Source organism: Mycobacterium basiliense (assembly GCF_900292015.1).
Taxonomy (GTDB): Bacteria; Actinomycetota; Actinomycetes; order Mycobacteriales; family Mycobacteriaceae; genus Mycobacterium; species Mycobacterium basiliense.
Genome location: NZ_LR130759.1, coordinates 2,074,580 through 2,130,031, shown reverse-complemented (window position 1 = coordinate 2,130,031; position 55,452 = coordinate 2,074,580). Strand labels below are relative to the sequence as shown.

The 55,452-nt window shown below is 65.3% G+C and carries 56 protein-coding genes, 4 tRNA genes and 2 pseudogenes (2 of these 62 only partly in view); 37 read left to right on the top strand and 25 right to left on the bottom strand.

The window, feature by feature from the left end; genetic code table 11:
* From MB901379_RS09180 to MB901379_RS09165, 4 genes are all read left to right on the top strand, one after another.
* On the top strand, positions 1–699 hold the 3' portion of the coding sequence (locus MB901379_RS09180; protein WP_158016335.1) for an EspA/EspE family type VII secretion system effector. It extends 462 nt beyond the left edge of the window; 699 of the gene's 1,161 nt are visible here — the last part of the coding sequence; the start codon falls outside the window, past its left edge; its stop codon occupies positions 697–699.
* Positions 700–770: 71 nt separating this feature from the next.
* Entirely contained in the window at positions 771–1,082 is a 312-nt protein-coding gene (locus tag MB901379_RS09175; RefSeq protein WP_158016334.1) for an ESX-1 secretion-associated protein, read from the top strand.
* A 57-nt stretch (positions 1,083–1,139) separates the two neighbouring features.
* Positions 1,140–1,667, top strand: coding sequence for a secretion protein EspD (locus tag MB901379_RS09170; protein ID WP_158016333.1), 528 nt, complete (start codon positions 1,140–1,142; stop codon positions 1,665–1,667).
* A gap of 177 nt (positions 1,668–1,844) precedes the next feature.
* Positions 1,845–3,152: a phosphoribosyltransferase gene (locus MB901379_RS09165; RefSeq protein WP_158016332.1), complete on the top strand. Its 1,308-nt coding sequence runs from the start codon at positions 1,845–1,847 to the stop codon at positions 3,150–3,152.
* A 7-nt stretch (positions 3,153–3,159) separates the two neighbouring features.
* On the opposite strand, the gene MB901379_RS09160 is transcribed toward MB901379_RS09165, so the two are convergent.
* The 3 genes from MB901379_RS09160 to pcaH form a co-directional block, all read right to left on the bottom strand.
* Positions 3,160–3,450 carry a dsRBD fold-containing protein gene (locus MB901379_RS09160; RefSeq protein ID WP_158016331.1) on the bottom strand — a complete coding sequence of 97 codons (291 nt, stop codon included), beginning with the start codon at positions 3,448–3,450 and terminating at the stop codon, positions 3,160–3,162.
* A gap of 100 nt (positions 3,451–3,550) precedes the next feature.
* A complete protein-coding gene (gene pcaG, locus MB901379_RS09155) occupies positions 3,551–4,099 on the bottom strand; it encodes a protocatechuate 3,4-dioxygenase subunit alpha (protein ID WP_232022025.1) in 549 nt (182 codons plus the stop codon).
* The gene (gene pcaH, locus MB901379_RS09150; protein ID WP_158016329.1) at positions 4,092–4,865 is read right to left on the bottom strand and encodes a protocatechuate 3,4-dioxygenase subunit beta; all 774 of its coding nucleotides are present in this window, start codon (positions 4,863–4,865) and stop codon (positions 4,092–4,094) included. The genes pcaG and pcaH overlap by 8 nt, the downstream gene beginning before the upstream one ends.
* A gap of 48 nt (positions 4,866–4,913) precedes the next feature.
* On the opposite strand from pcaH, the gene MB901379_RS09145 reads away from it, so the two are divergent.
* The 6 genes from MB901379_RS09145 (at position 4,914) to MB901379_RS09120 (ending at position 9,461) form a co-directional block, all read left to right on the top strand.
* Entirely contained in the window at positions 4,914–5,675 is a 762-nt protein-coding gene (locus tag MB901379_RS09145) for a class I SAM-dependent methyltransferase (protein ID WP_158016328.1), read from the top strand.
* Positions 5,676–5,906: 231 nt separating this feature from the next.
* A complete protein-coding gene (locus MB901379_RS09140) occupies positions 5,907–7,190 on the top strand; it encodes a Rieske 2Fe-2S domain-containing protein (protein ID WP_158019050.1) in 1,284 nt (427 codons plus the stop codon).
* Positions 7,190–7,708, top strand: a complete 519-nt coding sequence (locus MB901379_RS09135) for a 3-phenylpropionate/cinnamic acid dioxygenase subunit beta (RefSeq protein WP_158019049.1) — start codon at positions 7,190–7,192, stop codon at positions 7,706–7,708. Before MB901379_RS09140 ends, MB901379_RS09135 begins: the two co-directional genes overlap by 1 nt.
* Positions 7,705–7,956, top strand: a complete 252-nt coding sequence (locus tag MB901379_RS09130) for a dihydrodiol dehydrogenase (RefSeq protein ID WP_158016327.1) — start codon at positions 7,705–7,707, stop codon at positions 7,954–7,956. The genes MB901379_RS09135 and MB901379_RS09130 overlap by 4 nt, the downstream gene beginning before the upstream one ends.
* A complete protein-coding gene (gene hcaB, locus MB901379_RS09125; RefSeq protein WP_158016326.1) occupies positions 7,940–8,746 on the top strand; it encodes a 3-(cis-5,6-dihydroxycyclohexa-1,3-dien-1-yl)propanoate dehydrogenase in 807 nt (268 codons plus the stop codon). Before MB901379_RS09130 ends, hcaB begins: the two co-directional genes overlap by 17 nt.
* Complete coding sequence (locus tag MB901379_RS09120) at positions 8,730–9,461, top strand: class II aldolase/adducin family protein (RefSeq protein WP_158016325.1); 732 nt, start codon at positions 8,730–8,732, stop codon at positions 9,459–9,461. Before hcaB ends, MB901379_RS09120 begins: the two co-directional genes overlap by 17 nt.
* Here MB901379_RS09120 and MB901379_RS09115 read toward each other — a convergent pair.
* Together MB901379_RS09115 and MB901379_RS09110 are read right to left on the bottom strand one after the other, a co-directional pair.
* The gene (locus MB901379_RS09115; protein WP_158016324.1) at positions 9,449–10,237 is read right to left on the bottom strand and encodes an IclR family transcriptional regulator; all 789 of its coding nucleotides are present in this window, start codon (positions 10,235–10,237) and stop codon (positions 9,449–9,451) included. The two genes, MB901379_RS09120 and MB901379_RS09115, sit on opposite strands and share 13 nt — an antisense overlap.
* A 34-nt stretch (positions 10,238–10,271) precedes the next feature.
* Positions 10,272–12,593, bottom strand: a complete 2,322-nt coding sequence (locus MB901379_RS09110; protein ID WP_158016323.1) for a PE family protein — start codon at positions 12,591–12,593, stop codon at positions 10,272–10,274.
* A gap of 425 nt (positions 12,594–13,018) precedes the next feature.
* Here MB901379_RS09110 and MB901379_RS09105 point away from each other — a divergent pair, with 425 nt between their 5' ends.
* Both MB901379_RS09105 and MB901379_RS09100 read left to right on the top strand, forming a co-directional pair.
* Positions 13,019–14,599 (top strand): HNH endonuclease signature motif containing protein, encoded by a 1,581-nt coding sequence (locus MB901379_RS09105; RefSeq protein WP_158016322.1) that lies wholly within the window; start codon positions 13,019–13,021, stop codon positions 14,597–14,599.
* Between the two features lie 50 nt (positions 14,600–14,649).
* Positions 14,650–15,279, top strand: a complete 630-nt coding sequence (locus tag MB901379_RS09100) for a phosphotransferase-like protein (protein WP_158016321.1) — start codon at positions 14,650–14,652, stop codon at positions 15,277–15,279.
* Between the two features lie 9 nt (positions 15,280–15,288).
* On the opposite strand, the gene MB901379_RS09095 is transcribed toward MB901379_RS09100, so the two are convergent.
* Complete coding sequence (locus MB901379_RS09095) at positions 15,289–16,926, bottom strand: acyl-CoA synthetase (RefSeq protein ID WP_158016320.1); 1,638 nt, start codon at positions 16,924–16,926, stop codon at positions 15,289–15,291.
* 185 nt (positions 16,927–17,111) lie between these two features.
* On the opposite strand from MB901379_RS09095, the gene MB901379_RS09090 reads away from it, so the two are divergent.
* Positions 17,112–17,768, top strand: coding sequence for a DedA family protein (locus tag MB901379_RS09090; protein ID WP_158016319.1), 657 nt, complete (start codon positions 17,112–17,114; stop codon positions 17,766–17,768).
* Positions 17,769–17,777: 9 nt separating this feature from the next.
* On the opposite strand, the gene MB901379_RS09085 is transcribed toward MB901379_RS09090, so the two are convergent.
* Positions 17,778–18,374 (bottom strand): TetR/AcrR family transcriptional regulator, encoded by a 597-nt coding sequence (locus MB901379_RS09085; protein ID WP_158016318.1) that lies wholly within the window; start codon positions 18,372–18,374, stop codon positions 17,778–17,780.
* A 153-nt stretch (positions 18,375–18,527) separates the two neighbouring features.
* On the opposite strand from MB901379_RS09085, the gene MB901379_RS09080 reads away from it, so the two are divergent.
* Positions 18,528–18,956: an anti-sigma factor antagonist gene (locus MB901379_RS09080; protein WP_158016317.1), complete on the top strand. Its 429-nt coding sequence runs from the start codon at positions 18,528–18,530 to the stop codon at positions 18,954–18,956.
* Positions 18,957–18,973: 17 nt separating this feature from the next.
* Here the strand turns inward: MB901379_RS09080 and MB901379_RS09075 are convergent, their stop codons facing one another.
* From MB901379_RS09075 to MB901379_RS09065, 3 genes are all read right to left on the bottom strand, one after another.
* The gene (locus MB901379_RS09075) at positions 18,974–19,741 is read right to left on the bottom strand and encodes a sulfite exporter TauE/SafE family protein (protein ID WP_408632373.1); all 768 of its coding nucleotides are present in this window, start codon (positions 19,739–19,741) and stop codon (positions 18,974–18,976) included.
* Positions 19,742–19,795: 54 nt separating this feature from the next.
* Positions 19,796–20,086, bottom strand: coding sequence for a hypothetical protein (locus MB901379_RS09070; protein ID WP_158016315.1), 291 nt, complete (start codon positions 20,084–20,086; stop codon positions 19,796–19,798).
* A gap of 61 nt (positions 20,087–20,147) precedes the next feature.
* The gene (locus MB901379_RS09065) at positions 20,148–20,507 is read right to left on the bottom strand and encodes an Rv2640c family ArsR-like transcriptional regulator (RefSeq protein ID WP_158016314.1); all 360 of its coding nucleotides are present in this window, start codon (positions 20,505–20,507) and stop codon (positions 20,148–20,150) included.
* A gap of 100 nt (positions 20,508–20,607) precedes the next feature.
* Here MB901379_RS09065 and MB901379_RS09060 point away from each other — a divergent pair, with 100 nt between their 5' ends.
* From MB901379_RS09060 to MB901379_RS09045, 4 genes are all read left to right on the top strand, one after another.
* Positions 20,608–21,069, top strand: coding sequence for an ArsI/CadI family heavy metal resistance metalloenzyme (locus tag MB901379_RS09060; protein WP_158016313.1), 462 nt, complete (start codon positions 20,608–20,610; stop codon positions 21,067–21,069).
* A gap of 163 nt (positions 21,070–21,232) precedes the next feature.
* Positions 21,233–21,523 carry an ArsR/SmtB family transcription factor gene (locus MB901379_RS23975; RefSeq protein ID WP_174237081.1) on the top strand — a complete coding sequence of 97 codons (291 nt, stop codon included), beginning with the start codon at positions 21,233–21,235 and terminating at the stop codon, positions 21,521–21,523.
* On the top strand, positions 21,520–23,088 hold the full coding sequence (gene arsB, locus MB901379_RS09050; RefSeq protein WP_158016311.1) for an ACR3 family arsenite efflux transporter: 1,569 nt from the start codon (positions 21,520–21,522) through the stop codon (positions 23,086–23,088). The genes MB901379_RS23975 and arsB overlap by 4 nt, the downstream gene beginning before the upstream one ends.
* A gap of 127 nt (positions 23,089–23,215) precedes the next feature.
* Positions 23,216–24,052: a hypothetical protein gene (locus MB901379_RS09045; RefSeq protein ID WP_158016310.1), complete on the top strand. Its 837-nt coding sequence runs from the start codon at positions 23,216–23,218 to the stop codon at positions 24,050–24,052.
* A gap of 24 nt (positions 24,053–24,076) precedes the next feature.
* On the opposite strand, the gene MB901379_RS09040 is transcribed toward MB901379_RS09045, so the two are convergent.
* A tRNA-Val gene (locus MB901379_RS09040) sits at positions 24,077–24,148 on the bottom strand.
* A 170-nt stretch (positions 24,149–24,318) separates the two neighbouring features.
* Between MB901379_RS09040 and MB901379_RS09035 the strand changes: the two genes are divergently transcribed.
* The 4 genes from MB901379_RS09035 to MB901379_RS09020 all read left to right on the top strand — a co-directional run bounded on the left by MB901379_RS09035 (position 24,319) and on the right by MB901379_RS09020 (position 26,074).
* Positions 24,319–24,391 (top strand) — tRNA-Gly (locus MB901379_RS09035).
* Positions 24,392–24,420: 29 nt separating this feature from the next.
* A tRNA-Cys gene (locus MB901379_RS09030) sits at positions 24,421–24,494 on the top strand.
* A gap of 15 nt (positions 24,495–24,509) precedes the next feature.
* Positions 24,510–24,584 (top strand) — tRNA-Val (locus tag MB901379_RS09025).
* A gap of 89 nt (positions 24,585–24,673) precedes the next feature.
* Positions 24,674–26,074 carry an APC family permease gene (locus MB901379_RS09020; RefSeq protein ID WP_158016309.1) on the top strand — a complete coding sequence of 467 codons (1,401 nt, stop codon included), beginning with the start codon at positions 24,674–24,676 and terminating at the stop codon, positions 26,072–26,074.
* Here the strand turns inward: MB901379_RS09020 and MB901379_RS09015 are convergent.
* The 3 genes from MB901379_RS09015 to MB901379_RS09005 form a co-directional block, all read right to left on the bottom strand.
* Positions 26,052–27,719, bottom strand: coding sequence for a tetratricopeptide repeat protein (locus MB901379_RS09015; protein WP_158016308.1), 1,668 nt, complete (start codon positions 27,717–27,719; stop codon positions 26,052–26,054). The genes MB901379_RS09020 and MB901379_RS09015 overlap by 23 nt on opposite strands.
* A 112-nt stretch (positions 27,720–27,831) precedes the next feature.
* Entirely contained in the window at positions 27,832–28,797 is a 966-nt protein-coding gene (locus tag MB901379_RS09010) for an alpha/beta fold hydrolase (RefSeq protein WP_232022024.1), read from the bottom strand.
* 102 nt (positions 28,798–28,899) lie between these two features.
* Entirely contained in the window at positions 28,900–29,235 is a 336-nt protein-coding gene (locus MB901379_RS09005) for a DUF732 domain-containing protein (protein WP_158016306.1), read from the bottom strand.
* A gap of 108 nt (positions 29,236–29,343) precedes the next feature.
* On the opposite strand from MB901379_RS09005, the gene MB901379_RS09000 reads away from it, so the two are divergent.
* The 3 genes from MB901379_RS09000 to MB901379_RS08995 all read left to right on the top strand — a co-directional run bounded on the left by MB901379_RS09000 (position 29,344) and on the right by MB901379_RS08995 (position 31,199).
* Complete coding sequence (locus tag MB901379_RS09000; RefSeq protein ID WP_158016305.1) at positions 29,344–30,087, top strand: Clp protease N-terminal domain-containing protein; 744 nt, start codon at positions 29,344–29,346, stop codon at positions 30,085–30,087.
* Between the two features lie 79 nt (positions 30,088–30,166).
* Positions 30,167–30,691 (top strand): hypothetical protein, encoded by a 525-nt coding sequence (locus tag MB901379_RS24515; RefSeq protein WP_232022099.1) that lies wholly within the window; start codon positions 30,167–30,169, stop codon positions 30,689–30,691.
* Positions 30,692–30,704: 13 nt separating this feature from the next.
* Positions 30,705–31,199, top strand: coding sequence for a GNAT family N-acetyltransferase (locus MB901379_RS08995; protein ID WP_232022098.1), 495 nt, complete (start codon positions 30,705–30,707; stop codon positions 31,197–31,199).
* On the opposite strand, the gene zapE is transcribed toward MB901379_RS08995, so the two are convergent.
* The gene (zapE, locus tag MB901379_RS08990; protein WP_158016303.1) at positions 31,189–32,244 is read right to left on the bottom strand and encodes a cell division protein ZapE; all 1,056 of its coding nucleotides are present in this window, start codon (positions 32,242–32,244) and stop codon (positions 31,189–31,191) included. The two genes, MB901379_RS08995 and zapE, sit on opposite strands and share 11 nt — an antisense overlap.
* 33 nt (positions 32,245–32,277) lie before the next feature.
* Here zapE and MB901379_RS08985 point away from each other — a divergent pair, with 33 nt between their 5' ends.
* Genes MB901379_RS08985 through msrB form a run of 4 tightly spaced genes read left to right on the top strand, consistent with a single transcriptional unit; the run spans position 32,278 to position 36,485 of the window.
* Complete coding sequence (locus MB901379_RS08985) at positions 32,278–33,069, top strand: pyrimidine reductase family protein (RefSeq protein ID WP_158016302.1); 792 nt, start codon at positions 32,278–32,280, stop codon at positions 33,067–33,069.
* Between the two features lie 53 nt (positions 33,070–33,122).
* Positions 33,123–34,712 carry an alpha/beta hydrolase gene (locus tag MB901379_RS08980; RefSeq protein ID WP_158016301.1) on the top strand — a complete coding sequence of 530 codons (1,590 nt, stop codon included), beginning with the start codon at positions 33,123–33,125 and terminating at the stop codon, positions 34,710–34,712.
* Between the two features lie 19 nt (positions 34,713–34,731).
* Positions 34,732–36,054: an arabinofuranan 3-O-arabinosyltransferase gene (gene aftC / locus MB901379_RS08975; protein WP_158016300.1), complete on the top strand. Its 1,323-nt coding sequence runs from the start codon at positions 34,732–34,734 to the stop codon at positions 36,052–36,054.
* The gene (msrB, locus tag MB901379_RS08970) at positions 36,051–36,485 is read left to right on the top strand and encodes a peptide-methionine (R)-S-oxide reductase MsrB (RefSeq protein ID WP_158016299.1); all 435 of its coding nucleotides are present in this window, start codon (positions 36,051–36,053) and stop codon (positions 36,483–36,485) included. The genes aftC and msrB overlap by 4 nt, the downstream gene beginning before the upstream one ends.
* A 19-nt stretch (positions 36,486–36,504) precedes the next feature.
* Here msrB and MB901379_RS08965 read toward each other — a convergent pair whose 3' ends face one another.
* From MB901379_RS08965 to hemE, 4 genes are read right to left on the bottom strand one after another with little or no spacing between them, the layout of a single operon-like run.
* Positions 36,505–37,254 (bottom strand): class I SAM-dependent methyltransferase, encoded by a 750-nt coding sequence (locus tag MB901379_RS08965; protein ID WP_158016298.1) that lies wholly within the window; start codon positions 37,252–37,254, stop codon positions 36,505–36,507.
* The gene (gene hemQ, locus MB901379_RS08960; protein ID WP_158016297.1) at positions 37,251–37,946 is read right to left on the bottom strand and encodes a hydrogen peroxide-dependent heme synthase; all 696 of its coding nucleotides are present in this window, start codon (positions 37,944–37,946) and stop codon (positions 37,251–37,253) included. Before hemQ ends, MB901379_RS08965 begins: the two co-directional genes overlap by 4 nt.
* A gap of 5 nt (positions 37,947–37,951) precedes the next feature.
* The gene (locus MB901379_RS08955) at positions 37,952–39,328 is read right to left on the bottom strand and encodes a protoporphyrinogen oxidase (RefSeq protein ID WP_158016296.1); all 1,377 of its coding nucleotides are present in this window, start codon (positions 39,326–39,328) and stop codon (positions 37,952–37,954) included.
* On the bottom strand, positions 39,325–40,386 hold the full coding sequence (gene hemE, locus MB901379_RS08950) for a uroporphyrinogen decarboxylase (RefSeq protein ID WP_158016295.1): 1,062 nt from the start codon (positions 40,384–40,386) through the stop codon (positions 39,325–39,327). Before hemE ends, MB901379_RS08955 begins: the two co-directional genes overlap by 4 nt.
* 110 nt (positions 40,387–40,496) lie before the next feature.
* Between hemE and MB901379_RS08945 the strand changes: the two genes are divergently transcribed.
* The 4 genes and pseudogenes from MB901379_RS08945 to MB901379_RS08930 all read left to right on the top strand — a co-directional run.
* Positions 40,497–41,303, top strand: coding sequence for an enoyl-CoA hydratase/isomerase family protein (locus MB901379_RS08945; protein ID WP_158016294.1), 807 nt, complete (start codon positions 40,497–40,499; stop codon positions 41,301–41,303).
* Positions 41,304–41,360: 57 nt separating this feature from the next.
* Positions 41,361–41,995 (top strand): annotated as a pseudogene (locus tag MB901379_RS08940) (DUF3000 domain-containing protein).
* 1 nt (position 41,996) lies between these two features.
* Positions 41,997–43,316, top strand: a complete 1,320-nt coding sequence (locus tag MB901379_RS08935; RefSeq protein ID WP_158016292.1) for a ribonuclease D — start codon at positions 41,997–41,999, stop codon at positions 43,314–43,316.
* 98 nt (positions 43,317–43,414) lie between these two features.
* Positions 43,415–43,779: pseudogene (locus MB901379_RS08930) on the top strand (PE family protein); the annotation flags it as partial.
* A gap of 213 nt (positions 43,780–43,992) precedes the next feature.
* On the opposite strand, the gene dxs reads toward MB901379_RS08930, so the two are convergent.
* Positions 43,993–45,906 (bottom strand): 1-deoxy-D-xylulose-5-phosphate synthase, encoded by a 1,914-nt coding sequence (gene dxs / locus MB901379_RS08925; RefSeq protein WP_158016290.1) that lies wholly within the window; start codon positions 45,904–45,906, stop codon positions 43,993–43,995.
* A gap of 206 nt (positions 45,907–46,112) precedes the next feature.
* Between dxs and MB901379_RS08920 the strand changes: the two genes are divergently transcribed.
* Genes MB901379_RS08920 through MB901379_RS08910 form a run of 3 tightly spaced genes read left to right on the top strand, consistent with a single transcriptional unit; the run spans position 46,113 to position 49,226 of the window.
* Positions 46,113–46,556: a CBS domain-containing protein gene (locus MB901379_RS08920; RefSeq protein ID WP_158016289.1), complete on the top strand. Its 444-nt coding sequence runs from the start codon at positions 46,113–46,115 to the stop codon at positions 46,554–46,556.
* 55 nt (positions 46,557–46,611) lie between these two features.
* Entirely contained in the window at positions 46,612–47,901 is a 1,290-nt protein-coding gene (locus tag MB901379_RS08915; protein ID WP_158016288.1) for an ArsB/NhaD family transporter, read from the top strand.
* 38 nt (positions 47,902–47,939) lie between these two features.
* On the top strand, positions 47,940–49,226 hold the full coding sequence (locus tag MB901379_RS08910; protein WP_158016287.1) for an ArsB/NhaD family transporter: 1,287 nt from the start codon (positions 47,940–47,942) through the stop codon (positions 49,224–49,226).
* Positions 49,227–49,231: 5 nt separating this feature from the next.
* Here the strand turns inward: MB901379_RS08910 and MB901379_RS08905 are convergent, their stop codons facing one another.
* From MB901379_RS08905 to MB901379_RS08885, 5 genes are all read right to left on the bottom strand, one after another.
* Positions 49,232–49,987: an ABC transporter permease gene (locus tag MB901379_RS08905; RefSeq protein WP_158016286.1), complete on the bottom strand. Its 756-nt coding sequence runs from the start codon at positions 49,985–49,987 to the stop codon at positions 49,232–49,234.
* Between the two features lie 2 nt (positions 49,988–49,989).
* Positions 49,990–50,703, bottom strand: a complete 714-nt coding sequence (locus tag MB901379_RS08900; RefSeq protein ID WP_158016285.1) for a fluoroquinolone export ABC transporter permease subunit — start codon at positions 50,701–50,703, stop codon at positions 49,990–49,992.
* On the bottom strand, positions 50,700–51,608 hold the full coding sequence (locus MB901379_RS08895) for an ABC transporter ATP-binding protein (RefSeq protein WP_158016284.1): 909 nt from the start codon (positions 51,606–51,608) through the stop codon (positions 50,700–50,702). The genes MB901379_RS08900 and MB901379_RS08895 overlap by 4 nt, the downstream gene beginning before the upstream one ends.
* Before the next feature lie 169 nt (positions 51,609–51,777).
* On the bottom strand, positions 51,778–52,980 hold the full coding sequence (locus MB901379_RS08890) for a class I SAM-dependent RNA methyltransferase (RefSeq protein WP_158019048.1): 1,203 nt from the start codon (positions 52,978–52,980) through the stop codon (positions 51,778–51,780).
* Between the two features lie 11 nt (positions 52,981–52,991).
* A complete protein-coding gene (locus MB901379_RS08885; RefSeq protein ID WP_158016283.1) occupies positions 52,992–54,989 on the bottom strand; it encodes an APC family permease in 1,998 nt (665 codons plus the stop codon).
* 144 nt (positions 54,990–55,133) lie between these two features.
* On the opposite strand from MB901379_RS08885, the gene MB901379_RS08880 reads away from it, so the two are divergent.
* A protein-coding gene (locus MB901379_RS08880) for a potassium channel family protein (protein ID WP_162334348.1) crosses the window boundary here: on the top strand, positions 55,134–55,452 show its 5' portion. 365 nt of this gene lie beyond the right edge of the window; 319 of the gene's 684 nt are visible here — the first part of the coding sequence; the start codon lies at positions 55,134–55,136; its stop codon lies beyond the right edge, outside the window.

The window sequence follows — 55,452 nt, the reverse complement described above, 5'->3', positions numbered from 1 at the left end:
AAGACCCTGATCAACGCGGTTCGGCTGCTCGTTCTGTTGGCCAAGCTGGCAAAACTGCTGGCCTCGGTGGTCGCCAGTGTGGTGAGCGCCGTCGTGGACGTCGTGGCCGAAATCTGGGACTTCTTGAAGAACGCATTCGAATATCTCGAGCAGCTTTGGGACAAACTGACCGGGTGGGTTTCCAAGTTGCTCTCTCAGTGGTTCTCAAAGCTGGAGAGTTTCTTTGAGGGCGTGCCCGGCTTGGGCGGCCTAAGCGGTTTGTCTCAGCTAACCAGCTTGTTCGGCTCATCGGGGTCCTCCGCGTCGGGCGGCTCGGCGAGCTTGGCCAGCGCCGCCGGCTTGTCGGACGCCGCCGGCTCGGCGGGTTCGACCGGGTTGGGCAGCATGCTGGGCGGGTCCGGCTTCGGCGGCTTGTCGAAGCCTGCGCAACTGCGTTCGGCGGCCAGTCAGGCAAACCCCAGTGTCTCGAGCGCTGCCCCAGTCGGGAACCTGATGGAACAGATGGGCGAACCGTCACAACCGGCCTCCGCGCAGGGGCCCCAAGGTATGGGCGGCATGCATCCGGCGTCGGGGTCCAAGGACGCAACCACCAAGAAGTACGCGGAAGGCGCCGCGGCGGGAACGGACGATGCCGAACGCGCACCCGTCGAAGCCGGCGTCAGCGGCGCCCAAGCGACGCCACTGCTGCGCGCCGTCTGAACCCCGTTGACCAGCCAAACCCACTGCCAACTAACGCTGTAACACGACCCGGACGGAAAGGACTGTGATCGATGACAGCCAATCTGAAAGTCGAACCCGAGTTCCTCGGAGTACTGGCCTCCCACCACGACAATGCGGCGGCCGACGCCACCTCGGCCACCGAATCCGCGGCCGGTCTCAGCGATTCGGTGACGGTCACTCACGGTTCATACTGCAAGCAGTTCAACACCGCGTTGCAGATGTACGAGAACACGCGCAATACCCTCGGCTCGTCCTTGCATACGGCCGGTATCGATCTGGCCAACTCGCTACGCAGTGCGGCACGCGCCTATCTCGAGGCCGACGAAACATGGAGCACCACTCTGAGTTCGTTGTTCAGCTGACCGCACTGGTAACCCACGTTGCGCTATCCGATGCGGTTGTCGAGAAGGGACGCCGTGATGGCGCTACCTAGGGATGACTTCGACCGCGACGATTTCGACGCCGTTGATCCCTGGGGCACCGACGGCGCGCCCCGGTGGGCTGTGGACCCGATCGTTGGGTTGGCCCGGCCTGCGCCCACCGACGGCGAGACCACCGTGGACGACACGCAGGCTCAGGTCGAGACTGCCACGGTGACCAATCCCCAAGGCAGCGTGTCGGTGTCGGCGTTGATGGATGGCCGCGTCGAGCAGATCCGGCTCACCGCCCAGGTGGTGCGGATGAGCGAGTCGCAGCTCGCCGCCGAGATCCTGGTGATCGCGGACTTGGCTCGACAACGGGCGCAGTCGGCACAATATGTGTTCATTCTCGACAGGATGAGTCAAGCCGCCGACGGGGACCAACAACGCCTGGCATGCCTCGGCGAATTCGTGCGCAAGACCTGGAATTTGCCGACACCGGCAGAGGCCGCGACGGCAGTGGCCGAGGTCTTCGCCAGCCGCTACAACCCCGATGGCAGCCTCCGAGACACCGACGCTGCTCGGTGAGGCTTCGGCTGTGCATCTGCCAACCAAACATGCTGCGGTCCAGCTCTTCGTGCTGATGACCTGACTTTGGCGGGGCCGCGCAGGGCCCGGTCGGGCGGTGGCGGGCGCGCTACCGAGGCCGGCAATTTGTGACCTCCGGCCATACCGGCGATCAATGAGTCGATGGACACTCGACGGATGAGGCAGTTCGACGACCGCGCTGATGCCGGCCGGCAATTGGCGCAACGGCTGGGGTTCTTGCGGGGCCACGACGTGGTGGTGCTGGGTTTGCCGCGCGGCGGTGTGCCGGTGGCTTTCGAAGTTGCCGTGGCGCTACACGCTCCACTCGATGTGCTGCTGGTGCGCAAGCTTGGCGTGCCCTTGCACTCCGAGCTTGCCTTCGGTGCCATCGGCGAAGGCGGCGTGCGGGTAACCAACGACTCCGTGGTCCGCGAGGTTGCGCTGCACGAAAGGGAAATGGCTGAGGTCGAGGAGGCCCAGTGGGCCGAGCTGCGGCGGCGGGTGCGGCGTTTCCGCGGCGATCACGCCCCGATCGCGCTGCCGGGAAAGATCGCGGTGATTGTTGACGACGGTGTCGCGACCGGGGCCACCGCGCAAGCGGCCTGCCAGGTTGCGCGCGCTCAGGGTGCCAGCGGGGTGATTTTGGCGGTGCCCATTGGGGCGTCTGACACCGCCGAGAGGTTCGCCGACTACGCCGACGAGGTGGTGTGTCTGGAAACACCAATCCCGTACTTCGCCGTCGGCCAGGGCTACCGCAACTTCAACCAGACCTCGGACGAGGAAGTGGTCGCGCTGCTCGATCGCGCCCGGGCCAGATTCGCCACGGTTGGTGGCGCCGACGAGGCGCCACGCGACCGGGAAGTCCGGCTGACCGCCGAAGGCGTGTCACTGGTCGGGTTGCTGACCATTCCCGATCGCGCGACCGGTGTCGTCGTGTTCGCTCACGGCAGCGGAAGCAGCAGACACAGTCCCCGCAACCGATATGTCGCTGAGGTACTCACCCAGGCCGGATTGGCTACCCTACTGCTCGACCTGCTGACGCCCGAGGAGGAGCGCGACCGTGCCAACGTCTTTGACCTCGCTTTGTTGGCCCGTCGATTGGTCGACGTGATGGCTTGGCTGGCCGGCCTACCTGACACCGCCGCGCTGCCAGTCGGCTTGTTTGGGGCCAGCACGGGCGCCGGCGCCGCCCTGGTTGCCGCCGCGCATCCGGGCGTCAAGGTGTCGGCGGTGGTATCCCGCGGCGGGCGGCCCGATCTCGCCGGAGACACGTTGCTCGAAGTGCGGGCCCCTACCTTGCTGATCGTGGGCGGGCGCGATGACGCGGTTCTCGAGCTGAACCGACGGGCGCAAGCGGCGATGCCAGCGGTGTGCGAGCTTGCGGTGGTCCCCGCCGCCACGCACCTCTTCGAAGAACCGGGCACCCTTCAGCAAGCCGCGGCCCTGGCGCGTGACTGGTTTCTCGGACACCTGGGTCAGCAATAGGGCCCGGCTAGTGATGCAGGCCCGTCACCGGCTGGTGAGTGCTGGCCTGAATGTCCGCGGAAGTCAACGCGAACAACTGATCCGCCAGATCGGTCAACGCGCGGGCGATCGCGAGTTCGTCGCCGATCTGGGCCACCGGCTCGTCGGCCGGGTCCAGCCGTGCCAAGCCGATCCCGACCAGCGTGTGATCGCCCCACTCCAGTCGCGCCTTTGCCCGGGTGCGCTCCGCACGCTCTTGGACCATCACATCAATTCGGCAGGCCTTGGCGGCCCTGGTGTCGTCGCACGCAGCTGTCATCGCCGCCTCCTTATCGGGTCACCTTTGATGCCATCATCGCCGAACTGCGGGTTAGTAGAGGCAAAGGTCACAACCGTGGCAACGCCGCGCGCGGCGGCCGTCATCGAAACATCAGAAACACCGTCTCCGCTGGGCCCTGCAGACGGATATCGAAGCGGTAACCCGCACGGCCCGGACCATTTTCGTCGACACACACCAAGGTGGACCGACGACTGGCATCGACTCCGGCCAGCACCGGATCGGACTCCAGATCGGTTGCGGGCAGATAGGCGCGAGTAAATAGCCGGTGCAGCAGACCTCGGGCAAAGACTGTGATCGCAAAAAATGGTGGCCGGCCGGCTACCGAACCCGGTGCCACAGTGGTGAACTCATAGTGCCCGTCGGTGTCGGTTGCGGCTCGGCCGAACCCGGTAAACCCGTCACGGCGCAATGAGCCGGCCCGTCGTGGGATACCCCCCTCGGCGTCGGCCTGCCACAGTTCAAGCAGCGCGTCGGGGACCGCCACGCCGGCACCGTCGTACACCACGCCGTGCAGCCGGAGGGCGCCCGGATGCGCTGCGCTGACCAACATGCTGTCACCTGGATAGCACAGGCCGAGCGCGAAGAACGGTCCGACGGTTTGTCCAGGGGTGCAGGATAATTCAGTCACCGGCGTCTCCCTCGGTCCAGGTCCGGCGACCGCCCGAAAGCACGATGTCCCAGCGGTAGCCGGTCGCGTACTCGGGCTGGGTGACGTCGTGGTCATAGGTGGCGATCAACCGTTGCCGAGCTGCGGGGTCGAGAATCGATTGGAAGATCGGATCCAAATCGAAAAACGGATCGCCGGGAAAATACATCTGGGTGATCAGGCGCTGGGTAAAAACCGTTCCGAATACCGAGAAGTGGATGTGCGCGGGCCGCCAGGCATTGTGATGGTTGCGCCACGGGTATGGGCCAGGCTTGATGGTGACAAAGCGGTAGGACCCGTCGAGCCCGGTCAGACAGCGACCGGCGCCGGTGAAGTTGGGGTCGAGCGGAGCGGAGTGCTGGTCTCGCTGGTGGCGATAGCGGCCGCCGGCGTTGGCTTGCCAGATCTCCACCAGCTGGCCGGCAACCGGCCCACCGGATCCATCCAGCACCCGGCCGGTCACGATGCAACGCTCCCCTATCGGCTCACCCACGTGCCCGGCCGTTAGATCGGCGTCGAGGGGGTGCACTTCCTGCTCACCGAAGATCGGTACCCAGCGTTCCACCTCTTCGGGGTCCACGGCCAACAGCGAAGCCCGCGGGTGACGCATGAGGCTGCTGCGATACGGCGGGTAGTCAAGCCGCGGCTGACTTTCGTTGCCACCTTGGCGCCGGTATTCGGCTGCGACGGTATCGATCTCCGCCGTGATGTCGTCTTGCGATGCGACGCACTCCGGTGCGGCTTCCACAATAGGTCAGGCTACTAAAAGAGCCGTCGCACGCTTTAGCGTTAACCCATGACGCGCGACTACGTGTACGACCCAGGCTACTCCGAAGAACGCCGGCGGTTGGCCGGCATCGAGAGCCTGTGGGACCCGGGAACACAGGCGTTATTGGACTCCCTCGGCATCGGTGCGGGCTCCAGGTGCCTAGAAATCGGTGCCGGCGGGGGCTCGCTACTGCGGTGGATGACCGGGCGCGGCGCCACGGTGCTGGCCGTCGACGTCGACACGCGCTTCATTGAACCGCTGGCCGACGACGCGATCGAGGTCCGCCGCCTCGATATCCGCACCGAGGAACTTCCCGCGGGCGAGTTCGACATCGTGCATGCACGACTCGTGCTCGAACACCTACCGGATCGCCGGCAGATCCTTGACCGCCTGGCCAATGCCCTGCGTCCCGGCGGATGGATGGTCATCGAAGACTATGACTGGACCTCATTCGGCTTCGAGGGCGGTGGGAGCGACCTCGACCGGGTCACCGGGGCGATCCTGGCCTTCATGCAGCAAGCCGGATTCGAGCCACATTACGGCAGGCAGCTCGTCGCCGACCTGGCCGCCGCCGGCCTGACCGAGGTTCGCGGCGAAGGCCGGGCCCGAATCATCGATTCCAGCGCACCAGGTTTCGACTTCTTCAAGCTGTCATTCGACAGCGTCAAGGATGCCGTCGTCGAGGCCGGTCTGCTGTCCAGGCAAGACGCGGACGCGGCGGCCGCCCGTTTCGGCGAGGACATCCGGGTCTTCACGCCGCTCATTATGGCCGGAATCGGACGCCGGTAGTCGAGACACGGCCCACGCGTCGCGGTCTCGACTGGTGGCAGCGACGGTGAATCGCCACTCGGGCCGCTGAACAGCCGGTGCCGCGCGCTGCCGATCATCGCGAGACTCTGATAGATTCTGTTATACAGAATCTATCTCTGTTGATCAGAATCCGCGACCTGAGATGGTGAGCCCAACGTGACCGATCACCGAGTTGCCTTCGATGGCCTTGTGGACACCGTGCGCCGCGGGATGGTCCCCGCGCACATCTACAACGACGAAGAGCTTTTTGCATGCGAGAAAGAGCGGCTGTTCGGCCGCGCCTGGATGTTCGTGGCGCACGAATCGGAGATTCCGCACGACGGCGACTACGTTGTGCGACGGGTGCTTGACGATTCGTTCATCGTCGCCCGCGATGCCAATGGCGAGGTGCGCGCGATGTTCAACATGTGCCTGCACCGCGGCATGCAGGTGTGTCGCGCGGAGATGGGCAACGCCTCCAACTTCCGCTGCCCCTATCACGGTTGGACATACCGCAACACCGGCAGGCTCACCGGCCTGCCGTTCCACCGTGACGCGTACGGCGGCGACGCCGGGTTCACCAAGAACCAGACTCTGTTGCCGGCACCCCACATTGCCACCTACAACGGCCTGATCTTCGTCAACCTCGACGCGGATGCCGAACCATTGGCGGGCTACCTGGGCGATTTCCGGTTCTATCTGGACTTCTACACCAAACAGAGCGCCGCGGGCCTGCAGGTGCGTGGGCCGCAGCGCTGGCGGATCAAGGCGAACTGGAAGATCGGGGCGGAAAATTTCGCCGGCGACATGTATCACACGCCGCACACGCACGCCTCGATCGTGGAGATCGGATTGTTTCGCGAGCCGAAGGCACAGAAGCGCAAGGACGGCGCGACCTACTGGGCGCACCGAGGAGGTGGCACCACCTACAAACTTCCGCCGGGCACCTTCGAAGAACGCATGCGCTATGTCGGTTACCCCGACGACATGATCAGCCGGATGACAGCGGTGTGGACTCCGCAGCAGCGGCGGGTGATCGGTGAGGACGGCTTCATGTTCTCGGCCGCAACATGTTTTCCGAATCTGAGTTTCGTGCACAACTGGCCCAAACTCCCGGGGCGAGAAGACGTGCTGCCGTTCATCTCGATTCGCCAGTGGCAGCCGATCAGCCAGAACGAGACCGAAGTGTGCTCGTGGTTCGCCGTGGACGCCGCGGCACCCGAACAGTTCAAGCAGAACTCATATCGGGCCTACCTGATGTGCTTCGGGTCGACCGGCATGTTCGAGCAGGACGACGTGGAGAACTGGGTTTCACTGACCACTACCGCGGGCGGCTCGATGGCCCGACGTCTGCTGCTCAACAGCCGGATGGGCCTGCTGGCCGACGACACCCCGCTCAATGAGGCGCTGGGCGCGGAATCGTTCCATGGGCCGGGACGAGCGCAAGTCGGGTACAACGAATACAACCAACGCGAGTTGCTCAAGCTGTGGGCCCAACAGGTGGCGTCGGCATGATGAGAAACCCGCTACCGTTCAACGATATTCGCCACCTTCAGGCGCATCAGTTTCTGGTGGACGAGGCCTACCTGCTGGATACTCAACAATATGAGACCTGGCTGGACACGCTGACCGACGACATTCGCTACGTCATGCCCGTGCGGGTGACCACCGCGCGTGGCGCCGAATTCGACACCTCGCCGGGCATGGCCCATTTCGACGAGGACAAATACTCGCTGGGCCAGCGGGTGGCGCGATTCGCCACCGAACACGCCTGGACCGAAGACCCCCCGTCGCGGCTGCGTCACTTCATCACCAATGTGCGTACCTTCGCCGGCGAGGACGGCGACCACCTGATGGTCGAATCGGCCGAGTTGCTATTCCGCAGCCGTGGCGACGTCAACGACGGGGCACTATTGTCCTGCGGCCGAAAGGATTTGCTTCGTTGGAGCGACCAATGCTGGAAATTGGCCCGGCGCAACATTGTTGCCGACGAATCGGTACTGCGGATGCAGAACTTGGCGGTGTTCCTATGAATCCTGTGGGGGAACCGATCATGTTGGCCAACGAATTCTCCGAGGTGGTGGTGCAGCGGATCGACACCCGCAACGGTGCACGCCTACTGATCAGCGCACCCCGGACCGGACAGTGGATCAGCCTCGACGTGCTCGAGGTAGAGGCGCTTACCTGGCAGAACGCCCGTACGCTGGCCGCGATGATCGGCAATTGCCATGCGCCACTGCTGCCCGACGAGCCGGAGGCCGACGATGACGCGCTGGCTTGACAGCAAGCGCGCGCTGGTGGTGGGTGCTGGTTCCGGGATAGGTCGGGCCGTCCTTGACGCGTTTCGCGCCGAAGGAGCGAAAGTGGCAGTACTGGAACATGATCGCGCCAAGTGCGACCGGTTGCGTCACGAGCTTCCGCAGGTTCCGGTGATCGAGGGCGACGCGACCACCCGATCGGCCAACGCCCATGCGGTCGCGACCGCGGTGCAGGCCTTCGGCGGACTGGACATACTGATCAATTGCGTCGGTGTCTTCGATTTCTACCGGGGGTTGACCGACATCGACGCCGACAACCTCGATGCGGCGTTCAACGAGATGTTTCGTACCAATGTGCTGAGCCATCTGCAGTCGGTCAAGGCCGCGATCCCGGCATTGCGGCGGGAAGCTGGGTCCGCGATCGTGTTGACCGAGTCCACATCGTCGTTCTACCCCGCCCGCGGCGGTGTGCTGTATGTGTCATCGAAGTTCGCCGTGCGCGGCCTGGTGGCCGCCTTGGCCCACGAGCTGGCTCCGCAGATTCGGGTCAACGGGGTGGCGCCGGGCGGCACGCTGAACACCGACCTACGCGGTCTTACCAGCCTGGGGCTTGACGCCATTCGTCTCGACGACACTCCGGACCGGGCCAGCGATCTAGCCGCGCGCACTCCGCTCAAGGTCGCACTCACCGGCGAAGACCATGCCTGGAGCTACGTTTTCCTGGCCTCCGACCGCTCCCGCGGCATCACCGGCGAAACCACGCACCCGGACGGCGGATTTGGGCTCAGCGATGCACATGGCCGAAATGCTTGACCAGCAACGCAATTTGGTGGCGCAGGGCTGCCGGGTCGCCGCGGCGCGGGGTCTGGTCGACGGCATTCTGGGTCATCTGAGTTTGCGAGTCGACGACGATCATCTGTTGGTCCGGTGCCGAAGCGACACCGACACCGGGGTGGCGTTTACCCGCCCTTCCGACATCCGGCTCATCACCTTCGATGGCACCGCCGGCGCCGACGGCGAACTCGACGGATACCGGGTGCCAAACGAGCTGCCCGTGCACCTCGAGACCATGCGGGCCGATGCCGGCCACCGCGCTGTCGCGCACCTGCACCCACCGTCGGTGGTCGCCGCCGATCTGGCCGGTATCACGATGCGGCCGATCTACGGTGCCTATGACATTCCCGGTACCCGGCTCGCCCGCGACGGCGTGCCCGTGTACGAACGCGCGGTATTGATCCGAAATTCGGCTCTCGGCAGGGAAATGGTGGCGGCAATGGGTGGCGCCCCGGTGGTGATCTGTCGTGGGCACGGAATCACCAGTGCCGCAGCCACTGTGCAACAGGCGGTTTTGCAGGGGATCAGTCTGGACAAGCTGGCCCAGATGTCGTTGCGGGTATGCGCGGCCCGCGGCGCTCTGCGCGAAATCGACGACTCAAGCTGGGATGACCTGCCGGACTTGGGATCCGGCTTCAACATCGACGCGGCCTGGCGACACGAGGTCGCCCGGTTAAGTGATCACCCCAGTTGATCGCCAATCTCCTTGGCCGCCTTCACTAGCGCGGCGGCAACCGCTGCATGCCGGGACTTGTCCAGCCGGTTCCGAGGTGCCGCAGCGTTCAATGCGAGCCGCAGGCCCGGCGCGCGCACCGGTATCGGCACCGCAATCGACGCAACACCTTCCTCGCTCTCTTCGCGATTGACCGCATAGCCTCGCTGGCGGATGCGGGAGAGCTCGGCTTCCAGCTGCGCGCGGGTGCCGATCGAGCGCGGGGTGACGCGCGCCAACTGCTCGTCGGGCAGGAGCTGGTGCAATTCCGGTTGCGAAAGCTGGGCCAACATCGCCTTGCCCGTCGAAGTGCAGTGCGCGGGCATCGTGCGTCCCAGCCGCGAGGCCACCCGCACGGCCGACGGGCCCTCTACCGCAGCGACAAAACGGACGCTGGCGCCGTCTAACAGGCCGATGTGCACGGTTTCGCGCAGCTGCTCACTGAGACCGCGCAGAATCGGGGTGGCGGTTGCTTGGATGTCGATGCGGCCGAAAATCGCGAATGCAACGCTGGTTAACGCCGGACCGGGCAGGTACGCCTTGGACACCGGGTCCTGTCGGACAAAACCGCGGTAGGTCAGCATCGCCAGCAACCGGTGTGCGGTGGAGGACGCGACGCCCAGATACTGGGTGGCCTCGCTCAGCCGGATCTGAGGCTGCTCACCCAACAACAGCAGCAGTTTGAGCGCGTTGTCGACGGACTCGATCGGATACTGCGGCGCAAGCGAATCCGCGGCCCGCCGATCTCCTTTCCGCATGCCTACGACGCTACCGGCGCTCCGGGAGCGACTGCTACCCGGCGCTGCCGTTGTCACCGGGGGCGCCCATCAGGCCCTCCAGGCCGGTGCTGCCACCCGGCGATCCCCCCGCACCGCCGGCGCCGCCGTTGCCGCCCAATGCCAGATTGCCGCCGGATCCGCCAGTGTTAACCGCGCCATTGGTGGCGGCACCGCCGTCCCCGCCGCTACCACCCTGTCCCCCTTGGCCGCCTTGGCCGCCGGTACCACCCGCACCGGTGCCGCCGGCGGCGCCCGCCCAGCCGATCAGCCCGCCGGCTCCCCCGCTGCCGCCGGTGGTGCCACCGGCGCCGCCCATGCCGCCGGTGCCACCGTCGCCGCCCAAACCGCCGTTGTTGCCGTCGCCGCCGATGGCCGTTCCGCCGGCGCTGTCGGCCGCGCCACCGGCGCCACCGTTGCTGCCAACACCACCGACGCCGCCGACGCCACCGGTGCCACCGACACCGCCGGCTCCGCCGGCACCACCGATACCGATGAACGATCCGGCCGCGCCGCCGTTGCCCCCAACACCACCGGCACCGCCGTTGCCGCCGGTGCCGCCCATGCCGCCGGCCGCGCCGAGGCCGCCGGTGCCACCGGTGGCAGTACCGGCGGCGGCGGTCACGGCTTGTCCGCCAGTGCCGCCGTCACCGCCGTCGTAGCCGGTGGCTCCGACGCCGCCGGTGCCGCCGATCCCTCCGGCGCCGCCAGCGCCGCCATTGCCGATGAACATCCCGCCCCGACCGCCATCGCCGCCAGCACCGCCGGTGCCGCCGTCGGTGGCCAAACCGATTGCCGAGGTGCCGCCCGCTCCGTTACCGCCGGCGCCTCCCTGCGCGTCACCGGCGGCCGTATTGCTGCCCTGACCGCCCGCTCCGCCGGCACCTCCCGCACCGCCGTCGGCCCCTGGCGAACCTCCAGTGCCGCCGTCACCGCCGGTGGCCGTGCCAGCGTTGGTGCTGTCGGTCTCACCGGTGCCTCCCTGGCCGCCGGCGCCACCACCGCCGCCACCGCTACCGCCGGTACCTCCTTGTCCCCCGGTGCCGCCGGTGCCGTTGAAGCCGTCGTCGGAGATTCCGTTGCCGCCGTTGCCGCCGATTTCCCCGTCCTCGGCGGCGCCACCGGTGGCACCCGCGGTCCCGTTCCCGCCGATTTGATTTCCGTTGCCCATGTTGTCGGTGCCGTTTGCGGCCTGGTTCGGGTTCGCAGTCGGGGTTGGGTTCGTCCCGTCCGTCCCGGCGAGGCCGGTACCCCCCTGCCCACCGGCTCCGCCCGAGCCGAACCAGTTGGCATTGCCGCCGTTGCCGCCCTGGCCGGGGAGGCTACCGAGGATGCCGGCCATCGCCGGCCCACCCTGGCCGCCATTGCCACCATTGCCCAGCAACGTCCCACCGGCGCCCCCATCGCCACCGGTCGCGCCGGCCCCGCCCAGGCCGCCGTTGCCGCCGTTGCCGACCAGCAGCGGCCCGGCCCCGCCCATGCCACCGGAGGCGCCAATCCCTCCGGTACCACCGACACCGCCGCCGCCGAAGAAACTGGCCGCACCGCCCGTGCCACCGGCGGCGCCATAGGCACCGTCCCCGCCAAATCCGCCGTTGCCGAACACCCCACCGACCCCGCCGGTCCCGCCCATCCCGCCGGTGCCGAGCGCCATCGTCGAGGCCCCACCCGCGCCACCGGTTCCCCCGTTGCCGATAAATCCGGCCGCACCACCGGTACCACCGACCAAGCCGGTGACTCCGACACCACCGACGCCACCGGCGCCGCCGTTGCCGAGCAAAATCCCGCCGCTGCCACCGTTTCCGCCGGCGGCGCCGTCTCCGCCCGTACCCCCGGCCCCGCCATTGCCGAACAACCCGGCCGCACCACCGGTACCGCCGACCTGACCAACCCCACCCGAACCACCATTGCCACCATTGCCGATCAGGAGCCCACCATCGCCGCCGGCAGCGCCGGTGCCGTCCGCTCCGTTGGCACCGTTGCCGATCAGCGGACGCCCGAACACCGCCTGCGCCGGGGCATTCACCACTCCCAGGAGCTGTTCCAACGGCGATGCATTGGCCGCTTCGGCCGCGGCATAGGCTCCCATGCCCGCCGTTAGCGATTGCACAAAACGCTGGTGAAAAGCCGCGGCTTGGGCGCTGAGGACCTGGTACCCCTCGGCATAGGACCCGAACAACGCCGCGACCGCCGCTGACACCTCGTCACCCGCGGCGGCCACGACCGTGGTGGTCGGCAATGCGGCCGCAACGTTGGCCGCGGTGAGCGCCGATCCGATGCCCGCCAAATCCGAGGCCGCCGCTGCCACCGTTTCCGGAACCGCAAACACAAATGACATCTGCCAACCTCCCACACAGGACAATGCGATGACCGAGCGCTCGGCAGCAATAAATCCTATCGCCACAGCGAATAAGCCGATGGATATTCGACTAACGGCGTGTACGCGTCGGCAACATCGTCAGCAGCCACATCCGCATTTCGCTGGTGGGCTAGCGAAAGCTATTGTCCCGCAGGTAAATATCGCTTTTCAGGACAACTTCGGCCGATCCGATCCGATGCACGTCCAAGGAATCAGCCAGCGACCACAGATTTCGTCAAGCAGATCATCTAACCGTACGTCAGCAAGTTTGCCGCGAGATTTTCTCGGCGCGCCAAAGACTGGCCTCGACCCGACTTGTGAACGAACTCCGGACTGTGGATAAGCGCCGTGCGTGGAGGATCTGACGACGGTTGTCGTCGTGCACGACCGACATAATCGAAACTATGTTCGGAACCCGCGATGTTGAGTCCTGGGACGCTTTGGCCCCGGACCAGTTGGTCACCGCAATCGACGGCATCTATCGACTGGAGTCGGCCTTGACCGGGCGCCGCCTGGCCGCGGTAGCGGCGCTACTGCGCCGCCGTAGCCGCGCCGAGCTCAGCGACCCGGACCTGGCGTACGCGACGATCGACGGTGTCGAGCAGGTTGGCGCCGAGGTGTCAGCGGCATTGAACCTGTCACCGGCCGCCGCTTCCTATCAGGTGCACTACGCCGAGGTGCTCGACACCCGGCTACGCCGGATCGGCGCCTTGTTATGTGAGGGACACATCGATTGGCGCACCGCCCAATTGATCATCAGCCGCACCGACCTCGTCGATGACGACAAGCTCGTCGCCCAACTCGATGAATCATTGGCCGGCCGGATCTGCGATTGGCGAGGCTGGTCACGCCAGCGGATCGTCAACGCAATCGACCGGCAGGTGCTGGCCATCGATCCAGACGCCGCCCGAGAACGCCGGCGCAGGGCCGACAACGAGCGCGAGATCGGTATCACGCCTCAGCTCAACGGGATGGCAGAGTTGTGGGGCACCGTGACGGGCGCCGATGCAACCGCGTTCGACCGCAAACTGTCCCAGCTGGCAACGACCGTGTGCCGCAACGACCCTCGGACCATGCAGCAACGCCGTGCGGACGCGCTCGGCGCCCTGGTCACGAGCAGTGCCCTGTCATGCCGGTGCGGAGCCGGCGACTGCCCGGCCCGCACGAGCGGCGCGGCCGAAGCGGCTCGCACGCAGGTGCTGGTCAACGTGGTGGCAACCGCGGACACGCTGTCAGGCCAGAGCCAACAGCCCGGGTATGTGGAGGGCTACGGCGTCATCGACGCCGACCAAGTGCGTGAGCTCGCCGCCCGGGCCCAGCACCTATCGGCAGACCCCGCTACCGCTACGGCAGCGCTGAAGTACCACCCCTCGGCCGCATTGGACCGCGCCGTTCGATGTCGGGATCTGACCTGCAGATTTCCGGGATGCAGCCGCCCTGCGAGTGTCTGCGATATCGACCACACCATTCCGTTTGATCACACCGACCCCGGCGCCGGCGGTCTGACCGTGCTGGGAAATCTGAAGTGCCTCTGCCGACAGCACCACCGGCTCAAGACATTTCACCGCGGCGCCACCGGTTGGCACGACCGGCAACTGCCAGACGGCACGGTGACCTGGACGTCGCCGACAGGCAAGACGTATCGCACGGTGCCTGCCGGTGCTGAGCTGTTCTCCGAACCCGCGCCGTGCCGGTCCCGAACCCGGGCACGCGAACGGGCCGCCCGGGTCACCCGAGCACGCACCCGCAACCACATTCGGCGCATGGCCAACGTCGCCGAAGATCGATTGCGGCAGGCGCGAGAGCAAGAGCTCGAATCCCGCAAGTTCCGAAATCACATGCGCGATATGCTGTTTCTCTTCAAGGGCAATCCCAGCACTAGCCCCTTCTGCCAGTGGGTCAACGAACCCCGCGAAGTCGAGGAGCTGCCAGCGGACTGGCAGCCACCGCCGGTACCTACGTTGCCCGACGACCCACCCTTCTGATGCGGACCGTGGCCGGCGCCAGCCAGCAAATGCGATAGCCTCGTGCCACTATGGCGAGTGCTGCGAAGGGCAAACTAATCATCCTCAACGGTGGCTCCAGCGCGGGAAAGACGTCGCTCGCCCTGGCGTTCCAGGATCTGGCTACCGAATGTTGGATGCACCTGGGCATCGACCTGTTTTGGCTCGCGCTCCCGCCAAAGCAACTCGACTTGGCCCGGGTATGGCCGGAGTATTACACGTGGGAGCGCGCGACCGACGACAACGGACTCGACTGGTTCACCGTCCACCCGGGGCCCATTTTGGATCAGGCCATGCATGCCCGCTATCACGCCATCCGCGCCTATCTGGACGACGGCATGAACGTGATCGCCGACGAAGTGATCTGGAAGCGGGAGTGGCTGGTGGATGCGCTGCGCATTTTCGCGGGCTGTCAGGTTTGGCTGGTCGGCGTGCACGTCTCCGATGCGGAAGGCGCCCGCCGCGAACAAGAGCGCGGCGATCGCTACCCCGGGTGGAATCGGGGCAGCGCACGCGCCGCCCATGCCGATACCGAGTACGACGTGGAGCTCGACACCACCGCCACACCGGTCGCCGAGCTGGCGCGCGGGCTTTACACGAGCTACCTGGCCTGCCAGGAACCCACGGCTTTCAACCGGCTGCGCAAGCGCTTCGCGCCTTGAGCCTTCCGGTCAAGACCCTTGTCCGACTTGATCTTTCGCCCAGCGATAGTCGGGCTTGCCGGCCGGTGAACGTTGCACCCGGCTGCAGAAGACTATCTCCTTCGGCAGCTTGTAACGCGCAATGTGGCGTGCCGCCTCGGCCACAATGCTATCCGCGTCGACCTGTTCGCCCTTGGCCACTTGCACGATCGCGACCACTTCGCTTCCCCATCGGACACTCGGGCGACCGGTGACCACCACGTCATAGACAGCGGGGTGCTCGGCGATCGCCGCCTCGACCTCCTCGGCAAAGATTTTCTCGCCGCCGGAGTTGATGGTGACCGAGTCCCGGCCGAGCAGCTCGATCGTGCCGTCGGCGTCCCAGCGGGCCCGATCACCCGGAACGGAGTGCCGGATACCTTCGATGACCGGAAAAGTCCGCGCGGTCTTTTCGGCGTCACCGAGGTACCCCAGCGGTATCACGCCCTGCTGAGCCAACCAGCCGATCTCGTCGTCTCCCGGCGACAAGATCCTGGTCATGTCCTCGCTGACCACCACCGCGCCCGGGATCGGATCGAAACGTCCGCTCGCACTAACCACACGGCTGGACACCTGGACCATCTGTGATCCGGATTCCGAGGATCCGCCCGCGTCCAGGATCGTTAAATGCGGCAGCAGGTCGACGAAGCGCTGCTTGACCCCGGCGCTGAACGTGGCACCACCGCTGATCAGCACCATTAGTCCGGACATGTCGTATTTGCCGGACTCGAGTTCGTCGACCAATGGCCGACCGAAGGCGTCACCGACCATCGTCAGCGATGTCACCCGTTCCCGGCTGGCTAGCTCCCAGGCTTCGGCCGGGTCAAAGTGCATCGTCGAGGTCGGCATTACGAAGGGGCGTCCGCCACAAAGGCTGATGAACGCCGCCCATTGCGCCGCGCCATGCATCAGCGGCGCGACCGTCATCGATCCCGGTCCCCCCACCCGCGAACGTTCGACGATCTCCTCCACGCTTGTCACCGCCTCGCCGGTGCCGAAGGTCCGTCCGCCCATGGCGTTCATATAGATCTCGTGCTGGCGCCATAGCACCGCTTTGGGCATCCCGGTGGTGCCGCCCGTGTAGAGCATGTAGAGGTCATCGGGCGACGCACCGACGTAGAGCGGCTCGGCGGTAGCCGACGCCAGCAATTCCTCGTAGCGCACCGCTCCCGGCAAGGGATCGTTTCCCGACTCGTCATCGACATGGATCAGCTGCGGCTGACCGCCGGCCTTCTGCAATGTCTCGGCCAGCGTCGGGGCAAACCGCGCGTGGTACATCACCGCGTCCGCGTCGGCATTGCGCAGCAGGTAAGCGAGTTCGTCAGCGACGTAGCGATAGTTGACGTTGAAGGGGGCCACCCGCGCCTTGTAGGCCCCGATCATCGCCTCAAGAAATTCATTGCAATTCGTCATGTACAAGGCGAGGTGATCTTGACCCGATTCGTACGGCGCCAGCTCGGAGCGCTCACGATGGGCGCCAAACCCCCAGTTGTGCAGCGCACGAGCGAACCGGCGAGCCCGTTGCTCGGTCTGGGCAAAGGTAAATCGGCGATCCCCGAACACGATGCATTCCCGATCCGGGTTGGCCGCCGCCACCGCCGAGAACACCTGGGCGATGTTGAATTCCACCGACTCTCCTCCTGGTCAGATGAACCGAACCCGGGCTCCAGTCTGAGCAATCGTTACGCTATACCGCGGACGGCAAACGCTCGCGGCAAATTGTGTTTCGTCGCCGGTAGCCGCGCGGGGACGCGCCGAATCAGCACGTGACGGCGTTCTGGCGCGTTCTGGCGTCGGTCAGGCATCCTTTAGCAATGGATGTAGCTGCTTTACTGCAATCAATCCCGCCGCTCGCGGTCTACATCCTGGTCGGCGGCGTGGTCGGAATCGAAAGCCTGGGCATCCCCCTTCCTGGGGAGATCGTCTTGGTCAGCGCCGCGCTGTTGTCGTCGCACCACGAATTGGCCGTCAACCCGATCGGAGTGGGGGTGGCCGCGGTGATCGGCGCCGTGGTCGGTGACTCGATCGGTTACACGATCGGCCGCCGATTCGGCATGCCGCTCTTCGAACGACTGGGCCGGCGATTCCCGAAGCACTTCGGTCCGGGGCACATCGCACTCGCCGAGCGGTTATTCGGCCGGTGGGGGGTCCGGGCGGTGTTCTTCGGCCGATTTATCGCGCTGCTGCGGATATTGGCCGGGCCGCTGGCCGGTGCGCTGAAAATGCACTACCCGCGCTTCCTGGCAGCCAACGTGTCGGGGGCCATCTGTTGGGCGGGGGGAACTACCGCGCTGGTCTACTACGCGGGCATTGCCGCTGAACGCTGGTTGCAGCGATTCTCCTGGGTCGGGCTGGTTGTCGCGCTCGTGGCCGGCGGCATCGCCGCGATCTTGCTCCGCGAACGCACCGCGCGCGCGATTGCGGAGTTGGCGGAAGAGCACCACCGCAAAGCGGACACCACGGCGGCCTGATCGAGGCGCCTACCCGCGGTGCCGGTCGATGAGAACCCTCGCCATTCGCTGGGCGCGGTGCGCGGCATCCGGGTCGCCCACCGCGGCCAGAATGATGGCGCCCTTCATCAGAATGTGCCAGGACCACGCGAAATCGTCGACTTCCTGGAGTCCGGCGGCCACCGCGCGTTCCCGCACGATGCCACGCACATGGTCGATGTGAGCGATGCATGCCCGTCCTGCCGGATGATCGGCGCCCAATTCGAGCAAGACATTGATAAACGAGCAGCCCTCATAGCCGTCGCGGCTTTGAAACCAATCGTGCATGACGTCGAAGATCGCCAGCAACTGCTCCTCGGGGGTGTTGCCGCGCTCGCGTGATTGTGCCTCGATCAGGCCAAAAGTCCAGAGTTCTTCGCGACGCTGTAGCACCGCGAGCACGAGGTCGTCTTTGGTCGCGAAGTGTCGGTAGAGCGTCGCTTTGGCCACGCCGGCACGTTCGATCACCTCGTCGGTGCCGACTGCGCGGATGCCGCGATGGCTGAATAGTTCGTACGCGGCGCTCAGAATGCGCTCACGGGGGGGCAAAGCCGACGCATCTGGCGCAGTGCCCTCTGAAGTTGCCATTGCAAATCCAAACCATACTCTCAGCCCGGCGAGGTAGACAGACCGCCCTGTCTTGTTATACAAATGAGATTCGAAACGATTGAGTCTGTCTTCAGACGCGCAGGACGGGCATCCATCGCGGCGTCACAAGCGCCGGCGGCTAAGGAGTGCACCATGAGCGTTGTTACAGCAGAACCGATGATCTCTCAGTTGATACTGAGCACCCGGCTCATCTCCGAGCTGGGGGACCCGCAGAGCACCTTGCGGGCAACGACCGACCGCGACGGAGCGGTGGTGCTCATCCACGCCGGCGGCGAGGTCGACGCCTACAACGAGCGCACCTGGCACCAGCTGGTCAGCGAGGCGGCCGCGGCCGTCCCCCCGTCCGGCCTGTTGGTCGTCGACGTCAACGACCTTGACTTCATGGCCTGCTGCGCGTTCACGGTATTGGCTGCGGAGGCGCAGCGGTGTCGCCGTCACGGCGTCCGCGTACGGTTGGCCAGCTCCCATTCGATTGTCGGCCGAATCGTGGCCGCCTGCGGGTTTGCCGAACTTCTGCCCGTTTTCCCGACGGTGGATGCCGCGCTGGCCGCCTGCATCTAGCGGTTCACCCGTCGCGGCTACACCGAAAGCAGCCGATACAGCCCGATCGCGCCCACCATGACGATCGTTGTGCGCAGCGCATTGGGCGACAGTCGGCGCCCGTAGCGCGCCCCGACTAGTCCGCCGGCAAGCGAACCCACCGCGATCACCCCGGCAACCGGCCACGCGATTCGGTCGTAGGCGACCAACGTATAGGCAGCCGCCGCAACGATATTCACGATCGTTGCCAACAGATTCTTTGCCGCGTTCATCCGCTGCACCGACTCGGGCAACAACGTGCCCATCACGCCAATCAGCAGGATCCCCTGGGCTGCGGTGAAATACCCCCCGTAGACCCCGACCGCGAACGTACCGAGCACCAGCGCGGCCATCCGAGCCGCGGTGACATGGTCGGCTGAACGCCCCGCCTCCATGGCCCGCTGACGCGCCCACGTCTGAATACGCGGTCCGATCACCACCAGGACCAGTGCCAGCACCAGCAGCGCCGGCACGACCTGGGCAAACACCTTCTCGGGTAGGTGCAGCAGCAGAAATGCGCCCAGCGCCGCACCCAACAAGGAGCCCGGGATCTGCCACCGTAGCCGATACCACTGGCCGCGCAGCTCGGCCCGATAACCCCACGTGCCCGACAGCCCGCCGGCCACCAAGCCGATCGCATTCGACATGGTGGCCGTGACCGGCGGGTAACCGATAGCGACCAGTGTCGGGAAAGTGATTAAGGTGCCCGATCCAACCAGCGCATTGATCGCACCGGCACCAAATCCGGCCAGGCCGATCACGAGCATGTGGGATATCGTCACGCGGGAACCCTAGTCCGCTCACCGGCGTGGCCGCCAAAGCTAGAGGAAAGACAGCGTGGCGGTTCCGTACATCTCGCCAGGGTCGGCGAGCAATTCAGCGGACTTGTGTTGCAGACTCGTAATCGAGTCCCCCACCGGTTTGTCGCAAAACCGACAGTGCGCCTTGAACTGCCCCTGCCCGTCGTCATCCGGCCAGAATCGGCGTGGGCCAACCTGGGCCCCCGGGTCGTATTGGACGGCCTGATGCGCGGCCTCCTTGACGATTCTGCCAACGGGATGGCCTTGCGGGCATTCGAGTTTGAGTATGCCGATCCCCTCGGAAAAGCTCATCGTTTGCCGTCCTTTTCGCGTTGTCCGACGACCTGCTAAGGCTGACGGTATGCCATTGAGCTCAGGTGCAGCAGTCGGGGCTGAGCACGGCGCACAGCGCCTGCAGGGCTTTGGTGTGCACGCGATGAAAGACGTGCATGCCGCGGCGCTCCGAGGTCACCAGACCCGCCTTTCGCAGCTGCGTCAGGTGATGGCTGACGGTGCCGTCGCTGAGGTTGAGCGCCGCGGCGAGATCGCCGCTTACCTCTTCACCGGTCGACGAGCTGAACAGCAATGACATGATCTTGACCCGCGCCGGGTCGGCCAGGGCTTTGAGCCGCAGGGCGACCGCGAGGGCATCGTCATCGCCGATCGGGCCGGCGGCCACCGGGGCGCAGCAGACGGGTGCGGATATGTCGATTACCGGCAACGTCTTGGGCACGCCGTCCAGTCTGCCAGATGTCTTGACATATATCAAAAAGGTGGCACACTGGGTCCCGGCGCCACTTTGATATATGTCTAACCAATAGGAGTGTCTCCCCATGTCCCGTGTTCAGCTTGCACTCAACGTCGATGACCTTGAATCCGCAATTACGTTCTATTCCAAGCTGTTTAATGCCGAGCCGGCCAAACGCAAGCCCGGATATGCCAACTTTGCGGTGGCCAATCCCCCACTGAAGCTGGTGCTGCTGGAAAACCCTGGTGCCGGCGGCACCCTCAACCATCTTGGCGTGGAGGTCGTCGACAGCGAGACCGTGCATGACGAGATCTCCCGGCTGGCCGGGTCCGGGCTGGTGACCGAGGAGGAGATCAACACGACGTGTTGCTATGCCAATCAGGACAAAGTGTGGGTGACCGGCCCCGGCGGGGAACGCTGGGAGGTCTATACCGTGCTTGCCGACTCGGAAACCTTTGGCAGCAGTCCCCAACATCCCGACGACGGTCCGAATGAAACGCCCGCGTGCTGTGGCGGACAGACCGCGGCCGCGACCGCCTGCTGCTGAGCGATCCGTGGCGAGTGGGGCGCACCAACCGGGCGTCCCACTTGCCATTGGATTTGATATTCATCAATATAGACGTGTGTCTAATCAATGTGGCCCCGCTGCCCCCTGCTGCATCGCAGCCCCGCTGGTGCGTGAACCGCTGAATGCGACGTCTGCGATCGAGATGGCGGCTCGTTTCAAGGCGCTCGCCGATCCGGTGCGCCTGCAGCTACTGAGCTCGGTGGCCAGTCACGCCGGCGGCGAAGCCTGCGTCTGCGACATTTCCGCCCGAGTCGAGGTGAGCCAGCCGACGATTTCGCACCACCTCAAGGTGCTACGCGACGCGGGATTGCTTACCTCGCAGCGCCGTGCCTCCTGGGTGTATTACGCGGTGGTACCGGCCGCCCTGAACGCGTTGTCGACGCTGCTTAGCGTTCAGGCCGATACCGCGCCGACGGCGGGGGCACCCGCATGACAGCCGTAAAGGTCCACCGAACCGCGCCGCCGGTGGTGGGCAAACTTCCCATTTTGGACCGGTTCCTGCCGGTGTGGATCGGCCTGGCGATGGCCGCCGGGTTGCTACCGGGGCGGTGGATTCCCGGTCTGAACACCGCACTGGAAAAGGTTCAGATCGACGGGATCTCACTGCCGATCGCCTTGGGGTTGCTGATCATGATGTACCCGGTGCTGGCAAAGGTGCGCTACGACCGCCTGGACAGCGTCACCGGAGATCGCAAGCTGTTGATCAGTTCCCTGGTGCTCAATTGGGTGCTGGGCCCGGCGTTGATGTTCACGCTGGCCTGGTTGCTGCTGCCGGATCTTCCGGAGTACCGCACCGGCTTGATCATCGTCGGGTTAGCACGCTGCATCGCCATGGTGATCATCTGGAACGACCTGGCGCGCGGGGATCGCGAAGCGGCCGCGGTGCTCGTCGCGTTGAACTCGATCTTCCAGGTGGCCATGTTCGCGGTGCTCGGCTGGTTCTACCTGTCGGTGCTACCGGGCTGGCTACACCTCGAGCAGACGGCGATCGCCGCCTCGCCGTGGCAGATCGCCAAATCGGTGCTGATCTTCCTGGGGATCCCACTGCTGGCCGGATACCTGTCCCGGCGGTTGGGTGAAAAGACCAGGGGGCGCAACTGGTACGAATCCCGCTTCCTGCCCAAAATCGAACCGTGGGCGCTCTACGGTCTGCTGTTCACCATCGTGATCCTGTTTGCGCTGCAGGGAGACCAGATCACCAGTCGCCCCCAGGATGTCGCGCGCGTCGCGGTGCCGCTGCTGGCCTACTTCGCCATCATGTGGGGCGGCGGCTTTGTGTTGGGCGCTGCCCTGCGGATGGGCTACGAGCGCACCACCACCCTCGCGTTCACCGCGGCCGGGAACAATTTCGAACTGGCCATCGCGGTCGCGGTCGCCACCTACGGTGCGACGTCGGGGCAGGCGCTGGCGGGCGTCGTCGGTCCCCTGATCGAAGTGCCGGTGCTGGTGGGACTCGTGTATGTGTCCCTAGCGCTGCGAGAGCGCCTGTTCGGCCCAATCCCCCGGCCGCCGCGCAGCGCGGCAGGCAAACCCAGCGTCGTGTTCGTTTGCGTCCACAACGCCGGACGATCCCAGATGGCCGCCGGCTGGCTGCGCCATCTGGCCGGTGATCGTATCGACGTCCGCTCGGCCGGCACCGAACCCGCCGACCGAGTCAACCCGGTCGCAGTGGCCGCGATGGCCGAAGTCGGCATCGACATCACCGCCTACACCCCCAAAGTCCTCAGCGGGGAACAGATACAGACCAGCGACGTGGTGATCACCATGGGATGCGGCGACGCCTGCCCCTACTTTCCCGACGTCACCTATCGCGACTGGAAGTTGGCCGACCCCGCCGGCCAACCGCTCGAAGTCGTCCGATCCATCCGGAACGAAATCGGTGAGCGGGTGCAAGCCCTGATCGCCGAGTTGCTGAGTACCAATCCCGAGCCGGCACTAGATGGATTAGCCGAGTTCGATTCCGTTGCGCGCGCGGGCCCCCAGCACCGATCCCGCTAACCATATCGACCACCCAAAATTCGAGCGGTCAAACGTATTCGGTCCGCCCAGCGGGGAGGTTTGCTACGTTTTGTCGGGATCGCTAACCCGGCTAGAGCGTGAAATCGCCCGCCAAGGAGACCTGTCGATGAGCCAGCCCACGGGCAGACCGCGACGCGCCGCCGCCGCTGTCCGGCCCGGGCAACTGCTTCGCATTGCCGCTTCTGGCGCCCTGTTGCTGTTGCTCGTCGCCTGTGGCGGGTCAGGTCGGACGGGCCACGCACCCGCTCATGGCGCCTCGTCGTCGCACGGAGCCACCGCCACGTCGGCATGGACCGCCGATCCGCTGCCCTTCAATGCCAGTGGTCTGCTTGCTGGTTCGGCGAACCCCAGCTTCCCTGACGGGGAGCCGAATACGATGTCGGTCGTCCAAATCGGTCCGCTGACCATGCATGAAAGCGGCTCGGCCAAGCTCCCGTTTGCCTTCCGCAACAACACCAGCAAGGCAGTCGCAGTCGCAGATTGGACCGGAGCCGCTCGCAGCGAGGGCTCGATCGTCGCCACCGGCAGCAGTCAAGGCACCATCCCCGCTCGGCTGAAGTCCGGCGAAGTGGGTCTTGCGTTCATCTACTTCGACGACCGCTCGCCATCGCCACCCGCGGGCGCCAAGTACGAGTTCACCGTAAACAGCACCACGGCCGACGAGGACTTCTCCGGCACGGCACCGCTCAAGGTCACCGAAGCAAAGGCATCGGCCGACGCCATCGCCGGATCGGCCGTCAACGGCACCGGGAAGTCCGCCGAGGGCCCATTCTCCGTTTCGGTCTACTGCTTCGACGGCGACCAGTTGCTGAGCGAGGCGGACGCGTTCGCTGAGCCGGACGATGTGGTCGCCCCAGGTGGAAAAGTCACCTTCACCGTCGACCTCTTCGGCGCCAAATGTCCTACCTTCGCCGTCGGAGTCAGCGGTTACCTCACCCCGTGACGTCAAATCAGCGGATCTGATGGGTGGTCCCGGCTGGGATCGAACCAGCGACCTTCCGCGTGTGAAGCGGACGCTCTCCCACTGAGCCACGGGACCGATGCCGAGCGGCAACGAGGTCGAAGACTAGCACGATGCTCACCGACGCCAAACGCGCAACCTGGGCCAGGCATAGCTGAAGCGCCCCAAAGAACCTGGAGATTTGTGTGGGCGCGCTCACGTGGACTAATGTCGTCCTTCGCACCGGGCGACGATCTCGCCCGTTGCGCGCGGATGTAGCGCAGTTGGTAGCGCATCACCTTGCCAAGGTGAGGGTCGCGGGTTCGAATCCCGTCATCCGCTCGAAGGTGCAAGTGGCATCAATCCCCAGCGGTGGAGTGGCCGAGTGGTGAGGCAACGGCCTGCAAAGCCGTGCACACGGGTTCGATTCCCGTCTCCACCTCCAGATTTTCAACTCCCAGCGCGATTAGCTCAGCGGGAGAGCGCTTCCCTGACACGGAAGAGGTCACTGGTTCAATCCCAGTATCGCGCACCAGAGTTTGCGCAGTTCAGAACTAGTACTTAGAACTACTCATCAACGATAGAGACGGGTGCGTCTCCGTTGCGGAGGTGTGCGTAGTTCCCATGCCAGTAGGGCCACAACGGCAATCCAGCCCGCCGCCCGCAGCACTGGCGGCATCGGCCCTCCGGCCGCGTAATGTCCTGGCGATCGCCGTCTCCGCGATTTCGCCGACCACATCGGTGTTTTTGATCTACGGCGACGGATTACAGATCGCGGGAACCGGAATCGTGTGGGCGTTTGTCATCGGCTCGGCGATTGCGCTGTGCATGGCGCTGTGCTACGCGGAGGTGGGCTCGGTATTTCCCTCTGCCGGCGGGGCCTACACGATCGTGCGCCGAGCCATCGGTCCGGTCTGGGGCGGCGCCACCACCGCGTTGTTCTTGCTTCTCGGCGTGGTGTCGACGGCCGCGATCCTGGTTGCCGCGGCGACGTATCTGTCGTTGCTGATCGGTAGCGACATCCCGGCGCAGTGGCTGGCGCTTGCGATGATGGCCCTCATTACGGCCCTTTCGGTCGGAAAGATCGCCCCGGCCAGCTGGGTAATCGCGGTCATCCTTGTCCTCGAACTGGCGGTCATCATCGCCTTCGCGGTCCTGGCCTTGGGTCACGTGTCCCACGCCACGAACCCGTTCACCGAGCCGGTGACACTCGGTCCCGGCGGTGCCCTCGTGGGTGTCGGCATCGCCGGCATCTTCGCCGCGGTGGGCCCGGCGCTGTTTGCGTTCAACGGCTACGACTGGCCGCTGTATTTCTCCGAAGAGACCTCGGGGTCACGATCTGCGATTCCGCGCGCGGTGGTGTTGTCCGCGGTCCTGGCCATTGTGTTCGAGGGTGTCGCGGTCATCGCCGCAACATTGGCTATCCGCGATGTTCCCAACACCATCGCCGCTGGCTCTCCGGTGGAATTGCTTGCCCGCCAAATGATGGGCCCGACCGGCGCAACACTGTTGGTGGCCGGCGTGGTGGTGGCGATGTTCGACACCGGGCTGGCGGCAAACCTCGGTTATGCCCGCGTCTACTACGCCGCAGCTAGGGATGGGATGCTCCCGCGGCAGCTGCAAGGCTTCTTCGGCCGACTGTCGGAAAAATCCAGGGTCCCGGTCCGCGGATTCCTGTTTCTGTTTGTCGGCAACGGCTTGCTTTGTGTATTCATCTCACTACACAAGCTCATCACGTTTACCGGCGTTGTCATTGCAATTGTGTATCTGCTGGTAGCGGTTTCAGCGATCGTCTGTCGCATGCGGGACCGCGACGTCGCCCGCCCCTTTCGGATGCCGCTGTGGCCGCTGCCGCCAGTGCTGGCGATCGCGGGCATCGTCGTGACGCTGGGCACCCAGCAGGTTAGGGACCTCGCAATCGGCGCCAGCCTCGTCACCGCGGCGGCCGTCGGCTACCTGATAGCTCGGCGCAGGTTGCCGCCGCGCCTAAACGGCGGCACCATCACTCGTCACAGCACGCGGTAACCCGGCATGCGCAGGACGCGCGAATCGGCACATCGGCGCGTGCGGCAGCCAGCGCGAGCTGCTGGCCGATGATCACGGCTTCGGCCGCGCGGTGCAGCCGCTGCAAACATTCGTGGTACCCGTGCAGGCTCCACACGTTGCGGGGGTGCTGACAAGGCCTGGCCAAGGTGGGGTCCAGACCCAGATCGGCGGCATATACGGCCGCCGCCTCTTCGACATGGCCCTGTTCGAGCAGCAGGGCCCCGTACGCGTGCCGCGTGGGCTGCATCCATCCCCAGGGCTCGTCGTAGGGCAACGCATCGTCGAGCTGCACCGAGCGCCTGAGGTGACCAAACGCCTCGTCGTAGCGCCCTTCACGGTAGGCGATCTCGCCGTCGAGCATGGCCGCCGCAATGGCCAGGATGTCTCGACTGGTGTTGTTGAACAGGTACCGGGAGCCCGGTATCCGGCCATAAGCCGAGGTGAATGCCGCACGCTCAGCATGTGCTCGCGCTATTTGGCCGGTCGCCGCCAGCGCGACGCAGCGTCCGTAGTGAATCGTCGCCGCGGTGGTGCAGTACAGGTCTGGATCCTCCGGCAACGGTTGTGCGATCAGCTCGTCCCACCGGCCAAACCGCACCAGCACGTGAGTACGCAACGGCACGAACGCCTCGAGCCAATCGGCCATCGGCGGTGATTCGATCGACAGCAGCTCGGCACTGAGCTGACTAGCCAGCTCGTCGGCGGCCTGCAACGCGATCTGCGACCGCCCTTCGAACATCGCCGAATACACGATGAAGTGCAGATCGTGCGCCCGGTAGAGCGAGTAGAAGTTCAGCGGACCTTCGCGCCGGACGAAATCCCGATCCGCCTGTACCGCTGCGAGATTGGCCAACACCGAGCTGCGGTAGTCACCGCAGAGCACGTCGATATGACTCGGCATGTGTTGCAGATGCCCGGCATCGGGCACCAGGCCACGCAACAAATCCGCCGCCGGCAAGGCGTCTTCCGGCGTGGCCGACATCTCCATGGTGTGCAGATACAAGTGCAAGATCCCCGGGTGTTCCCGCCCCGCGGGCGTGGCGAGCGCATCATCAAGGATTCGCTTGGCCTCGATCACGCGTGAGCCCGCCGCCGGCTCACCCGTGGCGGTGTCCCACAATGCCCACGCCGTGACGCTGACCAGCGCGTCGGCGGCCAGCGCTTGCACGTCGACGTCGTGCGGATACGCCGCGGCCAGCTCCATCATTGCGTCGGCATATGCGGTAAGACCCGCACGCAGGGCATCCGTGTCGTCCGGGTCGTCGGTGGGGAACCGGGCCAATAGCGCGGCGATGAGACCTTGCTCAACCGGGCCGGCCCGGCACTTCGCGGCCAGCTGGAGCTCCCTGCGCGCGCGGGTCAGCGCCGACATCAATTCACGCGGATCGAATGACACCCACGGCTTGTTGTAGTTGGGCCCGACCGAATAGGCGATCCCCCACCGGGCAATACCCAAGCCGGGGTCTAGTTCCAGGGCCCGTTCGAAGCAACGGATCGCCTCTTCATGGTTGAACGCATACGCCCACACCATTCCCCGGTCCAACCAGGCCTGCGCCTGCTCCGAAGGGGTGTCGACCGCCCGGTGGTAGGAGCCGAGGTCGAAATACCGCTCGCCGGCAGTCATGCCTCGCACCTTAGCCCGCGCGCACGCACCGGAACTGCGCCGAGTGTGAATCCGGCGACGGCCTCACGGCGTGTCACGTCGCGAAATGCACACTCGGCGCCGGGAACCCCACTCAAACCCGCTGCGCCGGAAAGGATTCGATGACGTCGATCAGATCGTCGACCGCTTCCCAATTCAGCAGATGCCCGGCACCGGATATTCTGACCAGCCGCGCGTCAGGTATGCCGTCGGCGAGTCGCTGGGAATGGCTGGGCGGTGTGGTGCGATCGGCCGAGCCGACCATTACCACGGTCGGTGCCGCAATTTCGGCCAAACGCGGATAGCGGTCCTCGCGCGCGAACGCTCGCACTATCGGCAGCAGTGGCCCGTGTTTGGCGACGTGCCGGTTGAACAACTCGACGAACACCGAGATCATCGCCGGCGACGGACGCGCCCCACATTGTGCGGCGCCGAACAACACGGCAATTGTCTTGCTGCGCAACAACCACTGCAGGATGCCGCGCTCTAACAGGGGGATCTGCAGTCGGTTCTGCGGCGCACCGTCCAGGACACGTCCCGCCCAAGTGGCAAACAACACGAGCCCGCGCAACCGCCCCGCCAGGTCGACATGGTCGAGCATGGCGCGGATCGTGACGAATCCTCCCATCGAATGCCCCACCAGCACCCCGTCTCGAATGTCGAAGTGCCGCACGATCGCAGCCAGATCCGCGGCCATGGGCCGCGACCCGATTCCGTCCGAGCCCAGCGTCGAGCGCCCATGACCGCGTTGATCGAAGGCGATAACGCGAAACCCTTTGTCCCTCAGGCTATCCCAAACAATGTTCCACTCGTACAGGCCGGCGGTGTAGCCATGCACGAGAAGCACCGTTGGGCCGTGGCCGGCAACCAACGCGTGCAGCACCGTACCGTCTGGGCGGGTTACGGCGACCTGCTCGCCCTGCGGCTCGGCAATGAGGCGTTCGCGCGGATATGGGTCCGGGTTCCGCTGGATCCAGGCGACCAACGCCCGCGCACCACCCCAGCCCGCCAAGGTCGCGCCGACTAGTGCAACAGCCGCGGCCGGCCCTGGTCTCACCACGTAGCCTCCACCGGACGCATTACCCCGCCGTCTCGTCGACAATCCGAATCCATCCGAACCTATCCGCATTCGGCAGTCAACTGCGGCCGTCGACCGCGGTGGTTAGCCCGGGCCGGCTTGCCCGCCGCTAGTGGCCAGCACTGTCGGGCAGTAGGCGTTGGCCGCAATGGCGGTGAACTTGGCGGCGCTGTCGCCTTGCAGTCCAGCGTTGAAGCTTTGCACCTGCTTGACGACATCGATTGTCTGAGTCCCATTGCTCACCTGCTGGCATACCCATCTGCCCGCCGCGATCGCCCGCGCCGGATCCGGATAGGTGATCCCGACCTTTCCGAGCGCAACGAGGAATTCGTCATCGATGCCATCGGCATGCGCGGGCACAGCCATCCCGATCGACAGAACCGCCCCAGTCACTGCGATCACCGCAAGCAAGAGCTTCATAGCCTTCCGATCGTCCCAGACCAGCGACGACCCCGCACCCCGTACGGCGGCACAAGATCGTCAACCCAAGGTTGACACGCGCGCGGCCGTCAACCTACTGTTGACGTCATGGTGGAACCGACGCAGATCGCCTATCCCATCCGCCTCGACGAGCTGATCAACGCGATCAAGCAGGTGCACAATGACGCGCTGGACCAGCTCACCGACGCTGTCCTGGCGGCAGAGAGTCTCGGCGAGGTCGCGGACCACTTGATCGGGCACTTTGTTGACCAGGCGCGCCGTTCTGGCGCGTCCTGGACCGACATCGGTAAGGCCATGGGCGTCACCAAGCAGGCGGCCCAAAAGCGCTTCGTCCCCAAAGCCGCGACGACCACCCTGGACCCCAGTCAGGGCTTCGGCCGGTTCACGCCACGAGCCCGCAATGCGGTAGTCGCGGCCCAAAATGCCGCGCACCAGGCGTCCAACAGCGAGATCACCCCCGACCATCTGGTGCTGGGAATGCTCAGTGACCCCGCCGCGCTGGCCACCGTGCTACTTCAGATGCAAAAGATCGACCCCGAGGCCCTGCGCGGCGCGGTCAAGCTGCCCCCGGCCACCACCGAAGTTCCCGAGCTCATCCCATTCAGCGGGCCGGCACGCAAGGTGCTGGAGCTGACCTTCCGCGAAGCCCTACGGCTGGGCCACAACTACATCGGCACCGAACACCTGCTACTGGCACTGCTGGAATTGGAAGACGGCGCCGGAGCGCTACGCGCCTCCGGAGTGGACAAGGCACGCGTCGAGGCCGATCTGGATAGCGCGCTGAAATCGTTGAGCGGCGAGGTAGACACGAGCGGTCCCGCCCCGACCTGACCCCGCCAACCCCTCCCCTTGTCGTTGCGGCATGTGTAATCATGCGAAGGTCCCCGAACAGGGAGCCGAGGAGGCAAAGATGCACCGCTGGCTGATCGTCGTTACCACCTTCCTCGTCGCCGCGGCCGGAGTCCTGGGGCTAGCCGCGGCCACCCCCCGCGCGTGGGCCGGTGACGCGCCCATCGGCCACATCGGTGACACACTGCGGGTCGATACCGGCACCTACGTCGCAGACGTCACCGTGAGCAGCGTGCTGCCGGTCGATCCGCCGCCGGGGTTTGGCTACACGCGTAGCGGCGTTCCGGTGAAGAGCTTCCCCGGCAGCTCGGTTAACCGCGCCGACGTGACGGTCCGAGCGGTGCGGGTGCCCAATTCCTTCATCATGGCAACCAATTTCAGCTTCGACGGCGTCACGCCGTTCGCCGACGCGTACAAGCCACGGGCGTGCGACGCGCCCGATTGGCTAGATGCCGCGCTGGGAAATGCACCACAGGGCTCAATTGTCCGCGGCGGTGTGTACTGGGACGCCTACCGTGACCCCGTCTCGGTCGTCGTCCTGCTGGACCGAAAGACCGGACAACACCTCGCACAGTGGAACCTCTGAGCTGACCGTGGACATCGCCGCGGCCGACCCCCTCGACGCCGCCGAACTGGCCGCCGTCGCCGCACGCACCTTTCCCCTGGCCTGTCCGGCATCGGTGGCCGCAGAACACGTCGCCTCGTTCATCGAGGCCCACCTGTCGGTCACCCGCTTCGACGAGTATCTGAGCAACCCTCGATACGTCGTACTCGCCGCCCGGGCAGACGGCCGGATCATTGGATACGCCATGCTCGTTCGCGACGCAGCAGAAAGCGGCTCAGCGGAGCTGTCCAAGCTGTACCTGCTACCCGACTTCCACGGCAAAGGCACGTCCAGCGCCTTGATGGACGCCGCGCTCGCTGCGGCCGCTACCTGGGGCGCAGGCAGTATGTGGCTGGGAGTCAATCAGGAGAACGAACGCGCACAACGCTTTTACCTCCGGTGCGGCTTCAAGATAAGGGGCACCAGGACGTTCCAGTTGGGCGACCACGTGGAGAACGACTACGTCCTGAGTCGACCGATCAGTTGCTAGTCAGCGCCAACAGGCGAGACGTGGCCCTGAGGTACTTTTTTCGGTAACCACCGGCAAGCATTTCCGCGCTGAATATGGTGTCCAGTTTGGCCCCGGAAGCCACCACGGGGATGCCGGCGTCGTAGAGGCGATCGGTCAGCGCCACCAGCCGCAGCGCTACATTCTGGTCATCGATGCCGTGCACGCCGGTCAAAAACACCGCGGTGACGCCTTCGATCAGCGTCAGATACCGCGATGGATGCATGGTGGCCAGGTGAGCGCACAGGGCGTCGAAGTCATCGAGGGTCGCACCCGGCACACCCGCGGCGCGAGTCGCGACTTCATCGTGGGACAACGGCCGCGGCGCCGGCGGCAGGTCACGATGCCGGTAATCCGGACCCTCGATCCGTACAGTGGTGAAAATCCTTGCCAGCGTGTTGATCTCACGCAGAAAGTCCTGAGCGGCAAAGCGGCCCTCGCCCAGCTGCTCGGGCAGGGTGTTCGAAGTGGCGGCCACCGATACGCCGCGCTCAACCAGAGATGACAACAAGCGTGAGATCAGCGTGGTGTTGCCGGGATCGTCCAACTCGAACTCGTCGATGCACAACGCCGTGCAATTGGCCAGCAATTCGATGCATTCGGTGAAACCGAATACGCCGGCCAGCTGCGTCAACTCTCCAAACGTGGCGAACGCCTTGGGGCGCTCCGGCGCGTCCGGCCCCAACCCGGGCAATTGAAAGTAGGCCGACGCCAGCAAGTGGGTTTTGCCCACGCCGAAGCCACCATCCAGGTAGAGCCCGACACCGGGTAACACCTCCCGCCTGCCGAACAGCCTCTTGCGGCCGGCCCGTCGCTGCACTGCCTGCTGACAGAATTCCTGGCAGGCCGCGAGGGCAGCGGCCTGAGTCGGTTCGTCCGGATCGGGGCGATAGCTTGCGAAACGCACCTCGGCGAAAGTTGGGGGCGGCAGCAATTGGGCGATCAGCCGCTCCGGTGACACTGACGGATGCCGATCCACCAGGTGTCCCACCGGTTCGAGGAAATCCGCAGAGGTGGACCCGTGCATGCTGGCACTGTAGCGGCGTGTTGCAATCAATTCGTGCCTGATCCAGCCGCCGGCCGGTCCACCGACCCGAGCCTGACGCTGCTCGGATCCCAACACCCAGTCGACGACGGCGATCTCCCCGAGCTCTACGGGTATCCGGCGGACGTGGTGGGGACCTGGTTACGGGCCAATTTCATCAGCAGCATCGATGGCGGTGCCACCGCGGACGGCACCAGCGGTGGCTTGGCCGGTCCTGGCGACCGAGCGGTCTTCGTCATGCTGCGTTCGCTGGCGGACGTCATCGTGGTCGGTGCGGGCACCGTGCGGATCGAGGGCTATTCCGGAGCGCAGCTGGGTGCCGCCGAACGCCGGCAGCGACAAGCCCGCGGCCAAAACGAAATCCCGCAGCTGGCGATCGTCACCAAGTCGGGTCGCCTATCCCGAGATATGCCGGCGTTCACCCGCACGGAGGTACCACCGCTGGTGCTCACCACCGCGGCAACTGCGGTTGAAACGCGCCGGCAACTGACCGGCCTGGCCGAAGTGGTCGACTGTTCCGGCAACGATCCCGGCGAGGTCGACGAAGCGGTGCTGCTGGCCAGGCTCGCCGACCGGGGAATGCACCGCATCCTCACCGAAGGCGGCCCCATGCTGCTCGGATCGTTCATCGAACGCGACTTGCTCGACGAGCTGTGCCTGACGATTGCGCCCGCCATGGTCGGCGGGCTGGCCCGCCGGATTGCGACCGGCCCAGGCCAATTGCAGACCCGAATGCATTGCGCCCACGTGCTCACCGACGACGCCGGGTACCTCTACACCCGCTACGTCCGTTACCCACGAGCCTGAGCGGGCGACGCGCCCGCCCGCCCGCCGCACGGCCCGCACCCTAGCCAACCGCAGTGGCTACTGTTGTCGGCATGAGTCGGCACTTGAGGTCCGCCACGATGCTGGTCGCGTTGGCCTGCTCGGTGACCACCGCGCTGGCCGGCTGCGTTCCGGTCCTGGGCGCCAACCCGCGTTTTGCCACCGAATCAGGTGCCCGACCACAGGGCGCCGCCACCACGACCCCACCGCCGAGCGGTCCGCCGCCGATCGCCAAACCCAAGAACGACTTGTCGTGGCACGACTGCACGTCGCAGGTCTACGCGGACGCGGCAGTGCCCACCGCGCCCGGCATCAAACTGGAATGCGCGACCTTCGACAATGACCTCGATCCGGTCAACGGCGGCTCCGGATCGGTCAGCATCGGCGTCGTGCGTGCCCGCTCGAGTCAGACTCCGGACGACGCGGGGCCGTTGGTCTTCACCACCGGCTCCGACCTACCGTCGTCGACGCAGCTGCCGGTCTGGCTCTCGCATGCGGGTGCCGATGTGCTCCGTAGCAACCCAATCGTCGCCGTCGACCGTCGTGGCATGGGCATGTCGAGCCCGATCGACTGCCGCGACCACTTCGAGCGCGACGAGATGCGCGATCAGTCGCAGTTTCAAACCGGCGACGATCCAGTGGCCAACCTGTCCAACATCTCGAACGAAGCCACCACCGACTGCACCGACGCCATCGCGCCTGGTGACTCCGCCTACGACAACGGACACGCGGCCTCGGATATCGAGCGCCTGCGCAATCTTTGGGACGTGCCGGCGCTGGCGTTGCTCGGCATCGGCAACGGCGCCCAAGTGGCCCTGACCTACGCCGGATCGCGCCCGGACAAGGTCGCCAGACTGATCCTCGACTCCCCGGTGGCCCTGGGGGTCAGCGCCGAATCCGCCGCTGAACAACGGGTCAAAGGTCAGCAGGCAGCGCTGGACGCGTTCGCCGCCCAATGCGTCGCGGTCAACTGCGCGCTCGGCTCCGACCCGAAGGGGGCCGTCACCGCGCTGCTCAACGCCGCGCGTTCCGGCGACGGGCCCGGCGGTGATTCGCTGGCGTCGATCGCCAACGCCATCACCACCGCGCTTGGCTTCCCAATCAGCGACCGGGTGACCACCACCACTAACTTGGCCGATGCGCTGGCGGCCGCACGCGCCGGTGACAACAATCAGCTGACCAACCTGATCAACCGCGCCGACGCCCTGCAGCACACCGACGGCCAGTTCGTCAGCTCATGCAGCGACGCGGTCAACCGTCCCACCCCAGACCGGGTCCGCGAACTCGTCGTCGCCTGGGGAAAGCTGTATCCCCAGTTCGGCACGGTCGCCGCGCTCAATCTGGTCAAATGTGTGCACTGGCCCAGTGGTTCGCCGCCGCAGACGCCCAAGGAACTCAAGGTGGACGTCGTGCTGTTGGGTGTGCAACATGACCCGATCGTGGGCACCGAAGGGGTGGCCCAGACGGCGGCGACCATCATCAACGCCAACGCCGCCAGCAAGCGGGTCATGTGGCAGGGCATCGGCCACGGCGCCAGCATCTATTCATCCTGCGCGGTGCCGCCGCTGATCGGCTATCTCAAAGACGGCAAGCTGCCCGGCACCGACACCTACTGTCCCGCTTGACACCAGCCGAGCTGCACCGGTGTACGGTGCGCTGGTGACGGTAGCTGACTCGACCCGAACCAGCTTGCGCGATTGCATGCAGGCCGCATTCCGTCCCCGCACCGCCGCACCGAGCACGGCATCGGTATTGCGCTCGGTGCTCTGGCCGGCGGCCATCCTGTCGGTCCTGCACCGCAGCATCGTGTTGACCACCAACGGCAACATCACCGACGACTTCAAACCGGTGTACCGGGCGGTGCTCAACTTCCGCTACGGCTGGGACATCTACAACGAACACTTCGACTACGTCGACCCCCACTACCTGTACCCGCCCGGCGGCACGCTGCTGATGGCGCCGTTTGGATACCTACCATTCGCCCCGTCGCGCTACCTGTTCATATTGATCAACACCGTGGCCATCCTGGTCGCCTGGTACCTCTTGCTGCGGATGTTCAACTACACGCTGGCCTCGGTTGCCGCGCCGGCCCTGCTGCTGGCCATGTTCTGCACCGAGACCGTAACCAACACACTGGTGTTCACCAATATCAACGGCTGCATTCTGCTGCTTGAGGTACTGTTCCTGCGCTGGTTGCTGGCCGGCTCCAAAGCCGACGGGATCCGATATCAGTGGTGGGCCGGTCTCGCGATCGGGCTGACGCTGGTACTCAAACCGCTGCTCGGCCCACTGCTGTTGTTGCCTCTGCTCAATCGCCAGTGGCGGGTGCTGACCGGCGCCATCGCGGTGCCGGTCGTCATCAACCTGGCCGCATTACCGTTGTTGAGCCATCCGATGGACTTCTTCACTCGGACATTGCCGTACATCCTGGGCACCCGCGACTACTTCAACAGCTCAATCGAGGGCAACGGGGTGTACTTCGGCCTGCCAACCTGGCTGATCCTATTCCTGCGACTGCTGTTCACGGCCATTGCCGTCGGCAGCTTGTGGCTGCTGTACCGCTACTACCGCACCCGCGACCCGCTGTTCTGGCTCACCACCTCCTCCGGCGTGCTGCTGCTGTGGTCGTGGCTCGTGATGTCGTTGGCCCAGGGCTACTACTCGATGATGTTGTTCCCATTCCTGATGACGGTCGTGCTGCCCAACTCGGTAATCCGCAACTGGCCCGCGTGGCTGGGAGTTTATGGCTTTCTGACGCTGGACCGCTGGCTACTGTTCAACTGGATGAGGTGGGGCCGCGCCCTGGAGTACCTGAAGATCACCTACGGGTGGTCGCTGCTGCTGATCGTGACGTTCACCGTGCTGTACTTCCGCTATCTGGACGCCAAGGCGGAAAACCGACTAGACGGCGGTCTGGATCCGGCATGGCTGACGGCCGCACGGCAGCGCGCTAGCGTGGATTTATGACCTCCTCCTCCGAGGCGAACTCAGAACGTCCGAAGCTGCAACTCACCGACGACGAATGGCGCAAGAAGCTCACCCCGCAGGAGTTCGACGTGCTGCGCCGGGCCGATACCGAGCGTCCCTTCACCGGCGAATACACCGACACCAAAACTGAGGGTGTCTACCAATGCCGGGCCTGCGGCGCCGAGTTGTTCCGTAGTACCGAGAAGTTTGAATCGCATTGCGGCTGGCCGTCGTTCTTCGACCCGTCGACCTCGGAATCGGTCATTCTGCGGCCCGACCATTCTCTGGGGCAACTGCGTACCGAGGTGCTATGCGCAAACTGCCACAGCCACCTCGGTCATGTGTTTGCCGGTGAGGGCTATCCCACGCCAACCGACTTGCGTTACTGCATCAATTCGATCTCGCTGCGCCTGGTCCCCACCGGGTCTTAGCGGCTCGCGCCGTGCTCGCCTAGTTCACCCGCGTGGCATGCACTTCCCAGAACGGTGCATGCACCCTGCCGTTCGCCAGCCACGGTTGCATCAACCGGAAACGTTCCAGCACACTGTGCACCCGATCAATCAGATCGGGATTGCGAGCGGCCATCAGCTCGAATGACTCGACGCTGAGGTTGACCAGATAGGTCGTCGTCCCCAAATAGGTGATCTCCCACCCGGCAGCGGGAAGCACCTGTCGAAAATCGTTCTCGGACAGCGACCGCGGCATGAAGAATCCGTTGACCTCATGAGCTCCGAACTCGTACATATACAGCCGTGCTCCCGGCTTGGTAGCCCGTCGTAGCGCCTGCACATAAGACGTCTGCAGCTCCGGGGCTGCGGCGAAGGTGTGGTAGAAGGCGCTGTCGACCACGGTGTCGAACCGGCCGTCGAGGCCGGCCAACTTGGTGGCGTCGGCCACCTGAAAATTCACCGAGACCCCGGCCTTGTGTGCGTTCTCCCGGGCACGTTCGATAGCGCCCGAGGATCCGTCGATGCCGGTGGCCGAGTAGCCCTTGGCCGCGTAGTAGATGGCGTGATGACCTGGCCCGGTACCCGGATCGAGCACCTCACCTTTGATCGCACCCACCGCGACGAGCTGCTGCACCACCGGCTGTGGGCCGCCGATATCCCACGGCGTGGCGGCCGGAAGACCGTGGAGCACCCGGTCGTCGCGATACATCTCCTCAAAACGGGTGGGATCGGTCGGGTCGGGCGCGGTCATGGCAGCGAACTCACCAACTGATCGACCGGCACCCGGGGCCCGGTGAAGAACGGTGTCTCCGCGCGGGTGTGACGCCGCGCGTCGGTGGCTCGAAGATCGCGCATCAGGTCGACGATGCGGTCCAACTCCGGCGCCTCGAAGGCCAAGATCCACTCGTAGTCGCCCAGCGCGAACGCTGGAACGGTGTTGGCGCGCACGTCCTTGTAGCCGCGCGCGGCCATGCCGTGCTCGGCGAGCATGCGCCGGCGCTCCTCATCGGGCAACAGATACCACTCGTAGGACCGCACGAAGGGATAGACACAGATGTAGGCACCGGGCTCCTCACCGGCCAGAAACGCCGGGACGTGACTCTTGTTGAACTCCGCCGGCCGATGCAGCCCCACACTGCTCCACACCGACGAGCAGGCGCGCCCCAGGATGGTGCTGCGGCGGAAGTCGGCGTAGGTCGACTGCAGCGCCTCCACGCGCTCGGCATGGGTCCAAATCATGAAGTCGGCGTCTGCCCGCAGGCCCGCAACGTCGTAGAGGCCGCGCACCACGACTCCGCGTTCCTCCTGCTGCTTGAAGAACGTCGCGGCGTCGTCGATCGCCGCGTCCCGTTGATCCCCCAGTTCGCCGGGGCGCACCGAGAACACCGAAAACATCAGATACCGAACGGTCGCGTTGAGGACGTCGTAATCGAGGCGTGCCATGGGTTCTATCGTGCCACCTGAGTGGCAGGGCCTTCCAAAGCCTCAAGGACCTCGGTGGCCGCCCGGCCCGCCGCCGCCACACAGGCCGGCACGCCGATTCCGTCCAGGTAGCTGCCGGCAACGGCCAAGCTCGGGGGAAGGTTCGCGCGCAACTGCGTGACCAGATCCGCGTGTCCAGGACCGTACTGGGGCATCGCCTCGATCCAGCGCTGAACCCGAGAATCGACCGGGCACACGGTCAGGCCGAACACGGTCGCCAGGTCATCGAGCGCCCAGGTGACCAACTCGTCATCGGAGGCACGCTCCGCGAGGTCGTCGCCGAATCGTCCGAAGGACAGCCGCAGCAGCTGGACGTTCGACTCGGGGCCGGGCTGACCCCATTTTCGTGACGACAAGGTTATCGCCTTGGCGTGCAAGGACTCACCGCTAGCCACCAGCACACCAGAGCACTGTGGAAATGGGGTGTCGGCGGGCACCGCAAGCGCCACCACCGCCGCTGAGGCACTCCTGATCCGGCGCACCGCGGCGCAGGCGCGCGGAGCCGCGTCGTGCGCCAAGCGCGCAAGGCGTGGCGCCGGAATCGCGAGGATTACCGCATCGGCATCCCAGCGAGCGCCGGTGTCGTCGTGCAATACCCACCCCGGTTCAAGTTTGGTCACCGCCGCGGGCACCCATCGCGGCCGGGCGCGCGCCACCAACTCATCGACCAGCACCTGGTAGCCGCCCTCGATCGCGCCGAAGACCGGCCCGGCCGCGGCCGGTGGCAACCCCTGGTGCACCGCGTCGGTCAGGGTGGCGGCGCCGCGGTCGAGGGCGGCGGCCACGCTGGGGGCGGCCGCGCGCAATCCGATCGTCGCTGCCGAGCCGGCATACACTCCGGCCAGCAGCGGATCCACCGAACGAGCCACGGTCTGCTCGCCGAAGCGCTCGGCAACCAATTCGGCCACCGCGGGATCGCTGCCCGGTTGCCAGCGCAGCGGCCGCACCGCCTCGGCCTCGATGCGTGCCACCGTGGCGTCGTCGACCAAACCGGTGAGGGCCCTCGCCGAGGACGGAATGCCCACCACCGTGCCGGTGGGCAGGGAATGTAGTCGCTGCTGGCTGTAGAGCAGCGGTCGGACGCCGGTGGTGGCGAGTTGGCGCTCCGCCAGGCCCAACTCGGCTAGCAACGCGGGTACCTCGGGACGCCGCCGCACAAAGGCCTCAGCGCCCAGATCCATCGCTTGCCCGCCGACCCGCTCGGTGCGAAGTATCCCGCCGAGCCGGTCGCCGGGCTCGAACAAGGTGATCGCCGCATCCGCACCGAGCGCCATCCGCAACCGATATGCCGCGGTTAGTCCCGAGATTCCGCCTCCTACAACACAATACGAGCGCGTGGTCATAGCGAGTGAACCAGCGACACCAGATCGGCCAATACGCCGGGATCGGTTTGTGGCAGCACTCCATGGCCAAGATTGAAGACGTGTCCGGCCGCGCCGGCGTCGACGGCACGGCGCCCGTCGTCGACGACGGCCCGTGCTGCACGTTCCACCACCGGCCAGCCCGCCAGTGGCACCACCGGGTCGAGATTGCCCTGCAGGGCCGTGCCGGGCTGGACCCGGGCGGCGGCATCGGTCAGTGCCGTTCGCCAGTCCACGCCGACGACGGCCGCCGGTGCCGGTTTGATGGCCTCGGCCATCGCGCCCAGCAGTTCGGCGGTGCCCACCCCGAAATGCGTCATCGGCACACCATGTTCGGCCAACGTGCCGAATACCCGGGCGCTGTGCGGCAGCACGTAGTGGCGGTAGTCGGCCAGCGACAGTGTGCCCGCCCATGAATCGAACACCTGAATGGCGTCTACCCCGGCATCGATCTGGCAGCGCAGAAACGCGATGGTGAGGTCGGTCAACTTGCTCATCAAGGCATGCCAGCTCGTCGGTGCGCCCAGCATCATCGCCTTGGTAAGCGCGTGGTGGCGGCTGGGCCCACCCTCCACTAGATAGGAAGCCATGGTGAAGGGGGCACCGGCGAAACCGATCAACGGCACCTCACCCAACGCATCGACCAGCAACTCAACCGTCGCCATCACTGGCTGAATCGCTTGTGGGTCAAGAGGTTTCATCGCATCGATATCGCCGTCGGTACGGACTGGGTCCGCGATCACCGGTCCGACATCGGCAACGATGTCCAAATCCACGCCGGACGCACGCAACGGCACCACGATGTCGGAGAACAGGATCGCCGCGTCAACGCCGTAGCGCCGTATCGGCTGCAGCGTAATTTCGCAGGCCAGTTCCGGCTCGAAGCACGCGGCCAACATGCTGCACTGTTGACGCAGCGCCCGATATTCGGGCAGCGAGCGACCGGCCTGCCGCATGAACCACACCGGCACCCGGCTGGGTTTGCGGCCGGTCACAGCGGCCAGATAGGGCGACTGCGCAAGCTCGCGACGGGTACTCATTGGCTTCAATGCTGCCATGCGTCGATCCCCCGGCGGGCCCCGCTGTCGGATCCCACCGCTGCGTAACATCGACCCGCGGACCAACGCCACCAGGGACCTCAGGAGCGCCGATGCCACTCACCTACGACGACTTTCCGAGCCTTCGCTGCGAGACCAACGACAATGGGGTGCTGGATCTGGTGCTCGATGCACCCGGGTTGAACTCGGTGGGGCCGCAAATGCACAGCGACCTCGCCGACATTTGGCCGGTGATCAACCGCGACCCTGCCGTACGCGTGGTCCTGGTCCGCGGCGCCGGCAACGCGTTCTCCTCGGGCGGCAGCTTCGACCTGATCGACGAAACGATCGGCGACTACGAGGGCCGGATCCGCATCATGCGCGAGGCCCGTGACCTGGTGCTCAACCTGGTCAACCTGGACAAGCCGGTGGTTTCGGCGATTCGCGGCCCAGCCGTGGGTGCCGGCCTGGTGGTGGCGTTACTCGCCGACATCTCGGTGGCGGGCCGAACGGCAAAACTCATCGACGGGCACACCAAGCTCGGGGTGGCCGCCGGCGACCACGCGGCGATCTGCTGGCCGCTGCTGGTGGGCATGGCCAAAGCCAAGTACTACCTACTGACCTGCGAGACGCTCTCCGGCGAAGAGGCCGAACGCATCGGACTGGTGTCGACCTGCGTCGACGACGATGACGTGCTCGCCACCGCGACCCGCCTCGCGCAGAATCTGGCGGGTGGTGCCCAAGATGCGATCCGTTGGACCAAGCGCAGCCTCAATCAGTGGTATCGGATGTTCGGCCCCGCCTTCGAGACCTCGCTAGGCCTGGAATTTATCGGGTTCGGCGGCCCTGACGTGCGGGAAGGCTTGACCGCCCACCGCGAGAAGCGCCCAGCGCGGTTCACCCACGGTTCCGACAGCTGAGCAAGGTTCGGCGCGCCTGTTCCCGCGTGTCGGCCGATGGGTCTACCGTCGAAATCTGTGACCCGCGCCGACGACGATGCGGAGCGCAGCTACGAGGAGGAGCGGCGCTCGTGACCTCAGCAGAACCCACCCCATTCCGTGAGGCGGTAGCGGCCATGAATGCTGTGACCGTGCGATCGGAAATCGAGCTGGGCCCGATCCGCCCGCCGCAACGGCTGGCGCCGTACAGCTATGCGCTGGGCGCCGAGGTGAAACATCCTGAGCTCGACGTTGTCCCCGAGCGATCCGAGGGAGACGCGTTCGGCCGGCTGATCCTCCTCTACGACCCCGACGGCTCCGATGCCTGGGACGGCACCATCCGGTTGGTTGCCTACGTTCAGGCCGATCTGGACTCGCACGAGGCCATCGACCCACTGCTGCCGGAAGTCGCGTGGAGTTGGCTAAGCGAAGCGCTGGAGTCACGTTCCGAGCACGTGACCGCCCTGGGCGGCACCGTCACCGCCACCACATCGGTGCGTTATGGGGATATCTCCGGACCGCCGCGCGCCCACCAGCTCGAGTTGCGGGCGTCATGGACGGCGACCACACCCGATGTGAGCAGCCACGTCGAAGCCTTCTGCGACGTGCTAGAGCACGCCGCAGGCCTACCGCCGGCCGGAGTCACCGACCTGGGCTCACGGTCACGCGCCTGACATGTGCCCAGATCTGTCCCCTGCGGAGGCTGATCCGCCGGACAGCACCGAACCCGAGCCGACGCCGCTGCTGCGTCCGGCGCACGGGATACCAGAGCTGTCCGTAACCGCCAGTCAGATCGAAGACGCCGCAGAACGCCTGGATCGCGGCAGCGGCCCCTTCGCGGTAGACGCCGAACGGGCGTCGGGTTTTCGCTATTCCAACCGGGCCTATCTGATCCAGATCCGTCGAGCCGGCGCCGGGACCGTGCTCATCGATCCGGTCAGCCATGGCGGCGACCCGCTCACCGTCTTGCGGCCGGTCGCAGAAGTGCTCGACACTGGCGAGTGGATCCTGCACTCCGCCGACCAGGACCTGCCCTGTCTGGCGGAGGTCGGCATGCGTCCGCCGGCGCTCTATGACACCGAGCTCGCCGGACGTCTGGCCGGGTTCGATCGGGTGAACCTGGCGACCATGGCCCAGCGGTTGCTGGGCCTTGGTTTGGCCAAAGGCCACGGGGCGGCCGACTGGTCCAAGCGTCCGCTGCCGCCTGCCTGGCTCAACTATGCCGCCCTGGATGTGGAGCTGCTCATTGAACTGCGTGCAGCCATTTCGGAGGTGTTGGCGGCGCAGGGCAAGACGAACTGGGCGGCCGAAGAATTCGAGCATCTGCGGTCGTTCGAGACACGATGGGTCCCGGCGACCGCCCGGCCGGACCGCTGGCGACGCACTTCCGGTATCCACAAGGTGCGCAACCCGCGCGGGCTGGCCGCGGTTCGCGAGCTGTGGACGACACGCGACCGGATGGCCGAGCGTCGCGACATCGCACCGCGGCGCATTTTGCCGGACTCGGCGATCATCGATGCCGCGGTCGCCGACCCAAAATCGATCGAAGACCTGGTGTCGTTGCCGGTGTTTGGCGGGCGCAACCAGCGCCGCAATGCGGCGACCTGGTTGGCGGCGCTGGAAACGGCCAGGCAAAACTCGCAGCCGCCGGAGGTGGCCGAGCCGGCGACCGGACCACCTCCTCCCGCACGCTGGGGCAGGCGCAAACCCGAAGCCGCCGCCCGACTGGAGGCCGCCCGCGCGGCACTGGCAGCGGTGTCGGAGCAGGTGGGAGTGCCGACAGAAAACCTGGTCACACCCGACCTGGTACGGCGCTTGTGCTGGGATTGGGCACCGGATAGCGCCGGGGACCCGGTGAAGATTGTCGACGAATTCTTGCGCGCCGGTCAGGCGCGGGATTGGCAGCGCGAACTCGTGTGCCCCATCCTCGCGACCGCGTTGACCAGGGCTCTTGATGCCGCCGCGGACAACGATGGTGAGAACGGCCCTGGTTAGTGGTTTGTCGGAGGCGGGCCTAGGCCAGTTGCTCGCTACCCGAAGCCCCGCTTGCCCAGCGGGGAATTCCAAACACTGAATTCGCCCAGCCGCCAGAGATGGTGGCGGCGACCACAGATATGACCGAAATCGGCTCGGTAGTCAGCGCCGCCAACGCCGCCGCGGCGGCCCCGACCAGTGCCATAGCGGCCGCTGCCGCCGATGAGGTGTCCGCGGCCATCGCCGCGCTGTTCGGCAACCACGCCCAGCAATATCGGGCACTGAGCACCGAAATTGCGAGGTTTCATGACCAGTTCGTGCGCAACCTGACCCGCGCAGCACAGATGTACGCCGGCGCGGAGGCGGCCAACGCCACACCCCTGCAGTCGGTGTTGGATCTGATCAACGCACCCGTGCCGGCGGTCTGACCAACAGCGGCGACCACACCGGCGATGCGGGCACCGGCGGGGCCGGCGGCGCCGGCAGCAACGGGGTACCCGGCGTCAGCCTTGGCCAAGACGCCGGCAAGGGCGGCACCGGAACACCCGTCGGAGCCGGGGGTCTTGCCGGCACAGGCGGTGACGGCGGTCCCGACATCACCGGCGGCCAGGCTGGCACACCCGGCCAGAACGGCACCGACGGTAAGGCCGGATGAACCCGTCCAACCAACCGTGCCGGCAGCTAGATCAGCGGCACTTTAGTCGAGATGTTCTTTGATCTCGGCTTCCGAGACGCAAGCGCCCAGCGCGGCGACCCAACCGGTGACCCGGCGGGCCACGTCCTGATCCGTCAACCCCAGGTCGGCCAGCAGTTCACTGCGCGCCGCATGATCGTAAAACTGTTGCGGCAGTCCGACATCGCGGCAGGGCACGTCGATCTCGGCACGTCTCAGCGCCGACGACACCGCTGACCCCACGCCACCCTTGACGCCGCCGTCCTCCAGCGTCACGACCAGTTTGTGCTGCACCGCCAGGGCGCGGACAGCATCGGAGACCGGCAGCACCCACCGCGGGTCGATGACCGTCACACCGATCCCCTGATTGTGCAGCCGCTTGGCCACGGCCAACGCCATCGACGCGAATGGGCCGACCGCTACCAGCAGCACGTCGTGGTTTAAGCCACCGGCCGGCACGGCGAGCACATCCACACCTTCCCGCCGCTCGACGGCTGGAATATCTTCGCCCACATCGCCTTTGGGGAACCGCAAGGCGGTGGGACCGTCGTTGATGTCGAGCGCCTCGCCCAGTTCCTCACGTAACCGAGTGGCATCGCGCGGCGCGGCCACCCGGATGCCGGGAACGATGCCCAGCATCGACAAATCCCACATGCCGTTGTGGCTGGGGCCATCCGAACCGGTGATGCCCGCTCGGTCCAGCACGAGGGTGACAGGCAACCTGTGTAGTGCCACATCCATCATGATTTGGTCGAACGCCCTGTTGAGAAACGTCGAATAGATCGCGACCACGGGATGCATGCCGCCCATCGCCAACCCGGCCGCCGAAGTGATCGCGTGTTGTTCGGCGATACCGACATCGAACAACCGATCGGGGAAGCGTTTCCCGAACGCGGTCAGCCCGGTGGGGCCGGGCATGGCCGCGGTGATCGCTACGACGTCACGCCGTTTCTTGCCGTACCTGATGAGGGCATCGGAAAAGGTCGCCGTCCAGCCCGGCGCTGCCACCTTGGTGGCCTCCCCGGTCAGTGGGTTGATCGGGACGGTGGAGTGCATCTGCTCGGCCTCGTCGGCCTCCGCCGGCGGGTATCCCATCCCTTTTTGAGTAGCAACATGCACGATCACCGGACCGCCGAAGCCGCGGGCGCTGCGCAACGCGACCTCCACTGCCCGCTCGTCATGACCATCAACCGGGCCGACGTACTTCAACCCCAGGTCGGTGAACAGCAGCTGTGGTGCCAAAGAGTCCTTGACGCCGGCTTTGACGCTGTGCAGGAAGTGATAGCAAACCTCGCCGATCAGCGGCACCGCGCGCAGCACATCGCGGCCTTTTTCCAGCACATGCTCGTAGCCGGGCTGTAGCCGCAGCGTGGCCAGGTGGTCGGCGACGCCGCCGATCGTCGGCGCGTAGCTGCGTCCGTTGTCGTTGACCACGATGATCACCGGCCGGTGCGACGCGGCGATGTTGTTCAGCGCCTCCCAGCACATACCGCCGGTGAGCGCACCGTCGCCGACCACCGCGACGACATGCCGATTGCGGTGCCCACTTAACTCGAACGCCTTGGACAGACCGTCCGCATACGACAACGCCGCACTGGCGTGGCTGGATTCCACCCAGTCGTGTTCGCTTTCGGCGCGCGACGGATAGCCCGATAACCCGCCCTTTTTGCGTAGCGTTTCGAAGTCCTGAGCGCGCCCGGTCAGCATCTTGTGGACATAGGCCTGGTGACCGGTATCGAAGATGATCGGATCGTGCGGGGAATCGAACACCCGGTGCAACGCCAGCGTCAGCTCGACCACCCCAAGATTGGGTCCCAGGTGCCCCCCCGTCGCGGCGACCTTGTGGATCAAGAACTCGCGGATCTCCGAAGCCAGCTCAGCTAGCTGAGCCTGAGAAAGGTGCTGCAGATCGGCGGGTCCACGGATCTGTTGCAGCATCCCGCCAGTGTACGCAGCGTTCGCCCATTAGGCGCCTTCGATCGACCTCTGCCGCCGGAGTAAGTCCGCCACTTGATAGCGTCGGTGACCGGTGAGCCGGGAAGCCTGGTCGGCGTCTGGTTGTCCTGCACGATCCCGCGACGCGAAAGAACACCATGGGCACAGTTGCGCTAACCGCGATGGCATCGGCAACGTATCGTCAGCATATGCGTGCTGAGGATATCGCCGAGGAATTCCCAGTAGTAAGCATCAACTCAAACGCGCTTGACGCTGCCCGCATGCTCGCGGAGCATCGGTTGCCCGGTTTGCTGGTCACCAAGACCTCGGGCAGCCCCTACGCGGTCTTGCCGGCATCGCAGGTAGTGCGCTTCATCGTGCCCCGCTATGTCCAGGACGATCCGTCGTTGGCCGGGGTGCTCAACGAATCGATGGCAGACCGCTGCGCGGAAAAGTTGCGCGGCAAGACGGTCCGAGATGTGCTGCCCGACCACCTCAACGATGTCCCGCCGGTGAATGCCGACGACACCATCATTGAGGTGGCCGCGATCATGGCGCGGCTGCGCAGCCCGCTACTCGCGGTGGTCAAGGACGGCGGGCTGCACGGGGTGATCACGGCATCACGCCTTCTGGGAGCGGCGCTCAAGCCTTGATCTCCACGGATTCAGCGACAACCGGAACACGGCCAACAACGCAGGTGATAGCTCGATGAGCGCCGTCGCCATCTGCATATTTGTAGTCGCCTACGCGCTGATCGCCAGCGAACGCGTCAACAAGACGCTGGTTGCGCTGGCGGGCGCGGCCATCGTGGTCATGCTGCCGGCCATCAATTCCGAGGACGTCTTCTACTCCCACGAGACCGGAATCGACTGGGACGTCATCTTTTTGCTGCTGGGCATGATGATCATCGTCAGCGTGCTGCGGCAGACCGGTGTCTTCGAATACGTTGCGATCTGGGCGGCCAAACGCGCCCGCGGCAAACCATTGCGGATCATGATCCTGCTGGTAATCGTGACCGCGATCGCATCGGCCCTGCTGGACAACGTCACCACGGTGTTGCTGATCGCCCCGGTCACGCTGTTGGTATGCGACCGACTGGTGATCAACCCGGCGCCGTTCTTGATGGCCGAGGCGTTCGCGTCGAACATCGGCGGCACCGCGACATTGGTCGGCGATCCACCCAACATCGTCATCGCCAGCCGGGGGGGACTGACGTTCAACGAGTTCCTTGTTCACCTGGCCCCGATCGTGATCATCGTGATGGCCGTGTTCATCCTGATGCTGCCGCGCCTGTTTCCCGGCGCCTTCACCGCTGATCCCGAGCGCGTCGCCGACGTCATGTCGCTGGAAGAAAAGGAGGCCATTCGCGATCGTGGCCTGCTGATCAAGTGCGGCATTGTCCTGGTACTGGTGTTCGCGGCCTTCATCTCGAACTCGGCTCTGCACATCAAGCCTTCGATGATTGCGCTGCTGGGCGCCGGAATCCTGGTCGTCGTTTCCCAGCTCGAGCACTCCGAATATCTGGCCAGCGTGGAGTGGGACACGCTGCTGTTCTTCGTGGGTCTGTTCGTCATGGTCGGGGCCCTGGTGAAGACGGGCGTCGTCAAGCAAGTGGCGCAAATGGCGGTGACCGCGACCGGCGGCAATACCTTGCTGGCCACAATGGTCATCCTGGCCGCGTCCTTGGTGATCAGCGGGATCGTCAACAACGTTCCCTACGCGGCAACCATGACCCCGATCGTCGCCGAGCTGGTGCCGGTGCTGGTCGACAAGGGAAACCCGGACGTGCTGTGGTGGGCCCTGGCGCTGGGCACCGACTTCGGTGGCAACCTCACCGCCATCGGCGCCAGCGCCAACGTCATTGTCCTGGGTATCGCCAAGCGGTCGGACAATCCCATCTCGTTCTGGGAATTCACCCGCAAGGGCATCGTGGTCACGACGATGTCGCTGGTGCTGGCCGCCATCTACCTCTGGGTGCGCTACTTCGTGTTGAATTGACGGTTGCCCGTGTCGGATAACGATTCACCGGAGATCCCGTGAGCGCCATCGCGATCGCGGTGTTCAGCGTGGTCTATGCGCTCATCGCCAGTGACCGGGTCAGCAAGACCCGGGCGGCGCTGGCGGGCGCGGGAATCATGCTGGCCTTGGGGATCGTCGACTCCCACGACGTGTTCTACTCCCACGACACCGGAATCGATTGGGACGTCATCTTTCTGCTACTGGGGATGATGATCATCGTCAGCGTGCTGCGAAAGACCGGTGTGTTTGAGTACATCGCGATCTGGGCCGTCAAACGCGCCAACGGTTCCCCGCTGCGCATCATGATTCTGTTGGTGCTGGTGATGGCGTTCGGCTCGGCGTTGCTGGACAACGTCACCACGGTGTTGCTGATCGCCCCGGTCACGCTGCTGGTGTGCGACCGGTTGGCGATCAACGCTGCGCCGTTTTTGATGGCCGAAGTCTTCGCATCCAACATCGGTGGCGCAGCGACCTTGGTCGGCGACCCACCCAACATCATCATCGGCAGCCGGGCAGGGCTGTCGTTCAACGACTTCCTGATCAACATGGCACCGGTCGTGCTCATCGTGCTGGTCATCTTCGTTGCCCTGCTACCCCGCTTGTTCGGCTCGATCACCGTCGAACGCGAGCGGGTCGCCGACGTCATGTCACTCAACGAGCGTGAAGCGATCAGCGACCGCAAGCTGCTCATCAAATGCGGCATCGTTTTGCTGCTGGTGTTCACCACCTTCGTCGCCCATCCGGTGCTGCATATCCAGCCGTCCGTCGTGGCCCTGTTGGGCGCCGGCGTGCTGATCGTGATCTCCGGGTTGGCTGGGCGCGATTACCTGGCCAGCGTCGAGTGGGAAACACTGCTGTTCTTCGCCGGATTATTCATCATGGTGGGAGCTCTGGTGAAGACCGGCGTCGTTGATAAGCTGGCGCGCGCGTCGATCGAACTGACCGGCGGTAACGAACTATTCACCGTGTTCTTGATCATCGGTGTCTCAGCGCCGATCTCCGGCATCATCGACAACATTCCCTTCGTCGCCACCATGACGCCCATCGTCACGGAACTGGTCGCGGTAATGCCCGGTCAGGTCAACCCCGACGCGCTGTGGTGGGCGCTGGCGCTAGGTGCCGACTTCGGCGGCAACCTTACCGCCGTCGGAGCCAGCGCCAACGTCGTCATGCTGGGCATCGCGCGGCGCGCAGGCACCCCCATCTCATTTTGGGAATTCACCCGCAAAGGCGTAGTGGTCACCACGATTTCGCTGGTGGTGGCCGCGTTGTACTTGTGGCTGCGCTATTTCGTGTGGAGTTGACCGCTTCAGAGAGCCCCCACATATTTGGCGTGGAAACGGCGAAACAGCGCCCACACGATGGCAAGGTTGTAGGCGGTGCCGGCAATGAGATAGGGCCACCAGGTGCCGTGCCCGCTAGCCACCCAGAACGTCTTGGCGGCCCAATATGGTGGCAATACTCCGAATGCGAAGCTCCAGTCGGAGTGGATGAACCATGGCAGACAGGGCAGGCCGGCGATCAACATGCCCAACGCACGGAGAACGGCCAAACCCTGAATCTTGTTGTTCGCCACCGAAAGTATGAGCAGTAAGGTCACCACCGCCGACAGACCCGCCAGCAATCCAATCGGAATCAACGACGCCACCAGGGACGGTTCGAGTATTCCGCTGAACGACATCGTTGCCACGACGTACACGGTGGTCACCACCATCACGGTGGCCGCGCGATAGGCAAAAAAGGCCCACAGCGGTACCGGGGTAACCCGCAGCACCGTTAGCGTGCCGGCATCGACCTCATCCAATACCAGGAACCCGGCCAGCCCACCGACGATGATGATGCTCGTCAACAACAAAAAGGCGGTCAAGATCAGTGGATAGTAGGGAACCAGGTCGAACCCGTTGCGGTTGGCCAACATGTTGGTAGCCCGCGGCGTCAGCAGCATGACGGCGCTGGTCCAGATAACAGGTGCAAGAACGATCATCACCAATAGCGGATCGCGGTAGGTGCCACGAAGGTCGTTGCGACCAAAGGCCGCTAGGGCCCGAATCGGCATGCCGGCCATCGTTACCGTCCTCCCCCGCCGGTGGCGACGATGTGGCGAGCGAACACCGTCTTGGCCACCCGATACAGTCCGACCACGCAGATCGTCGGGTACCAGACGGCGTAGCCGACCTGCCACGGCGCCAGGCTCATCTGGTCGAAGGCCGAACCGAGTAGTAGAAAAGGTCCTTGCATGGGCAGCAGATACAACACCGGATTGGTCCACAGCCCGGAGTAGTACAGAACAGGCAGGTCCATCACCGCGAGCGGGAGAGTCGCCGCCAGAAACCAGTCGCTAATCGAGCCGAACGGCAAGCAACTGATGAAGCTGACCAGCAGCATCAGCAACGTTCCCAGCACCACGGCGACGATCATCGGCGCGAGATGATACGAGAGCCCATGGGCACTGGTGGCCACCACCACGGCCACACCTAGCGAGATCGTCAGCAAGACAGCCAGTTTGGCGGCCAAGTATTCTCCGAATCGTAGCGGGCTGGCGATAACCGCGCTCAGCGTGCGCTCCTGCTTTTCGAAAAAGACGGTGCCGGCCACGAAGAAGAACCCGATGATGGTGATGTCGCCGGCGAGCACATAGGGCTCGGCGACCCGGCGCAGGCCGGCCGGCATGGGCAGCAACACGGCCAACCAGATCAGGCCGGAAAATACCGCCGCATGCAGGAATCGCTGACGGGCCTGCAACGTCGTCTCCAGCCGCAGCGCAGTCAGCAGGCGAGTCACGACAACCGCCGGCCGGTGACTTCGACGAAAACGTCGTCGAGGCTGGCTTCCCTGCTGTGGATGGTCTCAACGTGGTGTTCGCGCAGCACCGATTGGAACGCTGGGTCATCGGCCAAGTTATCCATGGAAAAGTCCGCCGTGTGCAGCCCCCCGCCGCCGACTCGGCGCTCCCGGTATTCGACCCTGACCAGCCGACGGCTCCGTGCGATCTTCAGCTCGGCAGGCCGGTCGGACGCCACGATACCGCCGTCGACGACGAACGCGACTCGGTCGCACAATTCGTCTGCGGTGGTCATGTCGTGGGTGGTAAGAAACACCGTACGGCCACGCGCTTTCAGATCCAGAATCATGTTCTTGACCGTGCGGGCATTGACCGGATCCAGTCCGGCGGTCGGTTCGTCGAGGAACAGCAGCTCGGGATCGTTGAGCAATGACCTGGCGAAGGTCAGCCGCATCTGCATTCCCTTGGAGTACTTGCCCGCTCGGGTGTGGGCATCGTCAGCGAGGCCGACGGCATCGAGCAATTCCGTGGGATCCAGCGTGGGACCGGCGTACAACGAGGCGAAGAACTGCAGGTTCTCCAGCCCGCTGAGCTTTTGATAATGGTTGGGCAGCTCGAACGACACACCGATGCGCTCGTAGTAGTCGGGTCCCCAAGCCGCGGGGTCTTTTCCCCATACCGCGACCTCGCCGCCGTGACCGCGCAGTAGCCCAATCAGAATTCGCTGCGTGGTCGACTTACCCGCACCGCTGGGGCCCAGGAACCCGAAGATCTCGCCGCGGGAAACGCTGAAGTCCATGCCGCGCACCGCGGGCATTGCTGCCTTCGGATAGCTGAATGTGAGCCCGCGTACGCGAATCACCTCGCTCACAGCGTCCGAGACTGACGGGTCGAGGTCCCGCATGTGCGCGCCTGTCCTTCCGGTAAGCGCGGTGCGCCGAATAGACCGCCGCACCGCGTGATTACGGTACCTACTTCCGACCAGACTTCCCGGAGCGCCGTCGCCAGCATAATCAACCGGCAGTCCCGGATCGAACGATTTTCGGTGACACCTAGTCGGCTCCCGGCAACGCCTAGCGGCTCAACAGCGCAATGCATTCCACGTGGTGGGTGAGCGGAAATGCATCGAACACCTTGATCTTCTCGATGCCGTAGCCATGGCTCAGGTACAGACCGACGTCGCGGGCAAAAGAAGCTGCCTCGCAACCGATATGAACTATTCGAGGCACCTCGGCGGCGGCCAGCAACTCGATCACTTCGCGCCCGGCGCCCGATCGCGGTGGGTCCAACACCGCAATGTCAGCGCCGTCCCGTTGCGCGGTGAGCATCCGTCGCACCGAATCGGTAAGCACCTCCACCTGCGGCAGGTCGGCCAGCGCGGCACGCGCCGCCCCCGACGCCGCGCGTGCCGTGTCGACGGTCAACACCTGTCCGGACGCCCCCACTCCGTCGCCCAGCACGGCGGCGAAAACGCCCGCGCCACCGTAGAGATCCCACGCCGTCATGCCGGCGCTGGGCTGTACCCAGTCCCCGACCAAAGCGCTGTAGACCTCCGCCGCGTCGCGGTGTGACTGCCAAAAGGAGGTGACCGGGATCCGCCAACTGCGCCGCCGCACTCGCTGCAGCGCATGGTAATTCCCTTCGATCACCTTGGCGGTGGTTCGCCTGCCCTGGCGCACCGTGAGCACGGCGTGGCGTTCGCCGTCGGCGTCGAGGGCCACGTGCAGGTGAGCACCAGGCGGCCAGTCAGCCGTGGCACGCTGGGCCAGACCATCCAACATCGCGACGGGCAACTGCCCGCAACACAAATCGGATACCAACTCGTCACTGTGATAGCGGTGAAAGCCGACCCGACGGTCGGCTCCCACCTCAAGCCGAACCCGGGTACGCCAACCGGTGGGGCCCACATCCGACAGCGGCTCAACCACGCCGGACCAGCCGTATCCACCAAGCCGTCGGAGCTGATCGGCCACAACGTCGGCCTTGATCGCCCGTACCGCTTCCGGCGCGGCGAACGCCAGATCACAACAGCCGGCGCCGTCGACCCCGGCGATCGAGCACAACGACTCGATCCGATCCGGCGACGGGTCGAGCACCTCGATAACCTCTGCGTGCCAATAGGAACCGCGGTCCGCGGTGATCCTGACCCGCACCCGCTCCCCCGGCAACGCGTAGCGGACGAAGACAACCCGACCCTCGTGGCGTGCCACGCAGCTGCCGCCATTCGCCGGCGGACCCGTGACGACGGTCAGTTCCCCACACGCGGATGACGGCACCTGGTTCACGATCAATCGAAAATACCCCGGCGCATGTCCCCCGGAGCCGAATGTGGCTCCAATGTGTTCACTCGCTCCGACGACGTCAGTTGCCAGGGAACCGAAGTCACCATTACTCCGGGCATGAACAACAGCCGGGTCTTGAGCCGCAGCGCGCTCTGGTTGTGTAACAGCTGCTCCCACCAACGGCCAACCACGTATTCCGGGATGAACACCGTGACCACGGTGCGCGGTGATTCCTTACTGACCCGTTTGACGTAGTCGAGTACCGGACGTGTGATTTCGCGGTACGGCGAGGCGATGACCTTCAGCGGCACGCTGATATCGCTCTCCTCCCACTTGTGCACCAATTCGCGGGTTTCGACATCGTCGACGCTGACGGTGATCGCCTCGAGCGAATCCGGGCGGGTCGCCCGGGCGTAGGCCAGCGCCCGCAGCGTGGGCAGGTGCAACTTCGATACCAGCACCAGGGCGTGGTTGCGGCTGGGCAACACGACCTCGTTGTCATGGGCGGCGGCTTGTTCCTCTAGTTCCCGGTTGACGGTGTCGTAGTGCCGCCGGATCATCTTCATCAGGATGAACAACGAGCCCATGGCGACGATCGCGATCCACGCGCCGGCAAGGAATTTCGTGATCAGGACGATGAGCAAGACGGCGCCGGTCGACACCAACCCGATAGCGTTGACCAGCCGGGAGCGCACCATCTTGCGGCGTTCGGACCGATCGGTCTCGGTGCGCAGCAGTCGGGTCCAGTGCCGGACCATCCCGATCTGGCTCAGGGTGAAGGAGATGAACACCCCGACGATGTAGAGCTGGATCAGCGCGGTGAGTTCGGCGCGGAACGCCACCACGGCCCCCACGGCCGCGGCCGCCAAGAACAGGATCCCGTTGGAAAACGCCAGACGGTCTCCCCGGGTGTGCAATTGCCGGGGCAGGTAGCTGTGCTGCGCCAGGACCGAACCGAGCACCGGGAAGCCGTTGAATGCGGTATTGGCGGCCAAGACCAAGATCAGCGCGGTGACGGCGGCGATCAACAAAAAACCTACGTGGAAGCTGCCGAACACGGCCTGCGCCAGCTGCGCGACCAGCGTCTTTTGTTGATAGCCGGGTGGAGCACCCGTCAGCTGCGTGTCCGGATCGTCGACGACCTGGGCCCCGGTTTCCACCGCAAGCGCCACCACCCCCATCAGCAGGGCCACCGCGATAGCGCCCAGCATGAGCAACGTCGTGGCCGCATTGCGGGACTTCGGCTTTTGAAACGCCGGCACCCCGTTGCTAATGGCTTCCACCCCGGTTAGCGCCGCACAACCTGAGGAGAACGACCGGGCCACCAAGAAGACCAGCGCGATACCGACTACCTTGCCGTGTTCGGCGTGCATCACGAACTCGGACGACTCAGCGCGAATCGGATTACCCAGCACGTAGATCCGAAATAGCCCCCAGGCAAGCATGCCACCTATCCCGATAATGAACGCGTAGGTCGGAATGGCGAATGCCAGGCCGGACTCGCGGACCCCACGCAGGTTTAGCGCTGTCACCAGCAAGATGGCGGTCACCGCAAAAAACACTTTGTGCTCATATACGAACGGGATAGCCGAACCAATGTTGGACATTGCGGATGCGATCGAAACAGCAACGGTGAGAACGTAATCCACCATCAGAGCACTGGCGACGACCAGGCCGGCGGTGGGACCGAGGTTAGTGCTGACGACTTCGTAGTCGCCGCCCCCGGACGGGTAGGCGTGCACGTTCTGCCGGTAGCTGGACACAACGACGAGCAGCACCGCGGCCACCAGCAGCGCGATCCACGGCGCCATCGAGTAGGCCGCCAAGCCGGCCACCGACAGCATCAGGAAGATTTCCTCGGGGGCATAAGCCACCGAGGACATCGCATCCGAGGCGAATACCGGTAGGGCGATCCGCTTCGGCAAGAGCGTGTGGCTCAGCCGGTCGCTACGAAACGGCCGACCGATCAGCAGCCTGCGCGCAGCGGTAGAAAGTTTGGACACGAGAGCCAAGGGTAAGCCCCAATGGCTTTGACGGTAGCGTTCCCTAGGCGACAATTCTCAGCTGGGGTTTCCGCTGGGGAATGGACTGGCCAACGTGGTTGCCGAATGCGTGCAACACAAAGGACACAGCCGGAAGGACGTCAAGTGCGAGTGGTAGTGATGGGGTGTGGCCGGGTGGGTTCTTCGGTGGCCGACGCGCTGTCGCGAATCGGCCACGATGTCTCGGTTATCGACCGCGACAGCACCGCCTTTAATCGCCTCAGCGCCGAGTTCGCCGGCGATCGAGTGCTGGGCCAGGGCTTCGACCGAGACGTGCTGCTCAACGCTGGCATCGAGGATGCAGACGCATTCGCCGCGGTGTCATCGGGAGACAACTCCAACATCATCTCGGCACGCCTGGCACGGGAAACCTTCGGCGTCAAGCGCGTCGTCGCACGTATCTACGATGCCAAACGCGCCGAAG

Excerpts from the sequence above, each read along its gene's own strand:
- MB901379_RS09175 (WP_158016334.1), top strand. The coding sequence starts at position 771 with ATGACAGCCAATCTGAAAGTCGAACCCGAGTTCCTCGGAGTACTGGCC.
- MB901379_RS09170 (WP_158016333.1), top strand. The coding sequence starts at position 1,140 with ATGGCGCTACCTAGGGATGACTTCGACCGCGACGATTTCGACGCCGTT.
- MB901379_RS09165 (WP_158016332.1), top strand. The coding sequence starts at position 1,845 with ATGAGGCAGTTCGACGACCGCGCTGATGCCGGCCGGCAATTGGCGCAA.
- MB901379_RS09160 (WP_158016331.1), bottom strand. The coding sequence starts at position 3,450 with ATGACAGCTGCGTGCGACGACACCAGGGCCGCCAAGGCCTGCCGAATT.
- MB901379_RS09145 (WP_158016328.1), top strand. The coding sequence starts at position 4,914 with ATGACGCGCGACTACGTGTACGACCCAGGCTACTCCGAAGAACGCCGG.
- MB901379_RS09140 (WP_158019050.1), top strand. The coding sequence starts at position 5,907 with ATGGTCCCCGCGCACATCTACAACGACGAAGAGCTTTTTGCATGCGAG.
- MB901379_RS09135 (WP_158019049.1), top strand. The coding sequence starts at position 7,190 with ATGAGAAACCCGCTACCGTTCAACGATATTCGCCACCTTCAGGCGCAT.
- MB901379_RS09130 (WP_158016327.1), top strand. The coding sequence starts at position 7,705 with ATGAATCCTGTGGGGGAACCGATCATGTTGGCCAACGAATTCTCCGAG.
- hcaB (WP_158016326.1), top strand. The coding sequence starts at position 7,940 with ATGACGCGCTGGCTTGACAGCAAGCGCGCGCTGGTGGTGGGTGCTGGT.
- MB901379_RS09120 (WP_158016325.1), top strand. The coding sequence starts at position 8,730 with ATGGCCGAAATGCTTGACCAGCAACGCAATTTGGTGGCGCAGGGCTGC.
- MB901379_RS09115 (WP_158016324.1), bottom strand. The coding sequence starts at position 10,237 with ATGCGGAAAGGAGATCGGCGGGCCGCGGATTCGCTTGCGCCGCAGTAT.
- MB901379_RS09110 (WP_158016323.1), bottom strand. The coding sequence starts at position 12,593 with ATGTCATTTGTGTTTGCGGTTCCGGAAACGGTGGCAGCGGCGGCCTCG.
- MB901379_RS09105 (WP_158016322.1), top strand. The coding sequence starts at position 13,019 with ATGTTCGGAACCCGCGATGTTGAGTCCTGGGACGCTTTGGCCCCGGAC.
- MB901379_RS09100 (WP_158016321.1), top strand. The coding sequence starts at position 14,650 with ATGGCGAGTGCTGCGAAGGGCAAACTAATCATCCTCAACGGTGGCTCC.
- MB901379_RS09090 (WP_158016319.1), top strand. The coding sequence starts at position 17,112 with ATGGATGTAGCTGCTTTACTGCAATCAATCCCGCCGCTCGCGGTCTAC.
- MB901379_RS09085 (WP_158016318.1), bottom strand. The coding sequence starts at position 18,374 with ATGGCAACTTCAGAGGGCACTGCGCCAGATGCGTCGGCTTTGCCCCCC.
- MB901379_RS09080 (WP_158016317.1), top strand. The coding sequence starts at position 18,528 with ATGAGCGTTGTTACAGCAGAACCGATGATCTCTCAGTTGATACTGAGC.
- MB901379_RS09075 (WP_408632373.1), bottom strand. The coding sequence starts at position 19,741 with ATGCTCGTGATCGGCCTGGCCGGATTTGGTGCCGGTGCGATCAATGCG.
- MB901379_RS09070 (WP_158016315.1), bottom strand. The coding sequence starts at position 20,086 with ATGAGCTTTTCCGAGGGGATCGGCATACTCAAACTCGAATGCCCGCAA.
- MB901379_RS09060 (WP_158016313.1), top strand. The coding sequence starts at position 20,608 with ATGTCCCGTGTTCAGCTTGCACTCAACGTCGATGACCTTGAATCCGCA.
- MB901379_RS23975 (WP_174237081.1), top strand. The coding sequence starts at position 21,233 with ATGGCGGCTCGTTTCAAGGCGCTCGCCGATCCGGTGCGCCTGCAGCTA.
- arsB (WP_158016311.1), top strand. The coding sequence starts at position 21,520 with ATGACAGCCGTAAAGGTCCACCGAACCGCGCCGCCGGTGGTGGGCAAA.
- MB901379_RS09045 (WP_158016310.1), top strand. The coding sequence starts at position 23,216 with ATGAGCCAGCCCACGGGCAGACCGCGACGCGCCGCCGCCGCTGTCCGG.
- MB901379_RS09020 (WP_158016309.1), top strand. The coding sequence starts at position 24,674 with ATGCCAGTAGGGCCACAACGGCAATCCAGCCCGCCGCCCGCAGCACTG.
- MB901379_RS09015 (WP_158016308.1), bottom strand. The coding sequence starts at position 27,719 with ATGACTGCCGGCGAGCGGTATTTCGACCTCGGCTCCTACCACCGGGCG.
- MB901379_RS09005 (WP_158016306.1), bottom strand. The coding sequence starts at position 29,235 with ATGAAGCTCTTGCTTGCGGTGATCGCAGTGACTGGGGCGGTTCTGTCG.
- MB901379_RS09000 (WP_158016305.1), top strand. The coding sequence starts at position 29,344 with ATGGTGGAACCGACGCAGATCGCCTATCCCATCCGCCTCGACGAGCTG.
- MB901379_RS24515 (WP_232022099.1), top strand. The coding sequence starts at position 30,167 with ATGCACCGCTGGCTGATCGTCGTTACCACCTTCCTCGTCGCCGCGGCC.
- zapE (WP_158016303.1), bottom strand. The coding sequence starts at position 32,244 with ATGCACGGGTCCACCTCTGCGGATTTCCTCGAACCGGTGGGACACCTG.
- msrB (WP_158016299.1), top strand. The coding sequence starts at position 36,051 with ATGACCTCCTCCTCCGAGGCGAACTCAGAACGTCCGAAGCTGCAACTC.
- MB901379_RS08965 (WP_158016298.1), bottom strand. The coding sequence starts at position 37,254 with ATGACCGCGCCCGACCCGACCGATCCCACCCGTTTTGAGGAGATGTAT.
- hemQ (WP_158016297.1), bottom strand. The coding sequence starts at position 37,946 with ATGGCACGCCTCGATTACGACGTCCTCAACGCGACCGTTCGGTATCTG.
- MB901379_RS08955 (WP_158016296.1), bottom strand. The coding sequence starts at position 39,328 with ATGACCACGCGCTCGTATTGTGTTGTAGGAGGCGGAATCTCGGGACTA.
- hemE (WP_158016295.1), bottom strand. The coding sequence starts at position 40,386 with ATGAGTACCCGTCGCGAGCTTGCGCAGTCGCCCTATCTGGCCGCTGTG.
- MB901379_RS08945 (WP_158016294.1), top strand. The coding sequence starts at position 40,497 with ATGCCACTCACCTACGACGACTTTCCGAGCCTTCGCTGCGAGACCAAC.
- MB901379_RS08935 (WP_158016292.1), top strand. The coding sequence starts at position 41,997 with ATGTGCCCAGATCTGTCCCCTGCGGAGGCTGATCCGCCGGACAGCACC.
- dxs (WP_158016290.1), bottom strand. The coding sequence starts at position 45,906 with ATGCTGCAACAGATCCGTGGACCCGCCGATCTGCAGCACCTTTCTCAG.
- MB901379_RS08920 (WP_158016289.1), top strand. The coding sequence starts at position 46,113 with ATGCGTGCTGAGGATATCGCCGAGGAATTCCCAGTAGTAAGCATCAAC.
- MB901379_RS08915 (WP_158016288.1), top strand. The coding sequence starts at position 46,612 with ATGAGCGCCGTCGCCATCTGCATATTTGTAGTCGCCTACGCGCTGATC.
- MB901379_RS08905 (WP_158016286.1), bottom strand. The coding sequence starts at position 49,987 with ATGGCCGGCATGCCGATTCGGGCCCTAGCGGCCTTTGGTCGCAACGAC.
- MB901379_RS08895 (WP_158016284.1), bottom strand. The coding sequence starts at position 51,608 with ATGCGGGACCTCGACCCGTCAGTCTCGGACGCTGTGAGCGAGGTGATT.